Here is a 57,671-nt window from a genome sequence, read left to right as displayed (position 1 = left end):
TTTTCTCGAGAATGAGTCGCTTTCATGGGGCTAGGAGATGGCACCGGCCATGCTGAAAATCGGCAAATACATGGAAATAACCAACCCGCCGACAACCACCCCAAGAAAAACAAGCATAAAGGGCTCTATCATATCTGTCAAATTTTTAACTGCCTGGTCCACTTCATCATCATAAAAATCGGCTATTTTTTCCATCATATTATCCAAAGCACCTGTTGATTCACCCACCGCTATCATTGAACAGACCATGGAAGGGAAAACACCGCTCTCAAGCAATGGATCCGCCATTGATCGTCCTTCGGCAATACCGGTTTTGACATCGTAGATGGCAAACTCAATAATCTTATTTCCAGATGTTTTTGCCACAATATCAAGGACCTCAAGAATGGATACCCCACTTGACAGCATTGTACTGGTTGTCCGTGTAAATTTGGCCACAGCGACTTTTCTGATCAAAAGACCGATAACCGGTAGTCTTAAAAACATGTCGTCCATCAGAACGCGACCTTTTGCGGTGGCATAGAACCGTTTGATAATAAACGAAAAGGCGAATATCCCTCCAATGATATACCCGATATTACTAATGGCAAGTTCGCTGAGCTTCATGACCAATAACGTCGGTCCGGGTAATGTGGCCCCAAAGTCGGCAAACATTTCTGAAAAAACAGGGATGACAAAAACCAGGATAATGGCAACAACAATGACCGCAACACTAAGGGTAATAATCGGATAGGTCATGGCACCCTTGACCTGTCGCTTCAATTTGGCCATTTTTTCCATATAAGCCGACAACCGGTTCAAGATAACATCCAGAATTCCACCGGACTCTCCGGCGGCTACCATATTGATGAATAGTTCGTTAAACACCTTTGGAAATTTTTTCAGTGCATCCGCAAAAGTTTCTCCAGATTCAACAGATTCTTTAATTTTTTTCAAATTTTTTTTAAATGTTGGATTCTCCTGCTGGGACTGAAGGATATCAAGGCATTGAAGAAGCGGTAAACCGGCATCAATCATTGTGGAAAATTGTCTGGCAAATATAATAACATCACTTTCTTTGACTTTCGGCTGAAGAAATTTTATGTTCTCAAAAAGATCTTTGGGTTTTTTTTTGACTCTGACAGGTGTAATTTTCCGTCTTTTCAGATTTTGTTTTACCTGTTCATTCGTCTCTGCCTCCATTTCTCCCTTAACTTTTCTTCCTTTGGGATTTTTTCCCTTCCATTCATAAATCGTGGGCATTTTCAATCCTTTTCAACAGTTTTCAAACCAGGATGACCTTGATAAAATTTAAACTTACCAAAGTCAGATCATTTGTAAAATCCAAACAAATAGACTATATAAATTTTATCAATCGATTACAACAGGAGTTATTTTTTGAGTAAGAAAAAGAAAACGATTACAGCCGAGACGATTATTACCAGCCATATCAATGCAGATTTTGATGCCATCGGCTCAATGCTGGCCGCTCAAAAATTATATCCGGATTCGGTTATTATCTTTCCAGGCTCCCAGGAAAAGAATTTACGGGACTTTTTTATCCGTTCCACAAGTTACCTGTTTAACATGGCAGACCCGGGTTCCATCGACTTTTCTCAAACATCACGGCTGGTGATTGTTGACACACGGCAAAAGAGCAGATTGACCCAGGTCTCCGAGTTGCTCAGTCGAACAGATATTATCATAGACATTTATGACCATCATCCTGCCATGAAGGGCGATTTAACCGGCGCGGTTGAAATTACCCGGCAAACCGGTGCAACCACCACTATTTTAAGCACCTTGTTACAGGAGAAGAACCTGTTGCCCAACCCTGAAGAAGCAACGATTATGGCCTTGGGGATATATGAGGACACGGGGTTGTTTACTTACGATTCAACCACCCGTGAAGACCTTGAACAAGCGGCCTTTCTCTTGTCCTGTGGTGCCAGTCTCAGTACCATTGTCAGTTTTGTGGTCAAGGAAATCAAATCTGAACAGGTCACGTGGTTAAATGAATTGTTAAATGAAATGACCCACCATAAAATAAATGGCGTTGATATCCACATCTCTGTTATTTCCTCTCCTACTTACATCACGGATCTGGCGACACTGGTACAAAAAGTTGTGAGAATGGAGAACCTTGACATTTTTTTCGCCATTGTTTTGATGGGCAATAAAGTCAATATTATTGCAAGGAATAGAATTCCGGAAGTTGATGTCGGCAAGATACTTTCAGGATTTGGCGGTGGCGGCCATTCTTATGCGGCTTCGGCAAAAGTGGATAATCAAACCCTGGCACAAGTTGAAATGAGGCTTTTAGAACGGCTTCAAAAAGAGGTCAAAAGCATTCAAATTGCAAAAAACCTGATGACCTCCCCTGCCATCACCATTGAGCCGCTGGTTACCTGTAAAACAGCCGGAAATCTGATGACACGATATAATATCAACACCCTGCTGGTGGTGGATAAAAAAGAAAACACGTATAAAGGGTATATCACCCGACAAATCATCGAAAAAATATTATACCACAAACTAGCCCATCTGCCGGTGAAAGAATACATGAATTCCGAGGTCAGTTCTATTTCTTCCGACGCTGATGTCGCCCAGATTGAAAATATTATTGTTGAAGGCAAGCACAGAATTCTGCCGGTTATTGATGATGGATGGATTAAAGGCGTCATAACCCGCACGGACCTGTTAAATTATCTGGTTGCCCATAACAAAGCGCTCAAAAGCAATGAAACCGAACTGGGGATCAAGCGGAATGCAAAAAAAAGACAAATTGAAAACATCCTTTACCAGCGACTGGATAACCGGATAAAACACCTGCTTCAAAACATCGGCAAAACAGGCAATGAACTGGGGTTTAATATGTTTGTTGTCGGTGGATTTGTCCGGGACCTGTTGCTGAGCAGACCGATTGAGGATATCGATATTGTGGTGGAAGGCGATGGCATTGAATTTGCTAAAGTTTATGCAAAAAAAGAAGGGTGCCGAATCAATACCTACAAAAAATTCGGCACTGCTGTCATTATATATCCGGATAATTTTAAAATTGACGTGGCATCTGCCAGATTAGAATATTACAAAACGCCGGCAGCACTGCCCATTGTTGAAAAAAGCTCCATCAAACTGGATCTTGCTCGAAGGGATTTTACCATCAATACCCTGGCCATCAGTCTGAATCCGGATAATTTTGGAATGATGATAGACTATTTTGGCGCCAACAGAGACCTGAAAGATAAGACCATCAGGATCATACATAATCTGAGTTTTGTTGAAGACCCCACACGTATTTTCAGGGCCATTAAATTTTCAAACCGGTTTGGGTTCAAGATTGGGAAAGTCACCTCCAATTTAATTCAAAATGCCATTACCATTGACTGCTTTAAAAATTTAAGCGGTCTTCGGGTCTTGTCCGAACTAAAGCAGATTTTCAAAGAAGAAAACCCAATCCCCGCCATTCGAACAATGCAAACCTATGGTCTTGAAAAAATGATTCATAAAGACCTGATCATTATCCCCAACACATATCAACTGCTCGAGTCGGTCAATAAAATACTCGCCTGGCATGATCTGCTGTATATGGATGAACCCTATCCAAGGTGGGCGGTTTATTTTATGGCACTTTTGAACCGGTGTTCATATAAGGTCTGTGAACAAATCTGTATCCGGCTCAACGTACCGTTAAAAGAGCGCAGCATTCTTCTGGAAAATAGATATAAGGCTGAAAAAAAACTCACTGTGATTGAAAACTCGCCCGCATACACGAAACAGGATCTTTACTGGGCGCTCATTCATTTTAAGACAGAATACATTTTGTATATGATGGCGCTGGCCAAAACAGAAGATATCAGGAAAGACATCTCAAATTTTTATACGCATCAAAGAAACATAAAAGCATCTATAACGGGAAAAGATTTATTAAAGATCGGTATAAAACCCGGTCCTGTTTTTACGACCATTCTTAACCAGGTATTAGATGCCAAACTGGACGGACAATTAAAAACAAAAAAAGAAGAAATTCAGTTTGCCACAGCCATGGCTAAGAAAAACAAACTGATTGATTAAATCATGACTTTTTGTTACTCCCCTATATTCAATATAATATAATTTATTTCAGGAATTGTTGAACATGAAAAATGCAGATTTTTTAACTGGAATTACAACCAGTGGCACCCCCCATCTTGGGAACTATGTCGGTGCCATCCGACCGGCAGTGGAAACCAGCAAAAACAAAGACCTTGTATCCTACTATTTTCTTGCGGATTATCATTCTTTAATCAAGAATCATGACCCCGGCTTAAGAAAACAATCTGCACTGGAAATTTCAGCAGCATGGATCGCTTTAGGGCTGGATTATGATAATTGCGTGTTCTACCGCCAATCCGACATTCCTGAAATACCGGAATTGACCTGGATTCTCACCTGTATGACCGCCAAGGGATTAATGAACAGGGCCCATGCATATAAGGCTTCGGTTGCAGAAAACGAAAAACAAGGTGATAAAGACCCGGATAAGGGGATCACCATGGGACTTTTTTCATATCCGATTCTCATGGCTGCAGATATCCTGATGTTTAATGCAGCAAAAGTACCCGTTGGAAAAGATCAGGTCCAGCACCTTGAAATGACCAGAGATATTGCTGCCCGATTTAATCATCTCTATCAAAAGTTGTTTGTGCTTCCTCAAGTGGTTGTGGATGAAACAACTGCGGTTCTCTCAGGTCTTGACGGCCGCAAAATGAGTAAAAGCTATAACAATTATATTCCGCTGTTTGATACCCAGAAACGGCTCAGAAAACTGATCATGAAAATCCAAACCAATTCCCTGGGACCGGATGAGCCAAAGGATCCGAACACCTGTACCCTGTTTTCCATATACAAGGCGTTTGCCTCTGAATCCGAGACCCGGGAAATGGCCGAACGATACCGCCGGGGAATTGCCTGGGGAACCATGAAACAGGAACTTTTTGAATATATTAATGACATCCTGGAAGAACCTAGAAAACAGTATGAAGAACTGATGAAAAATCCATCTGATATTGATGGCATCCTCCAGAAGGGAGCCATGAAAGCCAGGGAATTTTCCGTCCCCTTTCTTGATAAAATAAGAACCGCTGTCGGGATTCACTCACTGGGTTAGTTGTTTGATCTCTTTGAGGGTCAGATAGCGCCATTCGCCTTCTTTTAAATCTCCAAGGTTGATATTTGCCATCCGGATTCGTTTTAACATATCAACCTTGTTCCCGGTTTTGGCCACCATTTTTCTAATCTGGCGGTTTCGTCCCTGTTTTAAAATAATCCGGAACTTGTTTTTTGAAAGCCGGTGAACCCTGGCCCGCCGGGTCCTAACCTTTTCAATCACCATTCCATGGGCCATATGGGTTAACGAAACGTCAGATATGGGGTGAACCGTTGTGACCACATACTCTTTTTCATGATTAAACGATGGATGGGACAATTTATTATGCAGGTCTCCGTCATTGGTCAGCAGTACCAGTCCCTGGGACTCTTTATCCAGGCGACCCACAGGATAGACCCGCTCATCCATATCGATCAGTTCAAGAATAATGGTTTCTTTTTGCTGGGAACAGGAAGTGACAACCCCTTTGGGTTTGTTAACGGCAATATATAGTTTGGGCGATTCTCGTTTTAATATCACCGGTTTATTATCAAACCATACCCGGTCGGTTTCAGGATTTATTTTTGTACCCAGTTCCGTGACCACTGTCTGATTTATGGTGACACGCCCCGCCAATATATAGGTTTCTGCCTTCCTTCTGGAACAAAGCCCGGCATGGGCCAGGTATTTTTGAAGGCGCATGGTCAAGACCTGTAATCGGCATTAATTTTCACATACGCCTCACTGAAATCGCAAAAAAGGAACCCATCGGCCTCTTGGCCAAGATTCAAATCCAGGGTAATGATAATCTCACTTCTTTTCATGATTTGGGCGGTCTTTTGTTCTGCTTGGGCTCCCTGCCACCTGCCGTTTAAAACCAGGGGCTGATCCTCAAAAAAAAGATCCATTCGTTCCGGAACCACATGGGCACCGGATCGCCCGGCGGCAGCAGTAATCCTTCCCCAATTGGGGTCTTCACCATAAAGAGCGGTCTTCACCAGATTGGAATGGGCAATGGCTTCAGCCGCCTTGAATGCATCCTGTTTTGTTTGGGCCCCCTTTACAATTATCTGCACCAGCTTGGTGGCGCCCTCCCCGTCTTTGACAATCATTTTGGCAAGATCAAAGCAAACTTTATCCAGCACGGTTTGAAACTTTTCTTTAGATTCTTCAGCGGCAATTTCCAGGCCTGAAGCACCGTTTGCCATTGCTAAAAGGGTGTCATTGGTACTGGTATCGCCATCAACGGTAATCCGGTTAAAGGATTTTTCATTGGCAGCGGTTAACGCTGTTTTCAAATCCTGGGCAGAGATGTTAATGTCCGTACAAACAAATGCCAGCATGGTTGCCATATCCGGACGAATCATGCCGGACCCTTTTGCAATACCCATAATTGAAAATTTTTTATTACCCATCACCCCATGTTCGGTTATCACTTTAATATGTGTATCTGTTGTAAGAATGGCAGTGGCAAAATCCTCCAAATGGTTTTCAGAAAGATGTAAAACCGTTGCTGGAATCCCAGTTTTAAATTTATCCATGGGAAGGTTTGCGCCAATCACACCTGTGGAGGCCACCAAAACAAGGTCCTCGGAAATCCCAAAAGAATTGCCAACCATTTGAGAACAGGCCATGGCATCTTCAATACCCTTTTTCCCTGTAAAGCAGTTGGCATTGCCGCTGTTGACAAGAACCGCCTGGCATAAGCCGGCTTTTATTTTTTCTTTTCCAAGTATAACCGGTGCGGCCGCCACTTTATTGCGTGTAAACAGGGCTGCGGCAACAGCCGGTTTTTCACAATATATGAGCCCCATATCTTTTTGATCATTTTTTTTGATCCCGGCATGAATACCGGAAAATTTAAAGCCCTTCATAAACCTTACTCCTGAAAATACTGACAACAAAAGATAAAAATACATTATACGTTGCCCATGGGTTTGTGTAAATGATTTAAGATCGAAAACAGCCAATACTGTTGAAATTCCATCGCTAAAAATGGGTTGACTTTTATCGGGTACTCCTATTTGATAGCCTTGTAGGAAGAAAACATCAAACTGTGAAGATCATGTAACCGTATTATTTTGATCGCTTTTCAACCCAGTCTCTGTTTCCTGAAAAGACGTTCATTCCCCGGGTGATGCACGGACAGAAATGGGTTGGGCTATTGGGTGCGGTTAAATCGGACTATAAATTAGAGCAATCAAGAAAGGATATTTTTCATGAGAATAGCTGTGGTTGGAGCAGGAAGCAGGTGTTTATACCTGATAGACATTATTGATAAATATGAATTTAAAGTTATTTCTCCTGTCATCGTTGCTGTAGCCGATATTAAGAATGATGCTGTCGGGCTTGTAAGGGCCAGGGAAAAAGGGCTTTTTGTTTCCAATGATTACAATGACTTTTTTACATGTGATAATATAGATCTCATTGTAGAATTAACCGGCAACCTGGATATTTATAATGATATCCTATCCAAGAAAAGCAGCAAAGTTCGGACCATTGCCCATACCACGGCACGTCTTTTCTGGGAAATCGACAAGGCCGCTCAAATGTACAGCAAGACAAACCAGGAACTTTCTGAAACCCAGGCATTATATGATGCCATGATTAACGAACTGATTTTAGAAGATGTCACTGTCATTGACCTGGATTATAAAATCCTTGATATCAATGAAACATTTCTCAAAAAACTTGGATTGACCCGGGACGAGGTTATCGGGCATTATTGTTATGAAATCACTCATCATCGGTCTGTCCCGTGTTCGGGCAACGAGCATCCCTGTCCCCTTGCAAATGTCAAAAAAACAGGACAATCTTCAAAGACAACCCACGTTCACCTGGATACAAACGGCAAAAAACATTATGTTTCCATCTCCTGTTACCCCCTTGTTGAAAAAAATGAACTAAAAGGTATTATTGAACTGTCCAAAGATATTACCCGTGAAATAGAATTTGAAAAACAAATGATGCAACAGGAAAAATTGGTTTCCATCGGCCGGCTTTCAGCCGGGGTTGCCCATGAAATCAACAACCCCCTTACCACCATTTTGACCTCGTCCATGCTGATACAGGAAGATTTGGAAAAAGGGACGGAAATGTATGAAGAACTGACCATTATCAGTAAAGAAGCGTTACGATGCCGCAAAATTGTGAAAAGCTTACTGGATTTCGCCCGGCAGAGCAAAGCCATTAAAAAACCGGATAATATAAATGAAGTGATCCAGGAGAGTGTGGTCCTGACACGAAAACAGGCTAACTTTAAAGATGTTTCTCTCAATGCCAGTTTGGCAGACAACTTACCCATGGTTGCCATTGACAGGGATCAAATCCAGCAAACCATTATCAATCTGACGTTAAATGCCATTGAAGCAACCCCGCCAGGGGGTCAAATCAACGTGTCCTCCCAGTATCTTGAAAAAAAAAAGACCATTGAAATTATCGTGAGTGATACGGGTGAAGGCATTCATGCTGAAGATCTGAATAAAATTTTTGATCCCTTTTTTACAACAAAAAAAAGTGGCACCGGCCTTGGTCTTACCATTACCCATGGTATTATTGAACAGCACGGCGGGACCATTGTGGTAAAAAGCGCCCTGGGGAAAGGAACAAATTTTCATATCTCCCTCCCGGAATTCGAAGGCTCTGACCATGACTATTGACAAGACGGTTTCCCTTCTTGTGATTGATGATGAATTGCAGATTTGCCGGAATTGTCTAAAAATTCTTACCCGGCGCAATTATTCGGTTGAATATGCCCTGGACGGATTGACGGCTTTAAAATTGATGGCATCAAAACACTTCGATATTGTGATTACCGACCTGAACATGAAACGCCTCGGAGGGATGGAGGTCATTGCACGTATCAATACGTCTTTTCCCGACACGATTGTTATTGTGATGACCGGATATGCCAATGTATCCTCCGCAGTTGAAGTGATGAAAATGGGCGCGTTTGATTATCTCCCCAAACCCTTCACCCCGTTTGAACTCAGGGCGGTTGTTCATCAAGCCGTGGCCAGAATGGCGCTTAGAAAACAGCAGGCCAGACTTATTGATCCCCGAACAATAAAAAAAATTTCTCATCAGTTGATCGGGGAGAGTCCAGGGATAAAAAAAGTCATACAGATGGTTCAAAAGGTCGCCACCACAGATGCCAATGTTCTGGTTTATGGTGAAAGTGGCACGGGTAAAGAATTGATTGCCCGGGCAGTTCATGCGAACAGCAACCGGAAAAACAATGTTTTTTTTGCTGTTGATTGCGGCACCCTGACAGGAGAACTGCTGTCATCCGAACTATTCGGACATGTTAAAGGTGCCTTTACCGGTGCTGATAAGGACAAACCCGGTATTTTTAAACTGGCTCATAAAGGAACTGTTTTCCTGGATGAAATCAGCAATACGAGCAGAGAAATTCAAAGCCGGCTCCTGCGATTCCTTGAAACACGAGAATTTATGCCCGTTGGCAGTTCAAAAACAATAAAAGTTGACGTTCGTTTGATCTTTGCAACCAATAGAAAGCTTGAAGAAATGGTGCAAAAAGGCCAGTTCAGAGAAGATTTTTATTACAGAATTTTTGTTTATCCGATTGTGATACCCACACTGAATGAGCGGAAAATGGATATTTTACCCATTGCCTATTTTTTTTTAAACCAGTTTAGTAAAAAAACAGGAAAAAACATAACCCAATTTGATGAAAAATCAGCAAGCCGGTTAATCGAGTATCACTGGCCGGGAAATGTCAGACAGCTGAAAAACGTTGTTGAACGTGCCGTCATTCTATGCGAGCACCGCACAATTACATTGAAAGAATTGCCAATGTTAGGGGAAATAAGCGAAATTGATGAAATGATTGAAAGCATCCCCAAAACAAATGAGGACCTGAAAGCCTTGAAAAAGAAAATTCGGCAGAAGGCTGTAAATAAAGTTGAAAGAAATTTTATATTAAATGCCCTGGCAAGAAATGAATGGAACGTAACACAGGCATCCAAAGAAACTGGCCTACAACGTACAAATTTTCAATCCCTCATGAAAAAACATAACATATCCCGTCCTTAACCCTTTTCTTGTCCTTTAGATGCCAATACGGCAGATTCCGTTGTAAAATTATAAACATCTGCTGTAAAAATACTTTCACTATACACTGTATATTATTTAAATACAGTAAGCGATCCGGCCCCTCCCCTGAGGAACCAAGGCTATCTTACACTTAACTGTATAAAAAAAAAATACAGTTAAACAAGGGCTGCACAGCCATAAAAGAACAAAACACTTTAAAATCAAATAGTTACGAATTACCATCCAAATGGCACACTATCTGCAGTATTTGATTCAACGAACAAATACCAGTCAAAATTGACGTAACCCGATTAACAGGAGGTATATCATGGAACATCAAACAAAAATAATGGTGGTGGATGATGAACTTGGCATTTGCAAAAATGTGGAAAAAATTCTCACAAAAAATAACTATACTGTAGTTCATACCCAAAGTGCTGTTAAAGCCCTTGAAATGATGAAAAATGATTTCTTTTCCCTTCTTATTTCCGATATTGTTATGCCGGAAATGAACGGTCTGGAGCTGTTAAAACATGTTGCAGCAGAGGTACCAAAGACGAAGACCGTTATGATGACCGGATATGCCTCAACCAACACGGCCGTGAAAGCGATCCGCCTGGGAGCGCTGGACTATATCGCCAAGCCGTTTACCCCGGACGAGTTGAGGAAAACGGTCAACAAAGCACTGGATGATGAATTGGTAAAGATGACCATCACAGATGAAGAAAGAGATGCCATTGAGGTGATGGATATTGAAATCGACTTTGGTCTGGATGCTGCGAGCAACCTTGTCAAGCCAGATACGGAACCTGTTTTGGAAGCGGTTTCCCAAACTTCGGAATTTCATTGCAGTGTCGGCAACATGGTTTGTGACGTGATGGAGAAACTGGGAACGACCTGTAAAACAGGGCTTAAAAAAAATTATTGCCCCAAAATCAAAGCAAGAGAAAAAAAGAAAGCCAAAACCGCATCTGTATTTAATCCTAAAACCATGATTGGTATTGATCAGCCCTTTGATTACGATGAAGTGATGGCAGTGACAGGACCTGAATATGTTCACAATATGAACAGGGATGGCTTTGCCTTCCTTCCCTATGAAGAACTCAAAAAGGTCAGTCCTGTTGATCAGCCCTTTGATTATGATGAAGTGGCAGCAGTGGCAGGCAGTGACTATACGCACTACATGGACAGAGACGGTGTCGCCTCCCTCCCCTATGAAGAACTGAAAAACAACACGCCTGTTGCAGCCAAAACAACAAAAGAGGATGCTGTTGAATCGACCCGGGAGCCCTCGTTGAAAAATATCCTGGTAGTGGATGACGAGGTGTCGGTTAACAACAATATCCGAAAAATTCTTGGGAAAAATGGGTTCCAAGTGGATCAGGCAGTGACAAAAGAAGAGGCCATTGAAAAGATCAATCAACTGAATTATAAAGTTGTTCTTCTGGACTTAAGAATACCGGGTGTCTCCGGCTTGGAACTTCTCACTACGATTTCCAGGACACAGCCCTTTGCAAGGGTGATCATCATAACCGGCTATGCCAGCATAGAAACCGCTATTGAATCTGCCAGAATCGGCGCAGTGGATTATCTTCCCAAACCCTTTACCCCGGATGAATTGAGAAATGTTGCTGAAAGAGCCTATGCCATAGCTGTATAAATTTTTTTCGATGCGGCAACACATTAAAATTGTCACCACCCTCCGACACGGGCACAATCGTTGCCTGCTGCGGAGGGTGTTCATATTTAATCCGTTGAACCCGGTAACACTTCATGGCGGATTGAATCAAACTTTGGTTGACATCTGGGGCCAAACATTATAATTGCATATACAAGTGTATGTTTTTTTAAGGATGCCATGGAAACCGAAGAAAATTTTCTTGAAAGCTGTCTGTTTTTTAATACCAATACCTTGTCAAGGTATCTGTTAAAACTTGCTGAAAAAGAATTCAAACATTTAAATCTCTCCCCGGCCCATGCGTCTTTATTGCTTTGGGTGTATGATGATCCGGGTATCAGCCCCAAGCAATTAAGCCAGAAACTTCATTTGACCCCTTCCACCATCACCCGGTTTGTGGATGCCTTGGAAAAAAAGGCCCTTGTGACGCGGAAGGCAAAAGGGAAGTCTGCCTTTATCTCTCCCAGCAAAAAAGGGCTTGAATTAAAAGTCCCCATTGCCATTGCCTATAAAAAATTATACCTGACTTACACGAAGATTCTCGGGGCCGAAATTGCCAATCAATTGTCTTTTTCAATTCTTAAAACCCATCAGAAATTAGCCGATTATTTAGACCGGAATGAATAAAAATTTTAAAATTATTGTTGAATATGACGGGACAGCCTTTTTTGGCTGGCAACGACAAAAAGACAGGACAACCATTCAGGGTGAACTCGAACGAGCGTTAAGCATTATCCTGAACCAGGACATCAAAATTTTCGGATCAGGCCGAACCGATGCAGGTGTCCATGCCTATGGCCAGGTCGCTAATTTTCATGCAGATACCCAGATCTCCTCCCGGGATATTAAAAAGGGAGTGAACAGCCTTATCAAAGATCCCATTGTGATCAGGGACTGCCATATCGTGGAACCGACTTTCCACGCCCAGTATCATGCTGTTTCCAAAGAATATCATTATCTGATTTTAAACAGGGAAGACCCTTGTGCCATTGGCCGGTTGTATCAATGGCATATTCGACACCCCCTGGATATTGACATGATGAATCAATGCTGCCAGTCCATTACCGGGGTTTTTGATTTTAAATCCTTTGAAAATTCAGGAAGTCCTCGCACGTCTACCGTTCGACACGTTTTTTTTTCCCATATCCATCCTTTGGAGGACAGCCGGCTGGTATTTAAAATCTGCGGCAAAGGATTTTTAAAGTATATGGTACGAAACCTGATCGGGACCATTGTCCTTGCCGGGTTAAAAAAAATAACCCTAACAGAATTTAATGCTATATTTGAAGCAAAAGACAGGACAAAGGCCGGTCCCACGGCACCGGCTCACGGATTATTTTTAAAACAGGTCAATTATTCGTGATCTTTTATTTTTCTAACATGGTCATTGTAATGTGAGATAATATCCCGCCTGTAGATCAAACCGAGCAGATGCCCTGAATCCTCTTCATCCACAACCGGTAAGGCATCAATATTTTTTTGGGTCAGCTTCAGGAGGACGGTATTCAGATCTTCGGAAGGCGTGGTATAGATCAGATCAGACACCATGATATCTTTCATGACAACCAATTGTTCTATATGAAGGGTAAAAATAACCCCCCGGATATCCGTAGAGGAAAAAATGCCTGAAAAAGACCCATTTCGGTCAATAACGGGGAAATAATGCTGTTTGGTGCTTGAGAAAATTTTTTTAAATTCACTGAAGGGCATATCTTCATTCACGCACCTCACCTCTTTGATCAGGTGTCGTAAATTTTTGACCTTTATGGTTTGAAGGATATCCATCATAAATTCCCCTGCATGGGCCGGTGAATCAATTCTGGATTTGACCTGGTTTTCAAAAATTGTCCATCGCTGGCACAACAAATAGCAGATGGAACAGACCAGCAGGCTGGGTAACAGCAAGTGATATGAATTGGTCATTTCACTGATAAAAATAATCGTTGAGATCGGGGTATTGGATGCCGCTGCAAAAAACCCGGCCATACCGACAATAACAAAGGATCCCGGGCTGGTGACAACCGAAGGGATCAGCAGATGGAAAATTTTCCCCACCGCACCTCCCATGGCACCCCCGATGACAATGGAGGGACCAAATACCCCGCCGCTGCCGCCGGAACCAATGGAAAAAGATGTGGTAAATATTTTTCCCAGGGCCAGTGCAATTAATGTGGGGATGGCAACCTGGTTAAAAATGGCCTGCTGGGTAATCCCATACCCAAAGGCGAGCGTATACGGCAGAAAAAATCCAATAATACCTGTGATCAGGCCTCCCACTGCCGGTTTAAAATGATTGGGAAAAGAGAACTTCTTGAACAGATCCGTAACCCCGTAAAATACTTTGATGTATAAAATGGCCGTCAGTACCAGGATAACAGCCAGAACAAGATACGGTCCTAATTCCAATGGATTTCGAAAGATAAAATCCGGAGAATGAAATAAAGAGCCCCACCCAAAGACAAGACAGAACAGGCAATAGGCAACAACCGATGAAATACCCGCGGGGATGATGACCTCTGATTCAAAATCAGGGTCACGGTAGAGTACCTCAGCAGCAAAAAGTGCGCCAGCCAGGGGTGCGCGAAAAATACTACCCACTCCGGCACCGATACCTGCTGCCATCATAATTCTTCTCTCTCTTTCGGAAAGCTTGAATTTAGTGGCCAAAAAAGATCCAAAGCCCGCACCGATCTGTGCGATGGGCCCTTCCCTGCCCCCGGATCCCCCTGTGGTCAATGTGATGGCGGAAGCAATGGTTTTGATGAAGGGAACCCTGCTACGGATAAGCCCGCCTTTATGATGGTAGGCATCAATGGCAGCATCGGTTCCATGGCCTTCGGCTTCCGGAGCAAATGTGTAGACAATCCACCCACTGACAAGGCCGCCCAGAGCCGGCAGAAATAAAAGTATCCATCGATTAAAAGGGGTTTGGGTATGGGGCAAAAGAAGATGTTCACCTGCCGGAGCGTCGGGTCTGTATCCTGCCATCATATCCAGGAAATAATGCATGCCAAGTCCGCACAGGTAATGAAAAATAATGGCACCGCAACCGGCAATAATGCCAATCAAAACAAAATAGAAAAGCCACCTGCCGGCAACGGCAATATGCTGTGAACCGACCTTTTCTCTAAAGCCCATGGGCATTAACCTTTTCTAAGGTCATTAATGCCGTTCAATACGATATCAAATAAAGTTTCCACGTCATTTTCCTCGAGACAGGAAAATGCCACCCGGATATTCTTGTCTCCAATGGAAATCAAGCCCGTACCATAATTCTCAAGCAAATGGACTCTCAAGTCTTCTGCATTCACATCCTTGAGCCGGATACACATGAAATATCCTGAGTTAAATGGATACACATCAAATGCATCTTTGAATTTCGGATTTTTCAGGACGGATTTCATTTTTAATGCCCGTCGCTTCAGAAGTTCAAATTTTTCCTGTTTATAGGCATCATAGTTCTCGTCAGCCATGGATTTCAATAGAATGGTCTGACTTAAGTGGGATGAATTGGAAATATTTCCCCGGATACACCCTGCCGTCTTCTTTTCCAGCGCTTCCAAAAGCGTGTCATCATCTCCGGACACACCATAGGTAATAAACCCAGTCCGAAAGCCCCAGACATAATCTTCTTTTGTTGCACCATCCAGCTTTATGGCCACAAGGCGTTCGTCTGCGCCGCATAGTTTTGAAAATATGGATTCTTTGCTGGTTTCAGCTTCAAAAAACAACCCGAAATACGCATCGTCACATGCGGCAACCACATGGGTACCCTGGTGGGCAATATCAATGAGAATATGGGCAACCCTATCGGCTTCACGTTCACTTAGCGTGTATCCGCTGGGGTTATGGGGAAAGTTCAAAACCACAACGATTTTATCGTTTTCCTTTGCCTGCTGACGAATCACGTGTTCAAAAGAATCAACATTAAAGTGCGTCAGACCATCGTCAAACGTTTTGTAATGAACAATGCGACCACTGTTTCGGACACAAAAGGTCATATTGTAATTGCCCCACATCATGTCCGGCATAACAATCACATCATTTGTATCTATCCACATATCCGACAGGATGCTGACCCCATGGGTGATGCCGGAAGTGACAACCGGAAGACTGACTTTTTTGTTTTTGAGAGAGGGATTTTTTTTATACAGATCCGTCTTCCACTTGTTTCGAAGCTCAGCAATACCAAAGGAGGGGGCATATGATAAATAATCATCCGGATCAATACCCGTTATATACCGGGTGATTGATGGAAGGCTCAGTACAGCATTCCCTTCTTTGGCGATCCCAATGGTAGCGTTAATTTTATCAGCTTTTAGTTTGGCTTCCGCGCTCTGACTCAAAATACCTTTAGGAAAAAACAGGGCTTTCCCCATATCAGACAGCATTTCAAAAATATGGGGATTAGATCCTTTAATCGTTTGATTCAGTTCTTGTGCAATAGGATTCATAATTCATTCTTTTAAAATAATTAATGGATAAAAAAGACGTTATAACAATTCATACCGCATTTTAACCTAAAAAAAACTCTGTAGCTTTATCAGGACGAAAACCACAGAGTTTCAAACAAACCAGATATAGAAAAATTATCTTCTTTTGGATGCTTTGATCGGGTTAACCTTTTGCTTTTTGGTTGCTTCAGCGGCTTTAATATGGGTTGCAAAATTACAATTGCCGTTTTTCCACTTCAATGAGGGATCTGGCGCTGTAGTGCAATATAAACCGGTTTCATATTCCCCAATCCTCTGGCACCCGTTGCATTCATCAACGATGGGAAGGCAGGCGCCTTCATTATAGCCGCAGCCTTTTGCTGTCATGAATACGCAGTTTTCACCGTTTCTAATAGTAGTACAAATCATAATAATAATCCTGTATCTTAATTCTGTAGTTTGAATTTCAAATAGTCGCTTAGGGACTATAACCCTAATTGACTATCACACCATCAAAAACTTGTCAATAATCGAGTAGGGTTTCAGAAAAATTTTTTTATATATGCAAAACAGGTCGAGTATTGTATATAAAATCAATATAGCAAGTTAGCCATTGTTTCATTACTTTGAGGATTAAATCGTATTCAATCATGATAATAGATAAAGCAAAAGAAGTATTAAAAATAGAATCAGACAGCATTTTAAAATTAACCCAAAACATCAATGCCGATTTTGAAGACATGGTGAATATTATTTGCAGTTCTACCGGCCGGGTGGTCATCTCAGGCATTGGAAAGTCAGGCCTTATTGGCAAGAAGATTGTGGCCACCCTCATTAGCACGGGAACCAATTCACTGTTTCTACATCCGGTTGAGGCCCTTCACGGAGATTTGGGAATGGTGAGCAAAGATGACGTTTTTATAGCGATCTCCAACAGCGGCGAGACCAGCGAGCTCAACCAACTGCTGCCTGTGATCAAAGAAATTGGGTGCAAACTCATTGGATTTACAGGCAAAAAAGATTCCAGCATGGCCAGATTATGTAATATCGTCATTGACACAGGGGTTGAAAAAGAAGCCTGTCCCTTTAATATGGCACCCACGGCCTCCACAACTGCCCAACTGGCCATGGGAGATGCCCTGGCCGTTGTGTTGATTACCCAGAAAAAATTCAAGAAGAGTGACTTCATGAAATCCCATCCCGGTGGTATTTTGGGACAGCGTCTCTCCTGCCGGGTGGGTGAAATCATGTTTGAAGCATCCACTGCTCCCTCTGTATTGAAGGGATCTTCCATGGGAATTGCCATGGAAAAAATGGACAATTTCAGATTAGGCGCTGTCATGGTTCTGGACGAACAGAAGACGCTCCTGGGGATTATCACAGACGGAGATATCCGTCACTGCATGGCCAGCGCCCAATATGATTTAGCCGACAAAGCGGTTGACACGGTCATGAGCAAAAATCCCCATTCGTTAACGGCAGACGCTTTTTTATATGATGCATTAAACCTTATGGAAAAATACCAAATCACCGTGCTGCCCATTGTTGACACGCAAAATAGACTTGATGGACTTTTACATTTACACGATATTCTTGGAAAAGGATCTTTTCAATTTAATGGAGGCGGTCATGAAAGACTTTAATTTTTGTACGGATATCATGACCCTTGGTGAAGCAAAAATTATGTCGCCGCTTAAACGGCACACCAAATCGGGCGAGCCTGAAAAAAAATTTGTTTCAGATGATGCAAGGATCATTGTGGATGTTCAAATGAATCATCTGGAAGCTGATTTGAACCAAAACATCAGTTTTGATCAGGCAGGTCCAAGGGAAAAAATATATTTTGATCCGAGCAAACTGAAATGTGCCATTGCAACCTGTGGCGGGTTATGCCCCGGTTTAAACGATATTATCCGGTCCATTGTTTTGGCATTGTATCACCTGTACAATGTGAAGACGATTTATGGCATCAGGCACGGGCTTCAAGGATTTATTCCTAATTTTGAACATGATGTATTGGATTTAAATCCGGATGTTGTCTCCGGCATTCAGAATACAGGTGGATCCATATTGGGCTCCTCCCGGGGGACCCAGGATATCGACATGATTATTGATTGTCTTGAACGGATGAACATTGGCATCCTGTTCATGGTGGGGGGTGATGGAACATTAATGGCCTCAAAAAAAATTGCAGAAGAAATTGAACGAAGAGAGTTAAAGATATCCATCATAGGGATTCCCAAAACCATTGATAATGATATTTTTCTTGTCTCCCGATCCTTTGGATTTGATACTGCCGTTGATGTGGCAACACTGGCCATCGAAGGTGCACACAACGAGGCTGTCGCCTATCCCAACGGCATCGGTTTAATTAAGCTCATGGGCAGGCATTCCGGATTTTTGGCTGCAACTGCGGCTCTGGCACAACAAGATGCCAATTTTGTTCTCATTCCTGAGGTGGATATTTTTCTATATGGGAAAACCGGATTTTTGCAGGCCCTGGAAAATCGCATCCGTCATCGAAATCATGCGGTTATTATTGTGGCTGAAGGTGCGGGTCAAACTTTTTTTGAAGATCAGGAAAAGCATTATGACCCTTCGGGAAATGTTATCCTCCAGGATATTGGCCTTTTCCTCAAAGATAAAATATCCCAATGGTTTAAGGCAAAAAATATTCCCATTTCCCTGAAATATATTGATCCGAGCTATATTATCAGAAGCCTTCCGGCCAATGCCAATGACAGTGTTTTTTGCGGGTTTCTTGGCCGTGACGCGGTTCATGCAGGAATGGCAGGGAAAACCAAATTACTGGTCAGCTTTTGGAACAATCATTACGTTCATGTGCCCATGGATGCCGCTGCAGGAAAGGGGAAACGGATGGACCCCCACGGAAGACTCTGGCAGTCCGTTCTGGAAGCAACGGGCCAGGATGCCTTTTTCACCGACTGATTTCAACAAATTCTCCTTTTTTAATCGTTATGAGGAAAAGCTCTCTATGCGCAGCACCAAACTGGTCAAAAATAGTATGACCGGTTACCCCTTCAAAAATTCGCTTGCCTTTCAGGGCATCCTTTAACGCGGCTCTTGAATCAATGGTTTCATCCATGGCCGCTAGGAAAAGGAGGGAGGCGGTATCATAGGAAATGGCCTCTAAAAACTGGGGTTTTGTATTAAAAAGGGATTCAAATTTTTGTGTAAACTGGGTGGTTGCAGACTTTTGACTGTTGTCGAAAAAACCATCGGTGATGATCGCATGGTGATGATACCCTTTTGCATTTTTCAATAAACGGTTGTCATGCCACAGATTCGTTCCAACCAGATACATGCCGGTGGCATCATTAAAGGCAAGTTGTGGAAGAATCAACCCCACCTTTGAAGGGGAATCAGGAATAAACAAGGCTTGAAAATCAATCTGGACTTTTTCTTTTCTGGGTTCGGTTTCAGTTAGCTCGGAATCCATCTCTACATCCGCGTCAACGCCCGGATTGTTTTCAGATTCAATGACCGCTGGTTTTAGAAATTCAGGGACCGGAAAGAACTGGCCGGTAAGCTTTTGTATCGGCACTGTAAAATCCGTTTTCTTACCGTCATATGACTCAACCCCCACAACTTCTCCATTATACTCATCCACGATGTCCCAAAAAAGTTCCATATATTTTTTGCCATATTTTTCGTTGGGATAGAGAATGGCCACTTTTTTTATCCCAAGTTTCAAAAACAAATAAGCACCAAGGGTTTGCACCTGCATCTGGGGGGAGATAAAATTTGAAAACAAATAATCTCCCTGAAAAGGGAAGTCGTTTTTTTGTGTTAAAGCAATCATTGGCATCCCAAGTTTTTGGGCTTCCTGTCCAGCCGGATTGACGGTTAATAAAGGTCCGATTATCCCGGCAACGTTTTTTTGATGGAGCTGCCGGACGCCTTCAATGGCCATATCCGGGTTTGCCTGGGTGTCTTTGATGATGAGCTTGAATTCCCGGGAATACTTTTTTGACAACTCCTGTATGGCCAATTGTATTCCGGATAATGCCCGTTGACCAAAAATAGCGTATTTCCCGGTCAAGGGCAAAAGGCACCCGATTGTATCTCTTTTGAAAACTATTTTTTTAATAACGGCAACAAGATCTGCGGCATCTGCCGCATAGGGATGGTCAGGATATTCAGACAAAAAACTTTCAAGTATGTTTTTGGATCGAACTGCATTGTTTTCCATTGAAAAATTCAACCCAAGCCAATATAGCAATAAGGGTCTTGGAATATGAATATTTTCGTTGTCCATCACTTCTGCGATGATTGCGGTTGGTGTTTTGGCAAGAAGTGATTCAATACGGGATATAAGGGGTGATCTTTCCGCCTCACTGGCCTGGTCCAGGGCTTGATTATAGGCAAACAAGGCATCTTTGTAATTTTTCTGCCGGATAAATTTTTCCGCTTCATCCGATAAAATGGCGACAATGGAGATCTTTGATTGATCTGCTTCTCTTTTTTCTTCTCCAGGGACAGGCACCTGTTTGATTCTCTTTTCTTTTTCAGCAGACGGTTTTACATGGCGCTGGGCACACGCAGGCAACCAGACCATCATCATAACAAAAAGAAAGAGTATTAATAGACTTGAATATTTTGGCTTCATTTATTTAATGCTTATTTTTCCATTATTTTGGTTTATATGAAAGTAGTGGGATATGAGTTCTGAGTAATGAGACCCAGCTTGTCAATGTCACTTCTCTCAATACCCAATACTCACGACTCATTACTTTCATCCTTTGTTGTGCCCGTCAGGGCATGGCGGTTATCAGGAATATGTCATCATAATGTCAGACATGGACTATATGGAAAATAAATGGCTATGTCAAAAATTCTTTTATCATCTGTTCAGCCAGATCAACCTGGGACGGCATCAACCAATGAATCTCTTTATCCTTATGAAACCATGTAAACTGCCGTTTGGCATATCTTCGCGTATCCCGTTTAAACAGCCGGACAGCCTCTGTCCAATCGACTTCATGGTTGATGAACATGGCCATATGTTTATACCCAATGGACTGCAGGGGTTTTAGATCAAGCGTATATCCTTTTTCAAGCAAGGTGACAACTTCATTGAGCAGGCCTTGATGCAGCATGATGTCAACCCGTTTATTGATGTGGTCATACAGCGTTTCTCTGTCCATATGGAGTCCGATTTTCATGCTGGTATACCGCACCTCATCAAACCGATGCCTGTTGTGCCGATCGGAAATCCTTTGACCGGTTGCCTGGTAAACTTCCAATGCCCTGATGACCCTGAACGAATCGTTTGGATGAATTTTCCGGGCCGCTTCAGGATCACATTGTACCAGTTTTTGATACAATTTCAGGCTGCCCTGGTCCTCAAGTTCTTTGGTCAATTGCGACATGGTTTTTTTGCACAGGGGTGCTGACCGAAACAATCCGTTCAAAAGGGCCCTGATATAAAGCCCTGTCCCACCGGTCACAATCGGAAGCTTACCCCGGGCTGTAATATCTTCAATGGCTTTATCGGCGGCCTCAACATAGCAGCCGGCATCAAAATCATCTTTGGGATCAACAAAATCAATCAGGTGATGACGGACTTGTTTCACCTCCCCGGGTTCCGGTTTTGCCGTTCCGATATTCAGGTATTTGTAGATCTGCAAAGAATCCGCACCAATGATTTCTCCATTAAACCGCTGGGCAACTGAGATGGCAAATGAGGTTTTACCGATTCCTGTGGGCCCGCAAATAATAATCAGTTTTTTCATAGCAAATATTTATGTTCGTTCGATAATTGTTGACACCATTTGATGGATCGATTTATAACATAAACTCTTTTTTAAAAAAATATAAGTTTTTAAGATTATAAGCAGTTTCATGTTATCAAAATGTTTAAGTGATATAATAGAAAAAGGAGAGTGTTACTTATGAGGAGCAAACAAACAGGATCTGTAGTGGTTATTGGCGGTGGTATTTCCGGCATGCTCTCAGCCCTTGATCTTGCAAATTCCGGATTCTATGTTTATCTGGTGGAAAAAAGCCCCTCCATTGGCGGTGTCATGTCTCAACTGGATAAGACATTTCCGACAAATGATTGTGCCATGTGAATTATTTCACCCACACTGGTCGAGGTCGGCCGGCATCTAAACATTGAATTAATCACATACGCTGACATTGAATCCATTGAAGGCACTGCTGGAAATTTCAAGGTCAAAATCAAAAAACGGGCCCGAAGCATATACACAGACCGCTGTACCGGATGCGGAGAGTGTGTTGAAAACTGTCCTGTGACACAACAGATTGTAGCCGTGTAATTTAAAGCGCTTTTAAAAATCTGTTCATTATCGAGGAGAATTACAGATGAGTAAAGTGACGACTCAACCTGGCAATGATGGTGAAGAAATCGATTATCTGGAGTTGGACCAGATCATTGAAAAAGAATTTGACGGTGAAAAGGAAAATCTGATTATGATCCTTCAGGCCATTCAACGTCGATACAATTACCTTCCCAAGGCAACGCTTTTGTACGCATCAGAAAAACTGGACATCCCTTACAGCAAAATTTACGAAGTCGGCACGTTTTATAGTACCTTCAGCCTCGAACCAAGGGGTCGAAATATTGTTTCCATATGCCTTGGAACTGCCTGCCATGTCAGGGGGGGGGAACGCGTCCGGGAACAGCTTGAAAAGACCCTTGAGATTAAAGACGGTGAAACAACTGAAGACAAGCGATATACCCTTGAATCTGTTCGTTGTATCGGCTGTTGCAGTCTAGGCCCGGTCATTAAAATCAATGAAGATATGCATGGTCGCATTGCGCCTGATCAAATCGACACTGTATTACATCAATACGAATAACGGCCATGGCAGATCACTCTGTCACAAAAAACATGAAAGATATTCATTTATGCAGGTTAAAAATTCTTTCATATCAAATCACAAGAGGGATGAATCATGACTATTCAGTCTGTAACAGATCTGGAACAAATAAAAGAGGAATACCGGCTAAAGCTGAACCTTCCTGAAACCATCAAAGTGAATGTGGGAATGGCTTCCTGTGGTATTGCAGCCGGTGCAAGAGCGTCCTTTGATGCGGCAAAACACGAATTCTCAAACGATACCGGCATTGACATCTGCCAGACAGGATGCATCGGTTATTGTGAGGTTGAGCCATTGGTTGAAATTCTTTCCAGGACCAAACCCCGCATGATGTATAAAAATGTAACCAAAGATAACATTGTGGATATTATCAACGATTATAGACACAATGCGTTTAACAACAAAAAGACCCGAAAGCATATTTTAGGACAGGTAAAAGACCCGCGGTCTCTTCTTGAAAATGATATGGACAACCCCCAGGAAAATATTGACCCTGTGGAAGGCATCCCCTTTCTTGAGGAAACCCCTTTTTTCAAAGGCCAGGTGAAGATCGCTCTGAGAAACTGTGGGTATATTAACCCGGACAGCATTGAAGAGTACTTTGGAAAACAAGGATACACCGCCTTTCTTACGGCACTTAAGACAAACAAGCCCCAGGATATCATCACCACTATTAAGGAATCAGGCCTGCGAGGTCGAGGTGGCGGGGGGTTTCCCACCGGTATTAAATGGGCTACCTGTGCAAAGTTCAGCGGAGAACGATACATTATCTGCAATGCGGATGAAGGAGATCCTGGCGCTTACATGGATCGAAGTATTCTGGAGGGGGATCCCCATTCGGTCATTGAGGGCATGCTCATCGCCGGCCTTGCCATTGGATCTTCTCAAGGATTTATGTATGTCAGAAATGAATATCCCCTGGCAGTAAAACGGCTTGTGACCGCCATAAAACAGGCCACGGCCTACGGTCTGCTGGGGGATAATATTGCCGGCAGCACGTTTTCCTTTAAAATAAAAATCTCCACCGGTGCGGGCGCATTTGTCTGTGGCGAATCCACGGCCCTCATGGCATCTCTTGAAGGGAAAGTCGGTCGGCCCAGAGCCAAATATGTGCATACCGTTGAAAAAGGATTCCGGGATCAACCGTCTAACCTTAATAATGTTGAAACCTATGCCAATGTTCCGGCCATCCTCCTCAAAGGGGGGGGCTGGTACGCAGGATTCGGCACGGATAACAGCAAAGGGACCAAGGCCTTCAGTCTTGTGGGAAAGGTAAAGAACACCGGCTTGATTGAGGTTCCCATGGGCATATCTTTACGGGAGATTGTCTTTAATATGGGACAAGGGGTACCCGGGAAAAAAAAATTCAAGGCCATTCAAACCGGCGGGCCTTCCGGCGGATGCATTCCGGAAAGCCTGATGGACACGCCCGTGGATTACCAGCAACTGGCCCGGGTCGGTTCCATAATGGGATCCGGTGGTATGATTGTCATGGATCAGGACACCTGCCTGGTGGATGTTGCCCGATATTTCCTTGATTTTTTGAAAGAAGAGTCCTGCGGTCAGTGCAACCCTTGCCGGGAAGGGATCAAACAATCCCTGGATATCCTTACGGCCATCTGTGAAGGTAAGGGAAAAGAGGGCGATATTGAACTGCTTGAAGAACTGGGGTCAATGATTGAAAAATTTTCACTTTGCGGCCTTGGCACCTCTGCTCCCAACCCTGTTCTGACCACCATTAAATATTTCAGGGAAGAATATGAATCTCATATCATTGACAAAAAATGTAAAGCGGGTGTCTGTAAGAACCTGTTCTTTTATGAGATTGATGAGAACGCCTGCACCGGCTGCACCGTCTGTGCAAAAAAATGCCCCCAGAATGCCATCACGGGTGAAAAAAAAGAACCCCACCTTCTGGAACAGGATAAATGCATTAAATGTGGAATTTGTTACGATGCATGTAAATTTAATGCCATCGTTATCAAATAAACATGAGGGACACTATAAGGGATACGATATATGGTAACTTTTAAACTTAACGGTAAAGAGGTTCAAGGAGAAGACGGGCAATATATCATTCAGGTTGCCGAAAAATACGGTGTGGAAATCCCCACCCTTTGCCATCACAAAGCACTGGAACCGGCAGGGATGTGCCGTATCTGTACAGTTGAACTCTTTGACGGCAGAAGAACAAAGTTTGTCACGGCATGCAATTATCCCATATGGGAAGGCATGCAAATCAATACCAACACCCCGGCTGTGCACCAGGGAAGAAAACTCATTGTTGAAATGCTTTATGCCAGATGTCCGGAGGTACCGCTTTTAAAAAAGTTGGCAAAAGAGTACAAAATTAAAGAACCCCGTTTCCCTAAGCAGGATGACGATTGTATTCTTTGCGGACTTTGCGTACGCATGTGTGAAAGAATGGGAAACAGCGCCATCAGCCTCACCGGCCGCGGAACAGATATGAAGATTGATACCCCCTTTGGTCTTCAATCCGACGTTTGCATGGCCTGTGGTGCCTGTGCCTCGGTCTGCCCCACAGGTCATATCACCCTTGAAAAAATCAAAAATGAGTTCACAAAACAACACCCGTTTATGATTCCATCGGAATATGAAATGGGCCTGAAAGGCAGAAAACCGGTTTACGTGCCCTATGCCCAGGCCGTCCCCAATACCCCGGCCATTGACCGGGAGGTGTGCATGCACTTTAAATCAGGCGGTTGCGGGGTTTGTTCAGACATCTGCCAGATGGATGCCATTGATTACACCATGGAAGATGAAATCATAGAGATTGATGCAGGTGCTGTGGTCCTCTCTCCGGGATTTACCCCCTTTGATCCCTCTAAATTTGATAATTATGGGTATGCCAATCATCCCAATGTCATGACCGCCATGGAATTTGAGCGGATTCTTTCCGCCTCCGGCCCCACCAGCGGACATCTGACAAGAATGTCCGATCATAAGGAACCTAAAAAAATTGCCTGGTTCCAGTGTGTCGGGTCAAGGGACATGAACAAATGCGACAATAAATATTGTTCTTCCGTTTGCTGCATGTATGCCCTGAAAGAGGCCGTCATTGCCAAAGAACATGCAGGAGATGACCTTGACTGCGCCATTTTTTACATGGATATGCGAACCCATGGCAAGGATTTTGAGAGATATTACAACCGGGCCCAGGATCAGGGAATCCGATTTTTAAGAAGCCGGGTTCACACCGTTGATCCCCTTCACGATTCAGATGACCTGCAGGTCACTTATGTGACTGAGAGCGGCGAAAAAGTTGATGAAATCTTTGACATGATTGTTCTGTCCATTGGTCTTGAAATTTCTCCTGAAATTGTGGACATGGCAAAAAAACTGGGCATTGAACTCACCGATGGAAATTTTGCCAAAACATCCACTTTCAAACCGGTGGAAACCAACAAAAAAGGCATTTTTGTGGCCGGCGCCTTCCAGGGCCCCAAGGATATCCCCCAGTCAGTGGTGGATTCAAATGCAGCGGCCGGTGAAGCCGGTGCCATGCTGGCCAGTGCCAGAAATACCCAAACAAAACTCCCCGAGGTCATCCCGGAAACCAATATTATAGGCGATCGTCCGAGAATCGGCGTTTTTGTCTGTAAATGCGGCACCAACATTGCCAGTGTCGTGAACGTACCCAATGTTCGGGATTATGCGGCCACCCTGCCCTATGTTGAATATTGTTCTGATAATCTTTACTCGTGTTCCCAGGACACCCAGGAGAGCATGAGCCAGATCATCAAGGCCAATAACCTCAACCGCATCGTTGTTGCCGCCTGTACCCCCAAAACCCATGAGCCCCTGTTTCAGGAAACCCTGGTAAATGCCGGCCTCAATAAATACCTGTTTGAAATGACCAATATCCGGAATCATGCCTCCTGGGTTCACAAGGACACACCGGAGCTGGCCACTCAAAAGGCAAAGGATCTTGTCCGCATGGCCGTATCCAAGGTGGCCCTGATGGAACCCCTTGAGGAAGCAGAACTGCAGGTCAATCCGGTGGCCATGGTCATTGGTGGTGGCATATCCGGCATTACCGCGGCAAAAACCCTTGCCCAGCAAGGGTACCATGTTCATGTGGTTGAAAAGGACCAACGGCTTGGCGGTCAGGCAAACAATCTCTTTCATACTTACAAGGACGAAGATATTGCCAAGGAGCTAGGATCCTTGGTCCAGGAAGTTGAAAACAATGAAAAAATTCACATCCATCTGAACACAACCCTTGAAGCTGTTGAAGGATTTGTGGGTAATTTTAAATCAGAATTATTGTGCAACAAAGAACCGTCCTCCCTTGAACATGGCATCGCCGTTATTGCAACGGGTGCAAAAGCATATATTCCAAATGAATACGAATATGGCAAGGATGACAGAATCATGACAACCCTTGACCTTGACAAACGATTCATTGACAGAGACCCATCACTAAAAGCGTTAAACGCAGCCGTATTTATCCAGTGTGTCGGATCAAGGGAACCGGATCGTCCTTATTGTTCAAGGGTCTGCTGTACCCATTCCATTGACAATGCCCTGGCGCTTAAAAAAATCAACCCGGAAATGGAAATCTTTATTCTCTACAGGGATATCAGAACCTATGGAGAAAGGGAGTACAAATACCAGGCGGCCCGGGAGGCCGGGATCATCTTTGTCCGATACGCTTTAGAGAATAAACCCGATATTCAGTTAAAAGAGGGCAAGGTTTTGGTAACGGTTACGGACCATGTACTGGGACAGCCCCTGGAAATTGAGGCAGATCTGTTAACATTGGCCACGGCCATTGTCCCCAACAAGGATGAACGACTGGCAAATTTCTTTAAAGTCCCCCTGAATGAAGATGGCTTTTTTGTGGAAAGACATGCAAAATTAGGACCTTCTGAGTTTGCAACCGATGGTGTTTTTCTTTGCGGTCTTGCCCACTACCCCAAACCCATTGACGAAGCCATCGCCCATGGGCAGGCGGCAGCGTCCCGGGCGGTAACCTTGTTGGCAAAAGAAACGATTCATACCAGCGGCAATGTGGCAAATATCGACCCGATGGTGTGTAGTTCCTGTGGTGTCTGTGTCTCCATCTGTCCATATGCTGCGCCGTCTTTTGCCACTCAAGGCAGATTTGAAGGAACGGCTGAAATCAATCCGGTGCTTTGCAAAGGATGCGGTTTGTGCGTTGCCTCCTGCAGATCCGGTGCCATCCATCTTAAGGGGTTTGATACAAATCAAATATTTGCACAAATATTTGCGATGAATGAAGCAGTATAAGGAGAGATCACTAATGGTTGAAAACAATACGAAGATTGTTGCTTTTTTGTGCAACTGGTGCAGTTATGGTGCTGCAGATCTGGCAGGTGTAAGCCGAATGCAATATCCTGCTGACATCCGGGTAATACGAATCCCCTGTACCGGAAGACTGAGCCCCAAATTTATCTTGTCAGCCCTGAGGGAAGGCGCAGACGCTGTCTGGGTGTCCGGCTGACATCCGGGTGAATGCCATTACCTGGAAGGTAATTATTACGCACGCAGAAAATTTGCACTCATGGGAAATCTTTTGGAGCATATGGGGATTGAACGAGACAGGGTCCATTTTTCATGGATCTCATCGGCAGAAGCAACAAAATTTGTGGATGTGGTGAAAGAGGTCTCAGACAGGGTAAGGGCACTTGGGCCAAACGAGAAATTTGTAAAGGACTATACTAAATAAAGGTAAGTTTATGAATACCTGTATCAATAAAATCAGGGAACTTTCTTTTGAACTTCTGGATAAAGGAGAAGTTGAAAAAGTTATTGGGTTTGCAAATGGAACGATTCCCATGGCAACAAGCCCGATTGCCATCACATCAACAAAAGACATTGAAACCCTTGTTTTCAATTCAACCTGTGGACTTAATCTGGCCAATTATATCAGGCAGCATAAAGGTAAAATAGCCGTGATTGCCAAAGGATGTGACACGAGGAACATTGTCACCCATATTGTTGAAAATCAGGTTCAAAGAGACCAATTGTATATTATTGGTGTGCCCTGTAACGGAATGATCGATAAAACCAAAATCGCATCCTTATTCGAGGATGATATCATCGAATTCTCAGAAGACGGCAATGCCTTGACGGTTAAATCCGCCTTAAAGGAAGAAACGCTCAACAAAACAGATTATTTAAGACAAAACTGCCGTCTGTGTCTGCATAAAAATCCCGTGATTTATGATGCACTGGCCGCTGACCTTGTTGAGGAACAGACACTTGAGAGCCCCTATCCCGATGTTAAAAAAATAGAAGCAATGACACCGGATACGAAATGGCAGCATTTTCAAGACTTAACAAAAAACTGTATCCGATGTTATGCCTGTAGAAATGCCTGCCCCTTATGCTATTGTCCCACCTGCTTTGTTGATGAATCCGGTCCCCAATGGGTGGGTAAGGGTCAGAACACAACCGATGTCAACACCTTTCATTTTTTAAGGGCATTTCATTGTGCCGGCCGCTGCACAGACTGTGGTGCTTGTGTTGAAGCCTGTCCCATGGATATTAATGTCAGGGACTTTACAAGAAAGCTGAATAAAGACGTCTTTGACCTGTTCGGCTGGGAAGCAGGCTTGGATATCACCAAACGGCCACCTCTGGACGCATACAGTCCGGATGATCCCGACGATTTTATCAAATAAATAAAAAGGGTATACAATGAGATTTATAACTATTGATAAAAAAAACTGGGCCAAGGGGATTGGGAAATCCAGGGAAACCTATCGGCTCTTTGGTCCTGTTAAAGATAAAAACGGCTGTCTTATCAAGCCCCTTGAAAATGACACCCTGCCTGACATGACGTATCCTGATACGGTTATGTCGGCGAAATCAGTACTGTTCCCGCAAACAGAAAAAATGCTCTTCACCAGCCTGGATGAATCACAAAAAGATCACCACATCATGAAAAGAACGGCAACCGATTATACCCCCCGGGCGGTTGTGGGAATCAGACCCTATGATGCAAAGGCAATGGAACTGGTCAAGCTTAATTTTGATACGGTTGATTATCGAGATCCTTACTGGTGCGACGCTTATGATGCAACAACGTTCATCGGGCTGGGCATAAACACCCCCGGACCCTTTGATTTTTCCACTTCGGCAGGTTCCGGGCCATTTGGTGAAGACGGCCTGGATGTTCTGCTGGCGGATCTGGACGATACATATCTGGCAAAAGTCCTTACAGATAAGGGAGATGCCTTTATCGACGCCTGCGGGTTTTATACAACCGCCGATGAAACGGAAAGCCAGATGTTGTTGGATATTTTGCGCAAACAAGCTGAAAAAAATATTGTGTCCCATATGGACACCACCCGGTTAAAAGAAAAAACCATTCTGGAGCTGTATGAAGCGCCGTTCTGGGAAGATATTTCATTTTCCTGTATTAATTGCGGCACGTGTACGTTCGTCTGTCCCACGTGCTGGTGTTTTGACATTCAGGATGAGACCAAGCAAAACATATCTGACAGGATCCGAAATTGGGACACCTGCATGTCGCCCTTGTTCACCATGCATTCCACAGGACATAATCCCAGGGGGACCAAGACCCAGAGAGTCAGGCAGCGGTTTATGCATAAGCTCAAATATTTTCTGGATAAATATGACCAGGGGATCATGTGTGTTGGATGCGGCAGATGTGTTAAAAGCTGTCCGGTTAACATCGACATCCGTGAAGTGTGCAACATCATGAACTCGTACGAGAAACAAGATTAGCGAACAAAGGAGGAAACATGGAAAACCCCTATATGCCGTATCCAGTTCGCATTGATGATATTGAAATTGCAACTGAAGATAAATCCTTAAAAACCTTTAAATTTATCTTCTTAAACAAGGAAGATGAAAAGAACTTCTCCTATCAGGCCGGACAGTTTGCTGAACTGTCTATTCCGGGTGTCGGTGAAATCCCTATTGGCATTGCATCATCTCCTGTTGAAAAAGGATTTGTCAAATTTACCGTATTCCGGGCGGGCGTTGTCACCTCCCATCTTCATAATATGAAAAAAGGTGATATTATGGGCATCAGGGGGCCATTAGGCAATTGGTATCCCTGGGATAAACTGGAAAATAAGAATGTGGTCATTATTGGTGGTGGATTTGCATTTACCACCTTAAGATCCTCTATTATTTATATGCTGGATCCTGCCAACCGAGGCAAATTCAAAAATATTGACGTGGTCTATGGTGCCAGATCTCCGGGCATGCTCCTGTATCGAGAGGAGCTCTTTGAATGGGAAAAACGGGATGATATCAATATGCATATTACGGTTGATGGCACCGATGATCCAAACTGGGGATACCATACCGGATTTGTTCCCCAGATTGTTGAGCAGAATGCACCAAAGGCGGATGAAGAGACCTATGCCATTATCTGTGGACCACCGATCATGATCAAATTTACCCAGCCATCCTTGACAGCATTAGGGTATAAAGAACATCAGATTATCATGTCTCTGGAAAACAGGATGAAATGTGGAATCGGCATGTGCGGTCGCTGCAATATCGGGAAGGAGTTGGTTTGTAAAGACGGTCCAGTCTTTACTCTTGAAGAACTTAACCAAACGCCGAAAGAATATTAATTCGGGGTTATTTTATATTGACAAGAGACCATTGCTTAAGATATGTTTAGGCTTCAATTATCGAAGCTAAGACGGTATGTCTTAAAGTGATATAAAAAAAACATTTTACAGGAGGAAAATTTAAATGGCAACAATTGATTTTAATGGTAAGGCTTTCGACATAGATGAAGACGGATTTCTTCTTGATTATAACACCTATTGTGAAGAATGGGTCGGTTATGTCAAGACTCAAGAAGGTATTGAAGAGCTTACAGACGAGCACTGGACACTAATCAAAGTTCTCCAGGACTACTATGAAAAAAATGGTATTGCCCCAATGGTTCGTGTTCTTTCCAAACTGACCAAATTCAAACTGAAACACATCTATGAACTTTTCCCTTCAGGACCTGGAAAAGGCGCATGTAAAATGGCTGGTCTTCCGAAACCAACCGGATGTGTATAGTAAAGCCAGCATTCGATATATTTGATTAGCTTTTAAAGGCTCTGCATAACAGGTGCAGGGCCTTTATTGGTTTTATTCAAGGAGTTAAGATATGCCGGTAATTGATGAGCAGAACAAAAAAATTCTTAACACGATTCAAGTTGATTTTCCGATTCATTCCAGACCCTATAAAATTATTGCAGACAAACTTGGCCTTTCAGAAGATGAGCTGATCCAACGGATCACCCAGATGAAACAAGAGATGCTGATCCGGCGCATTGGCGGAAATTTCAGTCCTGACAGGCTCGGATACCATTCCACCCTTTGTGCTGCCCGGGTACCGAAAGATAAACTCACCTTGTTTACAACAACCGTCAACAGCTATTCCGGGGTAACCCACAATTATAAACGAGATCATGATTTCAACATCTGGTTTACATTTATTGCCGCTTCCGTTGACATCATCGAAGACAGCTTAAAACAAATATCCAAAGCAACCGGCGTGGAGACCATACTGAATCTGCCGGCAACACGAGTGTTTAAAATCAGTGCCAATTTTAAATTATGAACACCCTTAAAGTCGCTCTTATTGTTCAACATTGCATTGCCGGAAATTTTAACAAAAATATTGAGTCCAGCCTTTGCTCGATCTCCTCGGCAGCTCAAAAAGGTGCCGACATCATTGTTTTTCCGGAGATGAACCTGACCGGTTATGTTGCAGGCCCTGACATCCTTTCCCTTTGCAAACCCATCCATAAAGAGTGGACAGACCTGTTTTCAAACCAGGCTAAAAATTTAAACATGACCATCCTGGTGGGGCTGGCAGAAAAAACACCTCAAAAAGAAATATATGCGGCCCACCTGGTGTTTGATCCTGGCGGATCATTTAAGGCCTATCGGAAAATACATACCGCACCTGCTGAAAAAAAATTTTTCACCCCGGGACATACCATACCCGTTTTCGAATCACACGGGTTCACATTTGGTGTTCAGCTGTGTTATGATGCCCATTTCCCGGAACTGTCACTGGCCATGGCCTTAAAACAAACCGATGTTATTTTCATTCCCCATGCCTCACCCCGGGGCAGTTCCCAGGAGAAATATGCTTCCTGGATCCGACATTTGCGGGCCAGGGCGTTTGACAACGGCGTATATATTGCCGCGTGCAATCAAACCGGTGATAATTTAAAGGGCCTGTCTTTCCCGGGGATCAGCATCGTCATCGGACCGGATGGGAATGTCCTCTATAAATCCATCGATGATGATGAGGGCCTTCATATGATCACATTGGAAAAAGCCACGTTGAACAGGGTCAGGTCCCATAAAATGAAATATTTTTTACCCAACAGACGTAGTGATCTGTTTAATTTTTAATCCGTTTGTTCCGATGCTGTAGATATGCATCCTTTATAGCGATATACGGATCCATGGCAGCGGCCTTCAGGTCCTCATATTCCCCCAGATGAAATGAGGCGGTATTAAGGGTATCATAGGCTTTAACACCGGTTGACAGCTCCCATGGTTCTAAATAATTCACCGGGGTTAAAAAATAATCGCCGACCCGTCCCACGGCATCCCTCAAGGTTGATGGGCCCAATAGGGGAAGGACCAGATAGCACCCGTTGCCAATGGAATAGGACCCGAGGGTTTGTCCCAGGTCTTCATCCGAGGTGTGCAGGTCAAATTTGTTTTGAGCGACCTGACCAAACCCCAGAATACCCACGGTTGAATTGATTAAAAAAATTTCAACTTCTGTTCCCGCTTTTATCATTTTCCCCTGTAAGACATTATTGACCAGTCGAACGGGAAAAAGAAGGTTATGAAAAAAATTCTTCACCCCCTTGCGCAACGGCGTGGGCGTAATGGCTTTATAGCCTGTGGCCAAAGGTTTTATCGCTGCAAAATATAGAAAATCGTTTATGGAATACATCAGGTGATTAAACAGATAAAGGGGATCTGCCAGGGATTGAGCGGCGCTTGTATCATCATACTCCTCAAAGAGTTCATCCGCCAGTTCATCCTCCAGTTCATCCTCCTGGGGCATGGATTGGGTATTCTGGGCCACAAGGACTGAATCATCCGATACAACAGGGACGGTGCTGTCCCGGGCAAACCCATCAGTGGTTAGGATAAACACAAATACCGCAACGACCAAAACGAAAAAAGGGGGAATATTTTTCATGGTTAATAGTTTCCTTATATCTCATTGATCATCATAAATGAAATGAGGGGTTAATGGCATGGGGGTTGAGCAAATCAACTATTTATTATCTCTATCAAAAATCATTTTTCTGACAAGAGATTCAATATCAAGGGATGACTCCGTATTGTATATTTCCTCTCCCGGTTCAAGCAGGATATCAGAACCGCCCGGTGAAAAATTAATGTATTTTTGTCCGATGATGCCAGAGGTCTTAACGGATGCAATGACATCTTCGGAAAGCTCGATATGTTCATCGATACTGAATTCGACTTTGGCCATCAACCGTTCCGCATCAATACTGATCCTTGCAACAGTACCGATTTCCACACCGGCCATTTCAACCCTGGCACCTGTTTTAAGACCGGAGACGGATGTAAAAAAAGCATGGACCGAATATCGGTTGTCCGGAAGAAGGCGGATTTCACCCAGAACCGCAAACAACAATCCGGTACTCAATAAGCCAATGCCAACAAAAAGTCCTACATAAAATTCTATTTTCCCTTTATCCATGTGTTTCCTTTTTAGTAATGTCTTTAATCGAATGTATCCGGGACATCATCCCCCCTGACAAAGGCATTTAAAATGGTGCTGTGTGACTCAAGAACATCTTTTTGAGACCCCTCAAATTTTATAACACCGTCGTCCAGCAATGCAATCCGTTGCGCAATATTAAAAATCTGCGGTATATCATGGCTCACAATAACAGCTGTAAACCCAAATTTTTCCTGATATTCCTGTATCATTGAATGGACATTTTTTTTTCTTACAGGATCCAGGCCGCTTGTGGGTTCATCAAACAAAACAATCTTTGGATCCGTCACCAGCGCCCTTGCAAGGGCCACCCTTTTGCGCATACCACCGGAAAGCTGTGCAGGAAATTTATATTCAGCATCCATTAGACCCAATTGTTTTATGCGGGTCATCACTTTTTCTTTGATCCGGGCTTTTGGAAACTTTGAATTTTCAACCAATGGTAAGGCAATATTATCGTATATGTTTAAAAAATCAAACAAGGCATTATCCTGAAACATATAGCTCAATTCGTTTTGAAAAGACCGTACTTTTTCCACAGATAGTTGATGCAGCGGTTCGCCCTGGATCAATATCTGCCCTGAATCCTGATGGACAAGACCGATAATGTGTTTTAACAATACGGATTTACCTGTCCCGCTTTTTCCAATGACAGCAATGATTTCACCGGTGTAAATGGATAAATTAAGGCCTTTTAAAACCTCATGGGTTCCAAACCGTTTTGCGACATCTATAAATTGTATGAGGGGGACAGTCATTTTTTTAAACCAGAAAGAAGGTAATAATATAATCAAAAATAAGGATGAATACACAGGATTGAACCACAGCGTTTGTTGTTGTCAAACTGACGCCTCTGGCGCCAAACCCACTGAACAAATGGGTATAATACCCTCTATAGCAGCAAATGGTGGTCACAACAACTGAAAAAACAAAGGACTTGTAAAAACCACCGGCGATATCGTTTATATCAACGCTTTGAATCACCGTGTCCATATAAACATATCGATTGATACCCAGCATGATGGAACCGGAAATAAACCCCCCCAGAATACCGACAACATTGAAGAGTGCCGTCAATAGAGGAAAACTGATAACAGCAGCGATCAGCCGGGGGGTAAACATAAATCTGACCGGGTTGATATGCATGGTTTTCAAGGCATCAATTTGTTCTGAAACCCGCATGACACCAATCTCTGCCGCCATGGCCGACCCAGCCCGTGCCGTGATCATGATGGCGGTAAATACCGGCCCGAGTTCCCGGATCAAGGTCAATGCCACAGCATAGCCCAATGCCTCTTCAGACCCGACTTTGATCAGTGAATAGTATCCTTGAAGCCCTAACACCATCCCGGTAAAAAGCCCTGTCAAAACAATCACAAAAATCGATTTCGTCCCAATAAACCAGGTATGGTCAATGATTTTGGAAAATTGAAACGGCAGAACAAAACAATTGATTGTGCCGGTCAGGAAAAAAAGAACGATCCTGCCCATGGATTTCACTAATCGGATAATGGTCTTGCCAAATGTCTCAATGAGTTTAATTAACATCCTGCTTATATATCTGGTAAATTTTTAAAATTCAAGTTGAACCCTGCCTCTGGGGATATTTATTTTATAACACCAAATCATATAATTCAAAATTCAGCTTGACACGTATACAGAAAAACAATACGTATATAGAATAGACAATAAAAACTCATATAAACATCGGCAGGTGAGCCATGACTCAAAAAATCACATTAAGTGTTCCTGATTTACTTCACGAAAAGTTAAAAGCGTGGAGAACGTCTTTTAACTTTTCGAAAATGTTTCAAGAGGCGGTAACAGATGCCATTCAGAGAAAAGAGGAACTTCAAAAACGATTCTCAGAAGATTTTGATATCCATGAAATTGTCAAACGGCTGAAACAGGAAAAGCTGATTTGGGAAAAGCAATTCCATAAAAAAGGAAAGGCCGAAGGGTTTCGCTGGGCAAAGGCCGCCCATTACAAAGACCTTCTATACGTATTGAAGTTCGATGGTACGTATCAATTGATTTCCGACCCTAAAATGAATCAATACTTTGAACAGATTTATCAATCCACCGATCTTGCAAAATATGCTGACTCAGGAACTGTTGATCATGAGCAAATGTTTATGGATGGCTGGTTTAAAGGGGTGTTGGACTTCTGGCATCAGGTAAAGGAAAAATTATAATCATGACATCTTCATTTCATATCCTCGGCATTGATGTCGGCTCCGTCTCAATCCATATGGTCGTGCTAACGGATAAAGGGACTCTGGTTCATACTGACACGTGTTCACATCATGGGGAAGTAAAACAATGCCTTTCAAAATTAATCGAAAAAATTGATATACAACAGATACACTATGTTGCCGTTACCGACGCAACGCCTTCTTTTGTCAATGCCACCCAGTCTTATGACGAACAATTAACCCTCATACGGGCTGCCCACTACTTTCATCCAACTTTTGATGCCATTTTAAACATTGGTGGTGAAAGATTCTCATTGAGTCGGTTTGATGGGGATCACACGTATAGTGGGACAAAACACAACACATCGTGTGCTGCCGGCACAGGCAGTTTCCTGGATCAACAGGCGCGAAGGTTAAACCTGCTGGGCGGCTCCCGGGAACTCAGCAAAAAAGCCCGTTTAAACACAAAAAAAATTCCAGATATTGCCACCCGGTGTGCCGTGTTTGCCAAGACAGATCTTATCCATGCCCAACAGGAAGGATATGACGTTGAACAAATCTGTGATGGCCTGTGTTATGGCCTGGCAAAGAACATTTCCAACACCCTTTTTAATGATAGACCTGTGGGCAAAAAAATTCTTTTTTGCGGTGGTGTCTCTCAAAACCTGTCGGTTAAAACCCATCTGGAAGACATTACCGGTCATGGATTTACCATTGATGCAAACGCCATTTATTATAGTGCCACTGGTGCGGCACTCTGCCTTTTGGATGACCAGGTCAACCAGAAAAAAATGATGAAACAAAAATACCGGTCTATAGGTGACTTTTTTATTTTTTCAAAAAAAGACCCCATCCTTTTATCTCCGAAACTTGAACTTTTACTGTCTGAATATCCTGATTTTATCTACTTTTCCTCGTCTGTTGATGACGGTGTGGAAATGGATATTTATCAAAATCCAGCAGACATACGGATCATACACGGATATCTGGGATTGGATGTCGGATCCACCAGTACCAAAAGCATCCTCATTAATCAGGATGGGATACCCATTGCCGGATTTTATACAAAAACAGCCTCACAACCGGTTAAGGCGATTCAAAAAATTTTTAAAGCCTATGATCAATTTCTAAAAACATATGGGATTGACATGACCATTCAAGGGTGTGGAACCACAGGGTCCGGTCGAAGAATCGGTGGTAAAATTATCGGTGCGGATATTGAACCCGATGAAATTACTGCCCATGCCACAGCAGCCGTTAATTTAAACGGGGCCGTAGACACCATTATCGAAATCGGAGGACAGGATGCCAAGTTCACCCTGCTCAAAGACGGCCGGGTCACTTCCGCTTTCATGAATACCGTGTGTGCTGCAGGAACGGGCAGTTTTATCGAAGAGCAGGCCCTGAAACTTGAGTGTCCGCTGTCCGAGTATTCCCAGCGCACCGAAGGGGTGGCATCGCCTGTTGCCAGTGACAGGTGTACTGTTTTCATGGAAAGGGATATTAATTATTATTTTGCCCAGGGATATCAGAAAAATGAAATCCTGGCCTCGGTTTTACACTCTGTGAGGGACAATTATCTGACAAAAGTCGCCAATATCGCCAAAATAGGCAATTGCATTCTTTTCCAGGGGGCAACCGCCAAAAACAAGGCCCTTGTGGCAGCATTTGAACAACGGTTAAAAAAGCCCATTAATGTCTCCAAGTACTGTCATCTGACAGGTGCCCTTGGCGTGGCCCTGCTATTAAAAGAAAAACATCTCCGGGTTTCGAAGTTTAGAGGGTTCAAACTGTGGAAACAAGAGATCCCCATCCGCCAGGAAACCTGTCATCTGTGCACCAATCACTGCAAACTCACCATTGCGGAAATGGGAGATGAAACCGTTGCCTATGGATTTTTATGTGGCAGGGATTATGAGACCAAAAAAATGATGGCAAAGGAAAACACCTATAATCTATTGAAATTAAGGAAAAAAGCCCTTCCAGAAACCCCTTCCCCCATCATCAAAAAACATCAGTTTGTCATGGGAATCCCCAAGGCACTCCATCTGTTTGAAGACACCGATTTCTGGGTTCATTTTTTCTCCAGACTGGGCATTAAAACCGTCACCAGTTCTTCGCTGGTGCATCCGGTAAAATTCGGAAAAAATTTTGCAACCGCTGAATTCTGCGCCCCCATGGTATCCTTGCATGGTCATGTGATGTATCTGATGGATAAAGCAGATTATGTTTTCCTGCCCTTCTATTTTGAAGAAAAACCAAAAGGGAAAAACCGCCGCCGACAACAGTGTTACTATACGCAGTTCAGTCCATCGGTGATCGCCTGCCTGCCGGATATTGATAGAAAAAAAATCCTGTCGCCGATCATCAAATACCTGTACACCAATTTTCATACCAAACTGGAATTATACAAAGCCTTAAAAACCATTTCTTCTGACTTTTTGTTTTCATTTTTCGACATTTCAACTGCATATGATAGTGCTGTGGACTTTAAAGAAAAGACACAATTAAACCAAAAAGCGATATATCAGCAATATCAATCCCGGGGCAAGGATATCAATGTTGTCTTTTTGGGAAGACCCTACACGATTTTAACCCGAACCATGAACAACAATATCCCGGAAATTTTTGAAAATTTAGGGGTAAAAACGGCTTTCCAGGATATGCTTGATGTGGAAAATCATGATTTTTCAGCAATCGATCCATTATTAAAAGAGATCCATTGGAAAAATACCGCCCAGATTCTCAAGGCCGCGTATATAGCAGCAACGTGTGATCATCTGTATCCGGTTTATATCAGTTCATTTAAATGTGCACCCGATTCCTTCGGGATTGAGTATTTCAAACAAATAATGGAAAGGCACAATAAGCCTTATCTTGTATTAGAACTGGACGAACATGATTCCAGTGTGGGGTATGAGACCCGAGTTGAAGCGGCCGTAAACGCATTTAAAAATCATGACAAATCCATACCAACCATCATTTCTGGTGATATGTCGCCTCTCCATCCAAAATTTTCATCAAAAATCAACAATAAAACCATTATTTATCCAAACTGGGATTCGTATACCGGCAGCCTGCTTGTATCTGTATTAAAGAATGAAGGATTTGATGCCATTTTAATGGAAGAGACCCAGGAAACCTTGAAAAAAAGCATACTGACCAACACGGGTCAATGTCTTCCGCTAAATGCCCTGGCCGCCGGATTTATTCACACGGTTGAAAAAAACAAGCTTGACCCGTCCCAGTGTGTGTTACGCTTAAATCATTCGGAAATTGCCTGCAATATTAAGATGTATCCCTATCACATCAAAAAAATTCTTGAAAAAAATGGGAATGGATTTGAAACCTCTGAAATCCAGAAAGGCGAGCTGTCATTGTCTGATATCTCTCTTCGCGCATCCGTCAATGGATATTTTTCCTATATGTTTGGCGGGTTGTTAAGAAGCATTGGCTGCAAAATCAGACCCTATGAAATTCACAAGGGAAAAACAGATCAGGCACTTCAAACCGCATTAAACATTTTGTGCACTGCCTTTGAAAAAGGAACATCCAAAGAGACGGCATTAAAAAGTGCCATTGCACTGTTTTCAGACATTGAAACCAGAACGGAGTCACGGCCTAAAGTGGGCATTTTCGGTGACCTGTATGTCAGGGATAATCCCATAATGAATCAGGATCTGGTACGCTATATTGAAGACAATGGAGGGGAAGTCATTACCACGCCCTACTACAAATATGTCAAAATCATTGCAGATGCTTATTTTAAGAAATGGTTTACGGAAGGCAGATACTTCAGCCTGATTTCAAACAAATCTTTGTTTGTGGCCATGCAGGCCATGGAAAAAAAATATTATAAATATTTTGAACCCATTTTGAGCAAATCTGCGTTTGAAGTAAAGGCTTCGCCGAAGCATATCCTTTCCGAATACGGCATTCTTCGGGAACATACGGGCGAATCAATGGATAATATTTTAAAAATTCACCATATCATCAATGAATATCCTGATTTAAACTTGCTGGTTCAAACCAATCCGGCCTTCTGTTGTGCAGGACTTATTACCGAAGCCATGGCCCAGAAAATTGAATCCAAAATTAACATCCCCATTGTCAGCATCACCTACGACGTTTCCGGGGGGAATAAGAACAAGGTCATCCTCCCGTTTCTCAAAAATTCAGGGAAAAAGCCCTATTCCCATAACCTGAAAGTATCTGTCTGACGTTCCCCGGGAAGAAAGGATTTGAGGTCCGGATAGGTGTCTGCAAACACGTTTTGAAAATCGATTCGTTTGGTATTGAACCGGTTGTGACTGTCTATTGCCCTGCGATACCGCAAATAGTATTCGTCATAGTTTTTAAGATGCTCCAGGCTTTTATACTCGGTAATATTATAAAAATTGACATAGGTATATTTCAATACGTCTGCAAAACGATCCAGATAGTTTTGCAGACTTTTATAATGCTGGATAACATTTCTGTTCGTATAAAAGTTTCGAAGTGTTAATACCCACTCAAGATTTCTTCCGATAAAAAACGTTTCATGATCCGATGAATAGGTCACCATTTGTTTGATGGCTTCCTGATTGATCTTCAAGAGATTTATCACGTGTTCGACAAATTCAAATGTCGATTTAATTTCATGGGCCCTGGATTCAATTTTCGTTAAATTTTCCAGTATGCCCAACTCATGATCCAGTTTCATGGTTGTTGTTTTTAACTGATCACTGAGATGGATCATTTGTCGTATCTCGGGCATCTGATGGGCATAGTGATGCCTGTTCACCCCCTTTGAATACAAAAAAAGCTCCCCCCCTGTCACCGCACAAAAAGTGACGATAAAAAACATAAAAAATTTGACACCGGATTCTTTACGGGATTTAAAAATAAAATAGGGGGTTGTGACAGGGGCAAGCAAAACTGCAAGGGCCCACCATCGGGGTTGTTTTAGTTGATAACAGTCATAGAGCATTAATGCAGCAAGGAGTGTCACATAAGGAAAATATATATAATACACGTTATCAAATACCTTTATTGGTTTTTATATCATACTGTTTACCATCACTTGATATGAAGATTGCCCCGTCCTCATCCGTTCGAAAAATATGTATTCCCATTTCAGTATATCTTTTCAAAACCGTTGCATGGGGGAATCCATATCGATTGCGCCAACCGCAGGATATTATTACACTCTTAGGCTGTACTTTATCAAGAAAAAATTGCGTGCTGGACGTGGCACTGCCATGATGGGGTGACAACAATATATCCGCATTAAGATCAAGCCGCCTGGCAGCACTTAAACTTGTTTCCCGGGCAGATGAGATATCCCCGGGAAACAACATTGAGAACCCATTGTAAATTAGCTTGAAAACAAGCGACCGGTTGTTAAAATCCACTAAATTTGTCTCTTCGGGTAACACAAAAAACATCAGCCGAGTGTCACCCAAATCCAGGGATCTTCCCTGGGTGAATGGCGTGAATATCTTAATATTCTTATTTTTACAGGTTTGAATCAAGGTCTCGTAATTTTTTGTATCTCGCTTGTCTGAGTTTTTGATCAAGGTTTTCACCTGAAAATTCTGTAAAATAAAAACAAGTCCGTTTAAATGATCAGACTCGGGATGGGTTAAAATAACAGAGTCCAGGGCCTGTATTTTTTTCCCCCATAAAAAAGGGGCAATGATATATCGCCCCGTATCAAAGGAGGAGAGATCGGAAAATCCGCCACCATCCACTAACATGTTTTTACCGCCCGGGGTTTGAATAAGGGCACTGTTGCCCTGCCCCACATCAATGACGGTAATGGTTAAATGGGGGTCTGGTATTTTGTTAAACCCGTTATGGAAAACCGTCCCTATCCCCCAGAGAACCGCTAAAGCCAGCAGGACTGCCGGTTGTTTTCGATACCCTTTTAAGATAAAATAGACGGCGGTAAAAACCAGGTAAATTACGGCCATATCGCCCCATTGCAGTGGAAAGGTTCTTGACCATGAACAGGGAATGGACACAAGCATTTCAGCCATCAGGATCGAGAATGAAATCAGCAGACTGCACCCCTGGATAATACCGATGGCCAGGGAAGGAAGACAGGAAAAACACACCAGGGAAAGAAGTCCCAGGGGCAATACAACACATCCGATAATGGGGATACATATAAAATTTGATACCAGTGAAATGGTGGATACCATATTAAAATAGTGTGCGGTCAAAGGGCAGGTTCCCAACCCGGCAAAAAAGGTCACGCATCCCATTAACCCCATTCTGGCCAATAATTTTTTTTTAACCATAAAGGAAGTATTTTTTACCAGGGAAAGCCCGCCAATAATAAAGACAACAGCAATAAATGACAATTGAAAAGAGATGGAAAAAAGCGCTGGCGCATCCAGGATTAATATGAGAGTTCCTGCAGCAGAAAGGCTTGAAAGGATATCTCGTTCTCGTTCAGAAACAAATGAAAACAGCAGGACCATCATCATTAAAAAGGCCCGCTGGGTGGAGGGTGAAAATCCAGAAAAAACAGCATACCCCATTAATGGAGCAAGGGTGACTATCCCTGCAAGTTTTTTGGCTCGTCCTGCAATCAATACCCCCGGCAGCAGGGAAAACAGTCGATAAAAAAAATAAAAGAACAGGGTGCCGACAATGGACAGATGAAGCCCTGAAATGGCGAAAAGATGGCTTATGCCCGCCTTTGAAAACAAATCCCGAATGTCCCCGGAAAGGGCTTCTTTCTTTCCGGTAATCAGTGAGGCCAGGATGTTACCTGCGGTTGAACCGTTGGTATGCGTCATGATAAAATAATAATATTGGGTTCTGAGACGTTCTATTTGCCGGATCACGTGTGAAAAAAAGCCGGTTTGACCCGTTCGTGGCAGGATGATTGTTTTTTTCAGGTTTGTATAGCCGGTACCATAGATGGATTTCAGTCTTAAAAATCTTTCATAATCAAATGCCCCGGGATTCTGAAAATTTCGAACCGGATGAATGGCGGATCTAAACAGGATCATATCGCCAAATTCCGGACCATTTTCAGTGTTTCCGTAAAGGCTCAGACTGATTTTGCCCGTGACCCTTTTGGGCCCATGATTTTTTGTCTCCAGGGTGCAACAAAGAAGGGTAATTCTGGATTTTTTTTCATAATGGGTTGCAAAGGAAACCACTCGGCCGGTTATACTGACTTTTTCTGATGTCAGAAAATGGGAGATATGATGAGCAGGCAAATCCGGGAATAACCGGATCTGAATGGACAGAAACCCCAAACAGAAAATCAAACCAAGAAGACAAGGGAACACCAGTCGGTTATGGAAATAGAACACCAGGCAGGTCAAGACAGATAACAGGAAAACCACCGGAAAAATTTCCCCTTTATGTTCCAGGGAACCGTTTCCGGCTAGAATTCCCGCTATCAGTGCAAGAAAAACGAAAAACAGTGCCGGTTTTAAAGATTTTAAAAATCCGGTCACATTATCTCACCCTGGTATTTTAGGTTTTAATGAATCCGTTTGATGTCCGCTCCCAGCATTGAGAATTTTTTCTCAATGGCTTCATACCCTCGGTCCATATGATAAACCCTTGAAATAACGGTGGTTCCCTCTGCCACTAAACCGGCAATAACAAGGGAAGCGCTGGCCCTTAAATCTGATGCCATAACCGGCGCAGCCTGAAGCTTTTTAACTCCCCTGACCATGGCAAGATTACCGTTTGATATGGAGATATCCGCCCCCATTCGAAGCAATTCATTGGCATGAACAAACCGATTCTCAAAGATGGCTTCATGGATCATGCTGCTGCCGCTGGCAATGGTCATCAAGGTCATGAATTGTGCCTGCATATCGGTGGGAAATCCGGGGTATGGCAGTGTTTTAATATCAACGCTTTTAATGGGCCCTGTCCCCTTCACCCGGAGGCTGTCCGGAAAGGTTTCAATGATGGTGCCGGCGGCCTTGAGCTTGTTGATGATCCCCCCAATGTGATCGGGGTTACACCCTTTGATAAGAATATCCCCACCCGTTGCTGCCGCGGCAACCATGAAGGTGCCGGTTTCAATCCGGTCCGGAATAATGCGGATATCGACCGGAGAAAGCGCTTTCACCCCTTCTATGTTAATAATGGACGTCCCTGCCCCATTCACCCGGGCCCCCATTTGATTCAACGCATTGGCAAGGCAGACAATCTCCGGTTCCCGGGCCGCATTGCGCAATACAGTGGTCCCTTTTGCCAGGGTTGCCGCCATCATTAAGTTTTCCGTACCGGTTACAGTGGGCATATCAAAATAGATCTCATTGCCCACTAACCGGCTTGCTTTGGCTTCAATATAGCCATGGTCGATACTGATACTGGCACCCAATGCTTCAAGGCCTGACAGATGCATATTCACCGGTCGAGCACCAATGGCACATCCCCCGGGCAATGACACTTTTGCATGACCGAATCTGGCAACAAGGGGTCCCAGTACCAGAATGGAAGCACGCATTTTTCGAACCAGATCATATTCAGCTTCAATTTTGTTGATGCGCGCCCCATCCACTTCAAGACACCCCGTTGATGTCTTGCACTCAGCACCCAGGTCCTCCAGAAGGAGCCGAATACTTGTGATATCCATCAAATTGGGGACATTGGTAAAACAGGTTTTCCCCTTCACTAAAATACTAGATGCAATCAAAGGAAGGGCTGCATTTTTAGCCCCGCTGATCATCACTTCTCCATGAAGCTGTCTTTCGCCGGTGATTTGAATCTTATCCATAAGTTGATATTAACTTTGCCGTGATTAAAAAAAGTTTTGGTTGGAACCGTTTGTAAATGAGTGACGTTGACACCACAATTCAGGCACAATCGTAACTGACAAAAAACAAACGCCGCTATTGGGTTCAACCTGTCTTTTTACAGTTTTTAGCAAAAAAATTCAAGAATTATTTATTGTGAAACGTCCCCAGCACCAATCAATTTTTTTTTAAAAACCCTTTCCAAGGCTTACTTTAACGCGCCTATAACTTATGAATTACCCAGCCGGATGATCCAGCGGATAAGTTTTGCCAGCAGGGCAACCGACAGCAGACCACAGCACCAGAGCGCCACAAACCAAAGCCATTGTTTGACCGTATCAGTAGCTTGTTTCACTGGAACTTTTACCCCTGAATATCCAGTAACAATAACCGGTGTAGGCAAGAACAACCGGCAGCATGATCACCGCCCCCACCAGCAGGAGAGACTGCGATTCAGGGGCTGCAGCGGCCTCCCGAAAGGTGATGCTGTTGGGCACCAGCAAGGGCCATGTGCTCACACCAATACCGATGTAATTCATCAGGAAAATTCCCTGGGTAAGAAAAAACGGCCGATACTCGTTATCTCTGTGCAGATCCCGCCACAGAATCACAAGCATGATGCCACACGCCACCGGCATGATCCCGAGATAAATGAAATTGGGCAGACTAAACCACAACGCCTTTATGCGCGCATCCATCAAAGGCATGCAAAGACTTACCAGGCCCATGAAAAATGCAACATGACCAAACAGGTAACCCGTACATTTCCGGGCCCATTTCTGGGTCACATCTTCAGTTTTCATGATCAGCCAGGTCGCCCCGAGAAGCGCATAACCCGCCACCAGTGCAATGCCGGTCATGACACTGAACGCATTCAACCAGTCAAAGGGGCCGCCACTAAAACTTCTGCCGGTAACACTAATCCCTTGTACAAATGCACCAAGAATCATTCCCTGGGTCAAGGTCGCAACAAGTGAACCCAAGTGAAAAATATAACCCCAATACTTTTTTGATCGCTTTTTGGCCTTGAACCTGAATTCAAAAGATACCCCCCTTAATATCAACCCAAGAAGCATCAGAATAACCGGTATATAAAACGCCGGCATCAAGATGGCGTAAGCAAGGGGAAAGGCAGCAAAAAGGCCGCCACCGCCCAGTACAAGCCATGTCTCATTACCATCCCAGAAAGGAGCAATAGAGCCCATCATGCGATCCTGACATTTTTCAGACGGGGCAAAGGGGAACAGGATGCCGATACCCAGATCAAATCCATCCAGCAGCACATATAAAAAAATGGCCGTACCAATCAGGCCATACCAGATAAGGGGCAAATCAATGAACCCGGCAAAACTAAACATGATCTCCTCCTGATTCCATTACGACATCCGAAACAATGGGAGGACGCTTCACACCATGCCCCCCGTAAGGTATTTCCGGTTCTGCGCCCGGCCCTTTAAGGACAAGACGAATGATATAATAAAGTCCTGCCCCAAAGATCCCCAAATAAATAATAATAAATGCGGCCAGAGAAAGGGCGACATGGATCCCCGCCACCGGGGATATCGATTCAGAGGTTAACAATGTATTGAAAACCAGATACGGCTGACGGCCTATTTCCGTTACAAACCATCCTGACAGCACCGCGATAAAACCGGCCGGTGTCAGCAGCATGCACCAGCATTGAAACCACCGTGAATCAAACAGGCGTTTTTTCCCATACAACACGGCAGCTAAAACACCGGTCAAAATCATCATCATGCCCACACCGACCATGATCCTGAACGACCAGAAAACAGGGGCCACAGGGGGTCTTTTCTCTTTTGGCCACGCTTTCAGTCCTTTGACCTCCCCGTCCAGGCGATGGGTAAGAATAAGGCTGGACAGTTTCGGAATTTCAATGGCGAACCGTGTGGTTTCCATCTGTTCATCCGGCCAGCCAAAAAGGGTCAACGGCGCACCCTTTTGCGTCTCCCAAAGGCCTTCCATGGCAGCCACCTTTACCGGCTGTTCCTGAAACGTGTTTAACCCATGAAGGTCTCCAAAAAAAAGTTGGAGTGGCGCAACAAATACCGCCATAAGCATTGCCATGCCGAACATGACCGTTGCATGACGGGTAAACTGACGGCGGAACAGGTAAAAAGCACCGATCCCCCCCACCACAAAGGCCGTTGTCAGGTAGGCAGCGGTCACCATATGAATGATGCGAAAGGGAAATGACGGATTAAAAATAATGGCCAGCCAGTTGGTCGGATAATACAGGCCGTCTGCTCCCGTAAAAAATCCCTGGGGCGTCTGCATCCAGGAATTTGCGGCCAGAATCCAGAACGCAGAAACCAGGGTTCCTGATGCAACAACAACCGTGGCCGTGAAATGCATTTTTGGACTGACACGGTTCCATCCAAACAGCATAATACCCAAAAAAGAAGCTTCCAGGAAAAAAGCGGTCAGCACCTCAAACCCCAGAAGGGGACCCAGCACATTGCCGACTTTATCGGCAAAGACGGACCAGTTTGTACCAAACTGATAGGAGAGCACAACCCCGGATACAACCCCCATACCAAATGTAACCGCAAATATTTTCACCCACATCCGGTAGACGTCCCTGTAAACCTCATTGCCGGTTTTCAGCCATCGCCATTCAACAACAGCCAGCCAGCTTGCAAGCCCTATGGTAAAAGACGGAAACAGGATGTGAAATGATATGGTAAAAGCGAACTGAAGTCTAGCCAACATCACTGGATCCAAGTGTATTATCATTTTATTTCCTTTACTTGATCTTTTTACGGATAGTTTATAATTCAACTTTCGGACGTTAGCTTTAATCGCCGGGGTCAGGCTTTTTTTATGGTGCTTTTTATCACTATTTCATAACCAGACGGGTAAAAAGTGCCATAAAGAAAGCCTGACCCCATGTAAAAATGACCAACTCCGAAAGTTGAGTTTATAAGAAAGAATACAATCCAGGCAACGATCTGTCAACTCATGGAAAGACGTCATACGCATTTGTTTTTGTCTGGGTGGACAAATACGGGTCCCGGTAACGTTGCAAATCAAAATTTAATTCATATATTAAAGCTTTACAAACACTGACTTTTAATTGGGGGATAAAATGAAAGACACATGGACATATAAAAATCATGAGATCCAAGAAGGCCTGAAGCCTGGAAGTAAAACGTTTCGCTATTTTTTTAAGATTCTCGAAAGTGGTGAGAAAAAATGTAATTATTGTATCTGGATTACGGATGACGCTCTTGACCAATTCGATCCGTCCAAAAAATTCGATACGATAATCGCTTCCCGCAAAGCCGCCTGGCACCAGTGGGTAAAGGGAAAAATTGACGAAGGCGATTTTCGAAATCGAGCCTTGAAAATTGAAAAACAGGGCCAAGTGGAGATCAATCTGTCGGATATGTCGGATCATATCACACCTGACTAAGAAACGATAAAGACCGGGATATCAATGGCAAAAGATGAAAAAATGATGGGAGCAAACTCAACTATGTCACACAAAAATCGTTTTGATATCAAAAATCATCAAGTCACCATGAAAGCGATTGTCACAACCGGTAACGGTGGATATGAAAAACTTGAGTACCGGGATGTCCCTTTACCGAAGCTCAATACCGGGGAGGTTCTTCTGCAGGTTCTCGCTGCCGGGATCAATAATACGGAAATCAATACCCGTCTGGGATGGTACTCGTCCAAAGTCACCACGAGTACAGATGCGCTCACAGCAAAAGAAAAAGAAATGCAGGAAGCAAGCGTCCAGGGAGATGGTGGCTGGAATGAGGCAACACCGTTCCCGTTTATTCAGGGAACAGATTGTTGTGGCCGCGTGATCGCAGTCGCACCAGGAACAGATGAGAATATTATCGGTTCAAGAGTGCTTGTAAGAGCTTGTATTCGAAGTATAGACTGGACTTCACTGGAAAATATATGGATGGCTTCTGATTTTGACGGTGCGTTTGCACAATTTGTAAAAGTACCTGCAACCGAAGTTTTTCCCGTGGATTGTGGGTGGAGCGATGCCGAGCTCGGAACCATACCCTGTGCATATGGTACCGCTGAAAACATGCTCCATCGTGCAAAGGTGAAAAAAGATGAGCATGTCTTGATAGCCGGGGCTTCAGGTGGGGTCGGATCCGCAGCGGTGCAGCTTGCAAAACGGCGCGGGGCATTTGTCACTGCCATTGCCGGAGAGACAAAGCTTGAAAAAGTACAGGCGATTGGTGCCGACAACGTCATTGCACGTGACAGGAATATTGTGAAATTTCTGGGGGAAAAATCAGTAGATGTGGTTGTGGACAACGTCGCAGGGAAAAACTTTGGCTGGATGCTAAAAGTGTTGAAACGCGGCGGACGGTTCGTATCCTCGGGTGCAATTGCCGGCCCGTTAGTGGCACTTGATATGCGGGATTTCTATTTAAAGGATCTGACATTGATTGGTTGCACCGCATGGGATGAGCCGGTTTTTCCCAATCTTGTTTCCTATATTGAAAACAATGAAATCAACCCCTTATTGGCAAAAACCTATCCATTAAATCAAATTGTTGATGCGCAGAAAGAATTTATTCAAAAAAAGCATGTGGGAAAATTTGTATTAATTCCACCATCAATTTCAGATTTAGATCAATTTCGGCGCTAATGAACGATCAATGGACTTATCTGTGAAAAAAATTTCAAAGGTATGGTGTGCTGTTTTCGGTCGCGTTAAAATGATCCCGCATGATGACCCTGAGTTGACATCTGAAACCTGGTGTATATTACAGCCATGCATGACGTTTAGAACTGCTTCCAAATAGATCATTATCAGTCAACCCCTTTCAACCTTTTGGGTTTATTTGTTAGGTGTATTGACCGTTTGTGTCGGCCTTTATTTTCTTCAGATTCAACAGACCGAAATCTCCCGGTTTTATTGATCTTCTGGATGATCTATATCGCAGTGGTCGTGGCAAACCTTGTTAAGGATTATTCGATACCGTCCCTATAAAAAGTTGACGATCTATCTATGACCTTTGTACGGCATTTAGATTTCTACAGTTTCGACTTTCACCCTGGCTGTCCCTTGACTGTAAAAGCCAAGTTTTTTTGCAGCACCAGCACTAAGATCGATTATTCGATTGCCATAAAAAGGCCCACGATCATTAACCCTGACGATTATGGAACGATTATTCGCAAGATTTGTGACCTTAACATGAATTGGCAGGGGCAGGTGCTTGTGTGCCGCTGTTGGTTTTCCGGGGTCAAACGCTTCACCATTAGCCGTCATATGTCCATCTTTCTGACGTAACGTTTCGTTGCCATACCATGAAGCGGTTCCAATTTCTTGATATGTCGCAGCTTTTGCTACAGACATAGGCACATAGTGTTTCCCTTTTACCACATAAGGAGAGTTTTTCACTCTGCCCTGCCTGACGGCTTCCTTTGGAGATAACCCATCAATACTCTCAATATCTGATGTCATAGGCCATTCCAATGGTGCTGAAATAACATTAAATGTAAATGTACCCATTTTATATGACATTTTCAATGTCCCGATCCCTAATTTTGTAACAAATTTGGCTGTATCATAGGTCGCAGCGACAGTGCCCTTTGTGATGTTATACGTCGTAGTCAAGGTGGCGCATGAAATTAAACCTGTTCCCAACAGAGCACAAAGAATTCGTATTTTTAAATTTTTCATTTGATACCGGCAATATCATCCCGACTGTTTCAAAAAACCATCCAGCGCGTCAATCAACGTTCCAGTAACATCCGTTCCATTTTCTTTGGCATATCTTTCAATTCGATCCATAAGCTGACAAGCTAACTCAATGGATAACGTTTGAGTGGGATCTGAACATTCATTGCTTACGGTTTCTTCTGTCATCGTGTTCCTTTGCTGAAATTGTTGTTCCAAATGGTTTCATGTTTGCTATTTTTATGCAAGAAAAATGAAAGTGTGTGCCCCGGGCTCCCTTGTATAAAATCCAGACACCGGTGGTTTTCGGAGAGAGTTATCATTGGGGCTGCTACGTCATAAGTTGACTTAAACGGCCTTGGTTGATAAACTTGAGATGGACAAAATCTCAAATCAATGCGAAAAGACCATTAGGGATTGGATTATGATCAGGATCAAACGGGAAGAGTTGAGGGGAAAACAGATGGGGGAAGTCTTTGATTTCCCTGAATTCACGGGTGAGTTAATTCAGCTCGCCAACCGCAAAGCCAACGGTACCAGCAGAAAAGTGATAGGCAAGACCGCCGAAATGATCGATCGGTTTGACGGAAGAAGCTACAAGGAGTGGGAAGACTGGTACGAGGCCGAACGACCTGGGGCCATTGATCAGACCACGGACAAAATATTAGAGACCGTGGAAAAGATGGCCCGGGTGCTGGAAAAACTGGATCGGGATATGATCAGGAAATGGGTGCTGGAATCTGTTTTGAAAAAAACATATGCCGCGTCCCGAGTCCAGGAAGTGGTCCTGATAAAGATAGCTGGCATCAAAAACGAACCCTGCCGCCTTCCGGACGAGGCTGAACAGGAGGCTGGAATAGATGGCTTTATCGGTGATCAGGCCTTTCGAATCCGTCCGGTATCCCACTATTTCAAGCCGCCGGTCGAGCCGTCTGATGACTGCGAGACCGTGTATTTCGAAAAGGTAAGGGGCGGGCTCAAAGTGTATTACGAAGCCTGAGCGACCCTGCCCGGATCAATCGATGAAGGTGTGTATCATCCGCACAGGGAGGGCAACATCGAATGGATTTTCGGTCCAATCTATCGGCATCCAACAGTATCATCAAAAAAGCGCAATCCTTTCCAGGTGTTCTTGCCGGAATCGCGGCTGCCGAAACCCTGAAACAGGCGCCTTCTTACCGCGCGAGGTCTTCCGTGGAATGGAAGACCGGAGCCATGTTCGAAACCCATGAATCCATCCCCTGGCCTGAGGACGCCAAATCTGTTCTGGTGCTGGTCTACGGCCATCCCTCGGGGGAGCCGGAGTTGGACTGGTGGGATGGAAAGGGGACCGAGGGAAACCGCGTTCTGATGAGGGTTGCCGAACAGATGCGCCAGTGGTTCGAGAGCACGCTGCACGCAAAGGCCGATCCCTTGCCCTACCATGTGGAAAACGGAGGGGTGTTTTTAAAGGACGCGGCAGTGCTGGCTGGCCTGGGTGTTATCGGCAGGAACAACCTTCTGGTCACCCCGGAACTCGGGCCGAGGGTGCGGTTAAGGGCTCTTTTTCTGAGCCTTGAACTGGTCCCCACCGGCCCCATCGACTGGTTTTCTCCCTGCGAGGGCTGCCCGTCCCTTTGCTGGAAGGCCTGTCCTCAGAAGGCTTTCGATACCGGAGCCTACAGCCGGATGGACTGCATACTCCAGATGGAGGAAAACCGCGCCAACGTGAAAAAAATTGACCAAAACAAACAGGACGGCAGGGCCGTGGAAGTAGTAAGCTACTGCCGGGCCTGTGAACTGGCATGCCCGGCGGGTCACTGGGAGGAACGCCCGGTCACCCGGTATTCCGCTAAGACATGAAACTTGTCAGGAAACAAGAAGCGCGGTTAAAGCATCCTTTCATCCTTCGGCAGCAGCCGTTTGCTAACCAGCGTTTATATCCCCCATATAGATCACATTTTTCCGAAATCCGAGGATACTGATTTTGATTAATCGGTTACTCCACAACAGTTTTATTCAGAAGCGATGGGACGGATTATTTTTTATCAAAAAGTGGCGGAACTTGAGCCCTTGTGATCTCTACTTTTTCCCAAACTTTCCCTAAGATATAGGGTTCAATATCCAGCCATTCTTTTTTAAGACTTTCTTCAGAATCAAACTCACAAACAATGACTGAACCAGCCATTTGCTCTTTCTCATTGAGTATCGCAGCAGCATAAAGCCATTTGCCATTGTCTGCCATCTCTTCAGCCCCTTTTAAATGGGCGTCCCTTGCAGCCATTCGTCTGTCCAATGCACCGTCATCTTTACCGTCATATCCTGTCACAATAAATTGCATACCTCAATGGTCTCCTTTTTTAACAACAAATTCTATCCGTAAAAATGATCAAGGCAAATCTATGCCATGCAAGGATTAATTGTCAATTGAATATTACGCTTCAAGTAATTTGAGATCCAGAAGGGACTTTGGTCACTATCATAAATTTTTTAAAATTTCTACCCTTCATTCTAAGGCAGCACAGTCTAAACTTAAACCTGCTTTGTTAAGGGCAGCACAAGCATTTTTCATATGAATCTTATCCTTAAAAGGCGCTGTCAATCGTTTAACGGAGAATTGGGGGTCGATTCTGAGTATCTCCTTTGCTGCCGCCTGGGCCTCTTCATCAAACCCACCCATGCTTGCAGATACAGCTAACATCAAATGGGCAAGCAGATCGTTGGGCTCTTGCCCTATTGCTTTTTTCAGCAATGCAACGGCTTCTTCATGCTGTCCGGATAACCGCAGAGCATGACCGAAGTGACGATAATATGTGTTTGGTGGCTTAGGGTTCAAGCGAAAAGCCAGTTTGAACAAAGGCATCGCTTCCTCCCACCTTCCATCGAAGTTCAGGATTGCAGCATAGATAATAATGACGTCAGGTGAATTAGGCTCTAAGTCAACCGCCTTTTTTCCAAGGCGCACGGCTTCATCATATTTGCGAATCATGACGAGGACATAAGCCATTCCAGCATAGGCTGAAGCTAAAGATTCATCCAGGGCAACAGCTTTTTCATAGGACTCCATGGCCAATTGAATAGATTCTTTTCGAGACTTGCTCATTCCCAGATACGCATCCAGTATGTGGGTCCGTCCCAAGATTCTATAGGCATATGCATAATCAGGTGCTATAGCAATAGCTTCCTTTGCAAGTTGCTGCGCCTTTGTATTACTTTCCCTGCTCCCCAGATAAGAGTAGTATTGAGCTTGTAGCGCCTTTAAATAGGCCTCTAAATTGTCAGTACCTTTTGAGCCAATACGGGCTTGTTGCCCCTCATCCAGTTCCACATGCAATTCTGTAATTATTTTTTTTGTAATCTCATCTTGAAGGGCGAAGATATTTTCAAAATTCCGATCATATTTCTCCGACCACAAGTGATGTCCGGTCTTTGCATCAATCAATTGAGCATTGATACGCACCTTATTACCTACTTTTCTGACACTTCCTTCAAGAACATATAGAACGCCTAAATCTCTACCGACCTCTTGCACTTTGACCGACTTGCCTTTGTACGTAAATGTTGAATTACGAGCAATCACAAACATTTTCGGCGTTTTTGAAAGCGCTGTAATAATGTCTTCAGTAATTCCATCACTAAAATATTCTTGTTCTTTGTCGCCGCTCATGTTGTCAAAGGGCAACACCGCAATGGACGGCTTATCAGGTAATGGGACTGCCATATTCTCTACAGATGCTGTTTCAAATTCCGGAGCCATCGCTTTATGAAAAACTTGGTATCCAACTAAAATCAAAACGATTGCTGCAACAATAACCGTCGCCCATACCCCCGGTTGTAATAGAGGCTTCGGATCATCACCAATTAATTTCCCGGCATCCTTGGAATCCATCAAAATTTTGTAAATCCTTACAGGTTGCTTAATATTCTTTACAGAATGTTCACCAATATATTCATAGCCAAATTTGAGTTTGTTTCTAACATGATCATAAGCACCTCTTGAGATACATACCCCCCCAGGATCGGCTAAACCTTCTATGCGGGCTGCAATATTGACACCTTCGCCGTAAAGGTTCTCGCCATCTTGGACCACATCACCAATATTCACCCCAATACGGAAATATAGCCGTTTATCATCCTGTAAATCGTCATTCATTTCTTTTAGTTTGTTCTGGATCTCCACGGAACATTGAACAGCATGTACGACACTGGAAAACTCTGCCAGCAAATTATCACCAGGCGCATCAACAACACGGCCGGAGTGTTGGTTGATGATTTCTGCCATGATGTTCCGGTACTTTTTCAATGTCTTGATCGTAGAAGATTCATCCTCTGTCATAAGGCGACTATAACCTTTGACATCGGCACTAAGGATGGCACTGAGTTTTCTTATAACTTCTTGTTCTGTGGTCATTTGATCTCCTCATGGGTCAGATTGACGGTTTACAGAACTTGATAAGTAGGAAGGATAAAAGAATAGGTTGAGTGTATAATTTAAAGCGATTACAATATCAAATCAGGGTGTGCTTTGGTTTTTAAGAATATACAAACTACTTATTGATGGGTCAAGAAATTCTTTGTATAATTTCTCATATGAATTCTTATCCAATACCTTGTGGGGCAAAGGGGGTAAATCCGGGGTGATCAAATTACATTATATAGACCATGACATTTGTCAGACATCATTTTCCCATAAAAAAATAACGAATAATTTTCTTTATCCATCAACACGAGGAAATCGACAGTAAACATCATATTTATAAATTCTCCCTAAGGACATTCCAATAAAGTGAAATTTTAGTTCTTAATTGTAATTTATCCTGTGCCCAGAAGGATATAAATTACTGTAATTATAGGGTATATTAATTTTAATTCAAATAGATGGCATAAATTTGATGATACAGGTCTCACTCTTGAAATGGAATATAACTTTCGCAGATAGCAAGTTAATGGCCAGAGTCGAAATTTAAAAACATTTTACTTGACCTTGTTGTTTCAAATATTTATTGTGTCTGCCGTTCTTGCTATCGCTGTTTCTGAATTTGATGTTCTTGCTGCTACTGGTGTTGTTAATATTGACCTTCTTGCTGCTGTTGATCCTGATGTTCTTAATGATGCTGATAAACTTGGGCTGGGTAGCTTGCTGCCTGGTCCATTTATCGGCAGGAAAATACTCGTCAGCGGGTTTTAGGTGATTGTTCGGAAACTACTTTTGATAACTGCTATCAAGGAGACTATCTATGGGCCTGCTCAATCTGTTGTTTAAAGATCCGATTGCGTTCATCCTCATTGCCATACCATTGATGTACGCCATCATTTTTCATGAGTTGGCACATGGTTGGGTAGCCTATCGCATGGGTGATTCTACAGCCAAATCTCTTGGTCGCTTAAGCCTCAATCCTCTCAAACACCTTGATCCTGTGGGCACCATCATGCTTTTTGTTTTCGGGTTTGGCTGGGCAAAACCGGTTCCGGTAAATTTCAACCAACTGCGTGACAAACGCAAGGGAATGATAGCCGTCTCTTCTGCGGGAATCATTGCCAACATGTTATTAGCATTTAGTGCTCTTTTCTTAGATCGCTTGCTGTCCCCTGCTCCGTCAGGTATGCTGACACTGCTTCTCTATTATTTTGCTAAAATCAACATAATCCTGGCCGCTTTTAATTTGATACCACTGCCACCTCTCGACGGGTCTAAAATCCTTATGGGTTTTGCATCTCCAAGCATTCAAAGCTATCTTTTCCGTTTTGAACGGTATGGATTTTTTATTATTATCGGGCTGCTTTATTTTGGTGTTCTAAATCCTGTAATTAACTTTTTTCAATGGATGATTCTATCGTTTATCAATCTGTTGTTACCCTAATTATATAGCCATCGTTTTGGAAAGGAATAAGGAACGGTCTACCTGTTGGTGGCTTTGGGGAAGTTGGTGTTTCTGCCCGTGGTAAAATAGATGGGGTAATGGCAGCACAAAAAACAATATTCTGCCGTCATGTTTTTATGACCTTTTAAGTAGTGCCTGAACGGAAACCCGTGTTTGGACGAAAAGTTGCCCATATGCAAGGCGTAAGAAACTCTGAAACCGGAGTGTACTAATGTACATGAGGATTTCAGAGTTTTGCAGCAACGCAGCAGATGGGTGAGTTTTCGTTCAAACACTAA

51 protein-coding genes (1 of these 51 running past the window's edge) are annotated in these 57,671 nt (G+C 43.6%); 28 read left to right on the top strand and 23 right to left on the bottom strand.

Annotated elements, in window-relative coordinates; all coding sequences use genetic code 11:
* Together Q1Q15_RS05260 and Q1Q15_RS05255 are read right to left on the bottom strand one after the other, a co-directional pair.
* Positions 1–26, bottom strand: partial view of an ATP-binding protein gene (locus Q1Q15_RS05260; protein ID WP_300457401.1) — the 5' end (the start) only. 1,276 nt of this gene lie to the left of the window's left edge; 26 of the gene's 1,302 nt are visible here — the first part of the coding sequence; the start codon lies at positions 24–26; its stop codon lies beyond the left edge, outside the window.
* 4 nt (positions 27–30) lie between these two features.
* Positions 31–1,242 (bottom strand): type II secretion system F family protein, encoded by a 1,212-nt coding sequence (locus tag Q1Q15_RS05255; RefSeq protein ID WP_300457399.1) that lies wholly within the window; start codon positions 1,240–1,242, stop codon positions 31–33.
* Between the two features lie 135 nt (positions 1,243–1,377).
* On the opposite strand from Q1Q15_RS05255, the gene Q1Q15_RS05250 reads away from it, so the two are divergent.
* Together Q1Q15_RS05250 and trpS are read left to right on the top strand one after the other, a co-directional pair.
* On the top strand, positions 1,378–4,053 hold the full coding sequence (locus tag Q1Q15_RS05250) for a CBS domain-containing protein (protein WP_300457397.1): 2,676 nt from the start codon (positions 1,378–1,380) through the stop codon (positions 4,051–4,053).
* Positions 4,054–4,117: 64 nt separating this feature from the next.
* Positions 4,118–5,128: a tryptophan--tRNA ligase gene (gene trpS, locus Q1Q15_RS05245; RefSeq protein WP_300457395.1), complete on the top strand. Its 1,011-nt coding sequence runs from the start codon at positions 4,118–4,120 to the stop codon at positions 5,126–5,128.
* On the opposite strand, the gene Q1Q15_RS05240 is transcribed toward trpS, so the two are convergent.
* The gene (locus Q1Q15_RS05240) at positions 5,117–5,809 is read right to left on the bottom strand and encodes a pseudouridine synthase (protein ID WP_300457393.1); all 693 of its coding nucleotides are present in this window, start codon (positions 5,807–5,809) and stop codon (positions 5,117–5,119) included. The two genes, trpS and Q1Q15_RS05240, sit on opposite strands and share 12 nt — an antisense overlap.
* A 2-nt stretch (positions 5,810–5,811) precedes the next feature.
* A complete protein-coding gene (gene argJ, locus Q1Q15_RS05235) occupies positions 5,812–6,981 on the bottom strand; it encodes a bifunctional glutamate N-acetyltransferase/amino-acid acetyltransferase ArgJ (RefSeq protein WP_300457390.1) in 1,170 nt (389 codons plus the stop codon).
* A gap of 345 nt (positions 6,982–7,326) precedes the next feature.
* On the opposite strand from argJ, the gene Q1Q15_RS05230 reads away from it, so the two are divergent.
* The 5 genes from Q1Q15_RS05230 to truA all read left to right on the top strand — a co-directional run bounded on the left by Q1Q15_RS05230 (position 7,327) and on the right by truA (position 13,203).
* Positions 7,327–8,766 (top strand): ATP-binding protein, encoded by a 1,440-nt coding sequence (locus tag Q1Q15_RS05230; RefSeq protein WP_300457388.1) that lies wholly within the window; start codon positions 7,327–7,329, stop codon positions 8,764–8,766.
* Positions 8,756–10,162: a sigma-54 dependent transcriptional regulator gene (locus Q1Q15_RS05225; protein ID WP_300457386.1), complete on the top strand. Its 1,407-nt coding sequence runs from the start codon at positions 8,756–8,758 to the stop codon at positions 10,160–10,162. The genes Q1Q15_RS05230 and Q1Q15_RS05225 overlap by 11 nt, the downstream gene beginning before the upstream one ends.
* A gap of 328 nt (positions 10,163–10,490) precedes the next feature.
* Positions 10,491–11,822: a response regulator gene (locus Q1Q15_RS05220; protein WP_300457384.1), complete on the top strand. Its 1,332-nt coding sequence runs from the start codon at positions 10,491–10,493 to the stop codon at positions 11,820–11,822.
* A 198-nt stretch (positions 11,823–12,020) separates the two neighbouring features.
* Positions 12,021–12,467 carry a MarR family transcriptional regulator gene (locus Q1Q15_RS05215; RefSeq protein ID WP_300457382.1) on the top strand — a complete coding sequence of 149 codons (447 nt, stop codon included), beginning with the start codon at positions 12,021–12,023 and terminating at the stop codon, positions 12,465–12,467.
* Positions 12,460–13,203, top strand: a complete 744-nt coding sequence (truA, locus tag Q1Q15_RS05210) for a tRNA pseudouridine(38-40) synthase TruA (RefSeq protein WP_300457380.1) — start codon at positions 12,460–12,462, stop codon at positions 13,201–13,203. Before Q1Q15_RS05215 ends, truA begins: the two co-directional genes overlap by 8 nt.
* Here the strand turns inward: truA and Q1Q15_RS05205 are convergent.
* From Q1Q15_RS05205 to Q1Q15_RS05195, 3 genes are all read right to left on the bottom strand, one after another.
* Positions 13,194–14,978, bottom strand: a complete 1,785-nt coding sequence (locus Q1Q15_RS05205; protein ID WP_300457378.1) for a chloride channel protein — start codon at positions 14,976–14,978, stop codon at positions 13,194–13,196. The two genes, truA and Q1Q15_RS05205, sit on opposite strands and share 10 nt — an antisense overlap.
* A 5-nt stretch (positions 14,979–14,983) precedes the next feature.
* The gene (locus tag Q1Q15_RS05200) at positions 14,984–16,294 is read right to left on the bottom strand and encodes an aminotransferase class I/II-fold pyridoxal phosphate-dependent enzyme (protein WP_300457376.1); all 1,311 of its coding nucleotides are present in this window, start codon (positions 16,292–16,294) and stop codon (positions 14,984–14,986) included.
* A gap of 135 nt (positions 16,295–16,429) precedes the next feature.
* Positions 16,430–16,702, bottom strand: a complete 273-nt coding sequence (locus tag Q1Q15_RS05195) for a PxxKW family cysteine-rich protein (RefSeq protein ID WP_300457374.1) — start codon at positions 16,700–16,702, stop codon at positions 16,430–16,432.
* A gap of 221 nt (positions 16,703–16,923) precedes the next feature.
* Between Q1Q15_RS05195 and Q1Q15_RS05190 the strand changes: the two genes are divergently transcribed.
* Together Q1Q15_RS05190 and Q1Q15_RS05185 are read left to right on the top strand one after the other, a co-directional pair.
* Positions 16,924–17,916 (top strand): KpsF/GutQ family sugar-phosphate isomerase, encoded by a 993-nt coding sequence (locus Q1Q15_RS05190; protein WP_300457372.1) that lies wholly within the window; start codon positions 16,924–16,926, stop codon positions 17,914–17,916.
* Positions 17,903–19,222 carry an ATP-dependent 6-phosphofructokinase gene (locus tag Q1Q15_RS05185; protein ID WP_300457370.1) on the top strand — a complete coding sequence of 440 codons (1,320 nt, stop codon included), beginning with the start codon at positions 17,903–17,905 and terminating at the stop codon, positions 19,220–19,222. The genes Q1Q15_RS05190 and Q1Q15_RS05185 overlap by 14 nt, the downstream gene beginning before the upstream one ends.
* Here Q1Q15_RS05185 and Q1Q15_RS05180 read toward each other — a convergent pair.
* Together Q1Q15_RS05180 and miaA are read right to left on the bottom strand one after the other, a co-directional pair.
* Complete coding sequence (locus tag Q1Q15_RS05180) at positions 19,212–20,903, bottom strand: penicillin-binding protein activator (RefSeq protein WP_300457368.1); 1,692 nt, start codon at positions 20,901–20,903, stop codon at positions 19,212–19,214. The genes Q1Q15_RS05185 and Q1Q15_RS05180 overlap by 11 nt on opposite strands.
* A 214-nt stretch (positions 20,904–21,117) precedes the next feature.
* Positions 21,118–22,029, bottom strand: coding sequence for a tRNA (adenosine(37)-N6)-dimethylallyltransferase MiaA (gene miaA / locus Q1Q15_RS05175; RefSeq protein WP_300457366.1), 912 nt, complete (start codon positions 22,027–22,029; stop codon positions 21,118–21,120).
* A gap of 159 nt (positions 22,030–22,188) precedes the next feature.
* Here miaA and Q1Q15_RS05170 point away from each other — a divergent pair, with 159 nt between their 5' ends.
* The 11 genes from Q1Q15_RS05170 (at position 22,189) to Q1Q15_RS05120 (ending at position 33,538) form a co-directional block, all read left to right on the top strand.
* A complete protein-coding gene (locus tag Q1Q15_RS05170) occupies positions 22,189–22,575 on the top strand; it encodes an FAD-dependent oxidoreductase (RefSeq protein ID WP_363320870.1) in 387 nt (128 codons plus the stop codon).
* A gap of 46 nt (positions 22,576–22,621) precedes the next feature.
* Positions 22,622–23,119 carry an NADH-quinone oxidoreductase subunit NuoE gene (gene nuoE, locus Q1Q15_RS05165; RefSeq protein WP_300457364.1) on the top strand — a complete coding sequence of 166 codons (498 nt, stop codon included), beginning with the start codon at positions 22,622–22,624 and terminating at the stop codon, positions 23,117–23,119.
* Between the two features lie 96 nt (positions 23,120–23,215).
* Positions 23,216–25,129 (top strand): NADH-ubiquinone oxidoreductase-F iron-sulfur binding region domain-containing protein, encoded by a 1,914-nt coding sequence (locus Q1Q15_RS05160; protein ID WP_300457362.1) that lies wholly within the window; start codon positions 23,216–23,218, stop codon positions 25,127–25,129.
* A gap of 30 nt (positions 25,130–25,159) precedes the next feature.
* On the top strand, positions 25,160–28,414 hold the full coding sequence (locus Q1Q15_RS05155) for an FAD-dependent oxidoreductase (RefSeq protein WP_300457361.1): 3,255 nt from the start codon (positions 25,160–25,162) through the stop codon (positions 28,412–28,414).
* A 13-nt stretch (positions 28,415–28,427) separates the two neighbouring features.
* Complete coding sequence (locus tag Q1Q15_RS05150; protein ID WP_300457360.1) at positions 28,428–28,853, top strand: hydrogenase iron-sulfur subunit; 426 nt, start codon at positions 28,428–28,430, stop codon at positions 28,851–28,853.
* 10 nt (positions 28,854–28,863) lie between these two features.
* Positions 28,864–29,811 (top strand): 4Fe-4S dicluster domain-containing protein, encoded by a 948-nt coding sequence (locus Q1Q15_RS05145; protein ID WP_300457358.1) that lies wholly within the window; start codon positions 28,864–28,866, stop codon positions 29,809–29,811.
* A 16-nt stretch (positions 29,812–29,827) separates the two neighbouring features.
* Entirely contained in the window at positions 29,828–30,880 is a 1,053-nt protein-coding gene (locus tag Q1Q15_RS05140; RefSeq protein WP_300457356.1) for a 4Fe-4S dicluster domain-containing protein, read from the top strand.
* 17 nt (positions 30,881–30,897) lie between these two features.
* Positions 30,898–31,743, top strand: a complete 846-nt coding sequence (locus Q1Q15_RS05135) for an FAD/NAD(P)-binding protein (RefSeq protein ID WP_300457354.1) — start codon at positions 30,898–30,900, stop codon at positions 31,741–31,743.
* 124 nt (positions 31,744–31,867) lie between these two features.
* Positions 31,868–32,185, top strand: a complete 318-nt coding sequence (locus tag Q1Q15_RS05130) for a TusE/DsrC/DsvC family sulfur relay protein (RefSeq protein WP_300457352.1) — start codon at positions 31,868–31,870, stop codon at positions 32,183–32,185.
* Between the two features lie 91 nt (positions 32,186–32,276).
* Positions 32,277–32,732, top strand: a complete 456-nt coding sequence (locus Q1Q15_RS05125; protein WP_300457350.1) for an AsnC family transcriptional regulator — start codon at positions 32,277–32,279, stop codon at positions 32,730–32,732.
* Positions 32,729–33,538, top strand: a complete 810-nt coding sequence (locus Q1Q15_RS05120; RefSeq protein ID WP_300457348.1) for a nitrilase-related carbon-nitrogen hydrolase — start codon at positions 32,729–32,731, stop codon at positions 33,536–33,538. The genes Q1Q15_RS05125 and Q1Q15_RS05120 overlap by 4 nt, the downstream gene beginning before the upstream one ends.
* Here Q1Q15_RS05120 and Q1Q15_RS05115 read toward each other — a convergent pair.
* The 4 genes from Q1Q15_RS05115 to Q1Q15_RS05100 all read right to left on the bottom strand — a co-directional run bounded on the left by Q1Q15_RS05115 (position 33,528) and on the right by Q1Q15_RS05100 (position 36,446).
* Positions 33,528–34,346, bottom strand: a complete 819-nt coding sequence (locus tag Q1Q15_RS05115; protein WP_300457346.1) for a VacJ family lipoprotein — start codon at positions 34,344–34,346, stop codon at positions 33,528–33,530. The two genes, Q1Q15_RS05120 and Q1Q15_RS05115, sit on opposite strands and share 11 nt — an antisense overlap.
* 78 nt (positions 34,347–34,424) lie before the next feature.
* A complete protein-coding gene (mlaD, locus tag Q1Q15_RS05110) occupies positions 34,425–34,877 on the bottom strand; it encodes an outer membrane lipid asymmetry maintenance protein MlaD (protein ID WP_300457344.1) in 453 nt (150 codons plus the stop codon).
* Between the two features lie 23 nt (positions 34,878–34,900).
* A complete protein-coding gene (locus Q1Q15_RS05105; RefSeq protein ID WP_300457342.1) occupies positions 34,901–35,656 on the bottom strand; it encodes an ATP-binding cassette domain-containing protein in 756 nt (251 codons plus the stop codon).
* 4 nt (positions 35,657–35,660) lie between these two features.
* Positions 35,661–36,446, bottom strand: coding sequence for an ABC transporter permease (locus Q1Q15_RS05100; protein ID WP_300457340.1), 786 nt, complete (start codon positions 36,444–36,446; stop codon positions 35,661–35,663).
* Positions 36,447–36,619: 173 nt separating this feature from the next.
* Between Q1Q15_RS05100 and Q1Q15_RS05095 the strand changes: the two genes are divergently transcribed.
* On the top strand, positions 36,620–37,093 hold the full coding sequence (locus Q1Q15_RS05095; protein ID WP_300457338.1) for a hypothetical protein: 474 nt from the start codon (positions 36,620–36,622) through the stop codon (positions 37,091–37,093).
* 2 nt (positions 37,094–37,095) lie between these two features.
* Positions 37,096–41,313, top strand: a complete 4,218-nt coding sequence (locus Q1Q15_RS05090) for an acyl-CoA dehydratase activase (protein ID WP_300457336.1) — start codon at positions 37,096–37,098, stop codon at positions 41,311–41,313.
* On the opposite strand, the gene Q1Q15_RS05085 is transcribed toward Q1Q15_RS05090, so the two are convergent.
* From Q1Q15_RS05085 to Q1Q15_RS05060, 6 genes are all read right to left on the bottom strand, one after another.
* On the bottom strand, positions 41,283–42,107 hold the full coding sequence (locus Q1Q15_RS05085) for a hypothetical protein (protein WP_300457335.1): 825 nt from the start codon (positions 42,105–42,107) through the stop codon (positions 41,283–41,285). The genes Q1Q15_RS05090 and Q1Q15_RS05085 overlap by 31 nt on opposite strands.
* 4 nt (positions 42,108–42,111) lie before the next feature.
* Complete coding sequence (locus Q1Q15_RS05080) at positions 42,112–44,553, bottom strand: DNA internalization-related competence protein ComEC/Rec2 (protein WP_300457334.1); 2,442 nt, start codon at positions 44,551–44,553, stop codon at positions 42,112–42,114.
* Positions 44,554–44,579: 26 nt separating this feature from the next.
* Entirely contained in the window at positions 44,580–45,833 is a 1,254-nt protein-coding gene (gene murA, locus Q1Q15_RS05075) for a UDP-N-acetylglucosamine 1-carboxyvinyltransferase (protein ID WP_300457333.1), read from the bottom strand.
* Positions 45,834–46,081: 248 nt separating this feature from the next.
* On the bottom strand, positions 46,082–46,207 hold the full coding sequence (locus Q1Q15_RS05070) for a hypothetical protein (protein ID WP_300457331.1): 126 nt from the start codon (positions 46,205–46,207) through the stop codon (positions 46,082–46,084).
* On the bottom strand, positions 46,191–47,210 hold the full coding sequence (gene cydB, locus Q1Q15_RS05065) for a cytochrome d ubiquinol oxidase subunit II (protein ID WP_300457329.1): 1,020 nt from the start codon (positions 47,208–47,210) through the stop codon (positions 46,191–46,193). The genes Q1Q15_RS05070 and cydB overlap by 17 nt, the downstream gene beginning before the upstream one ends.
* Positions 47,203–48,609 carry a cytochrome ubiquinol oxidase subunit I gene (locus Q1Q15_RS05060; RefSeq protein ID WP_300457327.1) on the bottom strand — a complete coding sequence of 469 codons (1,407 nt, stop codon included), beginning with the start codon at positions 48,607–48,609 and terminating at the stop codon, positions 47,203–47,205. Before Q1Q15_RS05060 ends, cydB begins: the two co-directional genes overlap by 8 nt.
* Positions 48,610–48,961: 352 nt before the next feature.
* Between Q1Q15_RS05060 and Q1Q15_RS05055 the strand changes: the two genes are divergently transcribed.
* Positions 48,962–49,288 (top strand): hypothetical protein, encoded by a 327-nt coding sequence (locus Q1Q15_RS05055; RefSeq protein WP_300457325.1) that lies wholly within the window; start codon positions 48,962–48,964, stop codon positions 49,286–49,288.
* A gap of 63 nt (positions 49,289–49,351) precedes the next feature.
* Positions 49,352–50,497 (top strand): alcohol dehydrogenase family protein, encoded by a 1,146-nt coding sequence (locus tag Q1Q15_RS05050; protein WP_300457323.1) that lies wholly within the window; start codon positions 49,352–49,354, stop codon positions 50,495–50,497.
* Between the two features lie 381 nt (positions 50,498–50,878).
* Here the strand turns inward: Q1Q15_RS05050 and Q1Q15_RS05045 are convergent, their stop codons facing one another.
* The gene (locus Q1Q15_RS05045; RefSeq protein ID WP_300457321.1) at positions 50,879–51,535 is read right to left on the bottom strand and encodes a septal ring lytic transglycosylase RlpA family protein; all 657 of its coding nucleotides are present in this window, start codon (positions 51,533–51,535) and stop codon (positions 50,879–50,881) included.
* Positions 51,536–51,550: 15 nt separating this feature from the next.
* The gene (locus Q1Q15_RS05040; protein WP_300457319.1) at positions 51,551–51,721 is read right to left on the bottom strand and encodes a hypothetical protein; all 171 of its coding nucleotides are present in this window, start codon (positions 51,719–51,721) and stop codon (positions 51,551–51,553) included.
* Positions 51,722–51,956: 235 nt separating this feature from the next.
* Between Q1Q15_RS05040 and Q1Q15_RS05035 the strand changes: the two genes are divergently transcribed.
* Both Q1Q15_RS05035 and Q1Q15_RS05030 read left to right on the top strand, forming a co-directional pair.
* Entirely contained in the window at positions 51,957–52,532 is a 576-nt protein-coding gene (locus Q1Q15_RS05035) for an MjaI family restriction endonuclease (RefSeq protein ID WP_300457317.1), read from the top strand.
* Positions 52,533–52,594: 62 nt separating this feature from the next.
* Positions 52,595–53,374, top strand: a complete 780-nt coding sequence (locus Q1Q15_RS05030) for an epoxyqueuosine reductase (RefSeq protein WP_300457316.1) — start codon at positions 52,595–52,597, stop codon at positions 53,372–53,374.
* Between the two features lie 175 nt (positions 53,375–53,549).
* Here Q1Q15_RS05030 and Q1Q15_RS05025 read toward each other — a convergent pair whose 3' ends face one another.
* Both Q1Q15_RS05025 and Q1Q15_RS05020 read right to left on the bottom strand, forming a co-directional pair.
* Positions 53,550–53,852: a YciI family protein gene (locus tag Q1Q15_RS05025; RefSeq protein ID WP_300457315.1), complete on the bottom strand. Its 303-nt coding sequence runs from the start codon at positions 53,850–53,852 to the stop codon at positions 53,550–53,552.
* A gap of 165 nt (positions 53,853–54,017) precedes the next feature.
* Complete coding sequence (locus Q1Q15_RS05020) at positions 54,018–55,922, bottom strand: adenylate/guanylate cyclase domain-containing protein (RefSeq protein WP_300457314.1); 1,905 nt, start codon at positions 55,920–55,922, stop codon at positions 54,018–54,020.
* A gap of 567 nt (positions 55,923–56,489) precedes the next feature.
* On the opposite strand from Q1Q15_RS05020, the gene Q1Q15_RS05015 reads away from it, so the two are divergent.
* Both Q1Q15_RS05015 and Q1Q15_RS05010 read left to right on the top strand, forming a co-directional pair.
* Entirely contained in the window at positions 56,490–56,699 is a 210-nt protein-coding gene (locus Q1Q15_RS05015; RefSeq protein ID WP_300457313.1) for a hypothetical protein, read from the top strand.
* Between the two features lie 49 nt (positions 56,700–56,748).
* Entirely contained in the window at positions 56,749–57,372 is a 624-nt protein-coding gene (locus Q1Q15_RS05010; RefSeq protein ID WP_300457312.1) for a site-2 protease family protein, read from the top strand.
* Positions 57,373–57,671 lie beyond the last annotated feature (299 nt).

The sequence above is a fragment of the Desulfobacula sp. genome (genome assembly GCF_030145145.1).
In the GTDB taxonomy this organism is placed as follows: Bacteria; Desulfobacterota; Desulfobacteria; order Desulfobacterales; family Desulfobacteraceae; genus Desulfobacula.
Note: the sequence above shows the minus strand (reverse complement) of the source record. Positions and strands in the feature narration are given on the sequence as shown.

Coding starts and splice junctions, on each gene's coding strand:
- Q1Q15_RS05255 (WP_300457399.1), bottom strand. CDS start 1,242: ATGCCCACGATTTATGAATGGAAGGGAAAAAATCCCAAAGGAAGAAAA.
- trpS (WP_300457395.1), top strand. CDS start 4,118: ATGAAAAATGCAGATTTTTTAACTGGAATTACAACCAGTGGCACCCCC.
- Q1Q15_RS05240 (WP_300457393.1), bottom strand. CDS start 5,809: ATGCGCCTTCAAAAATACCTGGCCCATGCCGGGCTTTGTTCCAGAAGG.
- argJ (WP_300457390.1), bottom strand. CDS start 6,981: ATGAAGGGCTTTAAATTTTCCGGTATTCATGCCGGGATCAAAAAAAAT.
- Q1Q15_RS05230 (WP_300457388.1), top strand. CDS start 7,327: ATGAGAATAGCTGTGGTTGGAGCAGGAAGCAGGTGTTTATACCTGATA.
- Q1Q15_RS05225 (WP_300457386.1), top strand. CDS start 8,756: ATGACTATTGACAAGACGGTTTCCCTTCTTGTGATTGATGATGAATTG.
- Q1Q15_RS05220 (WP_300457384.1), top strand. CDS start 10,491: ATGGAACATCAAACAAAAATAATGGTGGTGGATGATGAACTTGGCATT.
- Q1Q15_RS05215 (WP_300457382.1), top strand. CDS start 12,021: ATGGAAACCGAAGAAAATTTTCTTGAAAGCTGTCTGTTTTTTAATACC.
- truA (WP_300457380.1), top strand. CDS start 12,460: ATGAATAAAAATTTTAAAATTATTGTTGAATATGACGGGACAGCCTTT.
- Q1Q15_RS05205 (WP_300457378.1), bottom strand. CDS start 14,978: ATGGGCTTTAGAGAAAAGGTCGGTTCACAGCATATTGCCGTTGCCGGC.
- Q1Q15_RS05200 (WP_300457376.1), bottom strand. CDS start 16,294: ATGAATCCTATTGCACAAGAACTGAATCAAACGATTAAAGGATCTAAT.
- Q1Q15_RS05195 (WP_300457374.1), bottom strand. CDS start 16,702: ATGATTTGTACTACTATTAGAAACGGTGAAAACTGCGTATTCATGACA.
- Q1Q15_RS05190 (WP_300457372.1), top strand. CDS start 16,924: ATGATAATAGATAAAGCAAAAGAAGTATTAAAAATAGAATCAGACAGC.
- Q1Q15_RS05185 (WP_300457370.1), top strand. CDS start 17,903: ATGAAAGACTTTAATTTTTGTACGGATATCATGACCCTTGGTGAAGCA.
- Q1Q15_RS05180 (WP_300457368.1), bottom strand. CDS start 20,903: ATGAAGCCAAAATATTCAAGTCTATTAATACTCTTTCTTTTTGTTATG.
- miaA (WP_300457366.1), bottom strand. CDS start 22,029: ATGAAAAAACTGATTATTATTTGCGGGCCCACAGGAATCGGTAAAACC.
- nuoE (WP_300457364.1), top strand. CDS start 22,622: ATGAGTAAAGTGACGACTCAACCTGGCAATGATGGTGAAGAAATCGAT.
- Q1Q15_RS05160 (WP_300457362.1), top strand. CDS start 23,216: ATGACTATTCAGTCTGTAACAGATCTGGAACAAATAAAAGAGGAATAC.
- Q1Q15_RS05155 (WP_300457361.1), top strand. CDS start 25,160: ATGGTAACTTTTAAACTTAACGGTAAAGAGGTTCAAGGAGAAGACGGG.
- Q1Q15_RS05145 (WP_300457358.1), top strand. CDS start 28,864: ATGAATACCTGTATCAATAAAATCAGGGAACTTTCTTTTGAACTTCTG.
- Q1Q15_RS05140 (WP_300457356.1), top strand. CDS start 29,828: ATGAGATTTATAACTATTGATAAAAAAAACTGGGCCAAGGGGATTGGG.
- Q1Q15_RS05135 (WP_300457354.1), top strand. CDS start 30,898: ATGGAAAACCCCTATATGCCGTATCCAGTTCGCATTGATGATATTGAA.
- Q1Q15_RS05130 (WP_300457352.1), top strand. CDS start 31,868: ATGGCAACAATTGATTTTAATGGTAAGGCTTTCGACATAGATGAAGAC.
- Q1Q15_RS05125 (WP_300457350.1), top strand. CDS start 32,277: ATGCCGGTAATTGATGAGCAGAACAAAAAAATTCTTAACACGATTCAA.
- Q1Q15_RS05120 (WP_300457348.1), top strand. CDS start 32,729: ATGAACACCCTTAAAGTCGCTCTTATTGTTCAACATTGCATTGCCGGA.
- Q1Q15_RS05115 (WP_300457346.1), bottom strand. CDS start 34,346: ATGAAAAATATTCCCCCTTTTTTCGTTTTGGTCGTTGCGGTATTTGTG.
- mlaD (WP_300457344.1), bottom strand. CDS start 34,877: ATGGATAAAGGGAAAATAGAATTTTATGTAGGACTTTTTGTTGGCATT.
- Q1Q15_RS05105 (WP_300457342.1), bottom strand. CDS start 35,656: ATGACTGTCCCCCTCATACAATTTATAGATGTCGCAAAACGGTTTGGA.
- Q1Q15_RS05100 (WP_300457340.1), bottom strand. CDS start 36,446: ATGTTAATTAAACTCATTGAGACATTTGGCAAGACCATTATCCGATTA.
- Q1Q15_RS05095 (WP_300457338.1), top strand. CDS start 36,620: ATGACTCAAAAAATCACATTAAGTGTTCCTGATTTACTTCACGAAAAG.
- Q1Q15_RS05090 (WP_300457336.1), top strand. CDS start 37,096: ATGACATCTTCATTTCATATCCTCGGCATTGATGTCGGCTCCGTCTCA.
- murA (WP_300457333.1), bottom strand. CDS start 45,833: ATGGATAAGATTCAAATCACCGGCGAAAGACAGCTTCATGGAGAAGTG.
- cydB (WP_300457329.1), bottom strand. CDS start 47,210: ATGTTTAGTTTTGCCGGGTTCATTGATTTGCCCCTTATCTGGTATGGC.
- Q1Q15_RS05060 (WP_300457327.1), bottom strand. CDS start 48,609: ATGATAATACACTTGGATCCAGTGATGTTGGCTAGACTTCAGTTCGCT.
- Q1Q15_RS05055 (WP_300457325.1), top strand. CDS start 48,962: ATGAAAGACACATGGACATATAAAAATCATGAGATCCAAGAAGGCCTG.
- Q1Q15_RS05050 (WP_300457323.1), top strand. CDS start 49,352: ATGTCACACAAAAATCGTTTTGATATCAAAAATCATCAAGTCACCATG.
- Q1Q15_RS05045 (WP_300457321.1), bottom strand. CDS start 51,535: ATGAAAAATTTAAAAATACGAATTCTTTGTGCTCTGTTGGGAACAGGT.
- Q1Q15_RS05040 (WP_300457319.1), bottom strand. CDS start 51,721: ATGACAGAAGAAACCGTAAGCAATGAATGTTCAGATCCCACTCAAACG.
- Q1Q15_RS05035 (WP_300457317.1), top strand. CDS start 51,957: ATGATCAGGATCAAACGGGAAGAGTTGAGGGGAAAACAGATGGGGGAA.
- Q1Q15_RS05030 (WP_300457316.1), top strand. CDS start 52,595: ATGGATTTTCGGTCCAATCTATCGGCATCCAACAGTATCATCAAAAAA.
- Q1Q15_RS05025 (WP_300457315.1), bottom strand. CDS start 53,852: ATGCAATTTATTGTGACAGGATATGACGGTAAAGATGACGGTGCATTG.
- Q1Q15_RS05020 (WP_300457314.1), bottom strand. CDS start 55,922: ATGACCACAGAACAAGAAGTTATAAGAAAACTCAGTGCCATCCTTAGT.
- Q1Q15_RS05010 (WP_300457312.1), top strand. CDS start 56,749: ATGGGCCTGCTCAATCTGTTGTTTAAAGATCCGATTGCGTTCATCCTC.